The 56,415-nt window shown below is 70.0% G+C and carries 52 protein-coding genes and 1 pseudogene (2 of these 53 only partly in view); 32 read left to right on the top strand and 21 right to left on the bottom strand.

What is annotated here, in order from left to right:
- The 4 genes from G3I78_RS12040 to G3I78_RS12025 all read left to right on the top strand — a co-directional run.
- Positions 1 to 196, top strand: the 3' end of a protein-coding gene (locus G3I78_RS12040; protein WP_164423404.1) for a tautomerase family protein. The gene continues 209 nt to the left of window position 1, outside the view; only the last 196 of its 405 coding nucleotides appear in the window; its start codon lies off the left edge, out of view; its stop codon occupies positions 194 to 196.
- Positions 197 to 313: 117 nt separating this feature from the next.
- Positions 314 to 1,819: an ATP-binding protein gene (locus tag G3I78_RS12035; protein ID WP_164423402.1), complete on the top strand. Its 1,506-nt coding sequence runs from the start codon at positions 314 to 316 to the stop codon at positions 1,817 to 1,819.
- A gap of 752 nt (positions 1,820 to 2,571) precedes the next feature.
- Entirely contained in the window at positions 2,572 to 3,234 is a 663-nt protein-coding gene (locus G3I78_RS12030) for an RNA polymerase sigma factor (RefSeq protein ID WP_164423400.1), read from the top strand.
- Positions 3,234 to 4,373 carry a hypothetical protein gene (locus G3I78_RS12025; protein WP_164423398.1) on the top strand — a complete coding sequence of 380 codons (1,140 nt, stop codon included), beginning with the start codon at positions 3,234 to 3,236 and terminating at the stop codon, positions 4,371 to 4,373. Before G3I78_RS12030 ends, G3I78_RS12025 begins: the two co-directional genes overlap by 1 nt.
- A gap of 219 nt (positions 4,374 to 4,592) precedes the next feature.
- Here G3I78_RS12025 and G3I78_RS12020 read toward each other — a convergent pair whose 3' ends face one another.
- Positions 4,593 to 5,402, bottom strand: coding sequence for a L,D-transpeptidase family protein (locus G3I78_RS12020; protein WP_239157777.1), 810 nt, complete (start codon positions 5,400 to 5,402; stop codon positions 4,593 to 4,595).
- Positions 5,403 to 5,522: 120 nt separating this feature from the next.
- Between G3I78_RS12020 and G3I78_RS12015 the strand changes: the two genes are divergently transcribed.
- Both G3I78_RS12015 and leuE read left to right on the top strand, forming a co-directional pair.
- Positions 5,523 to 7,103, top strand: a complete 1,581-nt coding sequence (locus G3I78_RS12015; protein ID WP_164423394.1) for a methylmalonyl-CoA mutase family protein — start codon at positions 5,523 to 5,525, stop codon at positions 7,101 to 7,103.
- Between the two features lie 18 nt (positions 7,104 to 7,121).
- Complete coding sequence (gene leuE / locus G3I78_RS12010) at positions 7,122 to 7,769, top strand: leucine efflux protein LeuE (protein ID WP_164423392.1); 648 nt, start codon at positions 7,122 to 7,124, stop codon at positions 7,767 to 7,769.
- Here leuE and G3I78_RS12005 read toward each other — a convergent pair.
- Positions 7,752 to 9,176, bottom strand: a complete 1,425-nt coding sequence (locus G3I78_RS12005) for an FAD-dependent oxidoreductase (protein WP_164423390.1) — start codon at positions 9,174 to 9,176, stop codon at positions 7,752 to 7,754. The genes leuE and G3I78_RS12005 overlap by 18 nt on opposite strands.
- 70 nt (positions 9,177 to 9,246) lie before the next feature.
- On the opposite strand from G3I78_RS12005, the gene G3I78_RS12000 reads away from it, so the two are divergent.
- A complete protein-coding gene (locus tag G3I78_RS12000) occupies positions 9,247 to 9,906 on the top strand; it encodes a TetR/AcrR family transcriptional regulator (protein WP_164423388.1) in 660 nt (219 codons plus the stop codon).
- Here G3I78_RS12000 and G3I78_RS11995 read toward each other — a convergent pair.
- From G3I78_RS11995 to G3I78_RS11980, 4 genes are all read right to left on the bottom strand, one after another.
- On the bottom strand, positions 9,893 to 10,765 hold the full coding sequence (locus G3I78_RS11995) for a class I SAM-dependent methyltransferase (protein ID WP_164423387.1): 873 nt from the start codon (positions 10,763 to 10,765) through the stop codon (positions 9,893 to 9,895). The two genes, G3I78_RS12000 and G3I78_RS11995, sit on opposite strands and share 14 nt — an antisense overlap.
- A gap of 78 nt (positions 10,766 to 10,843) precedes the next feature.
- Positions 10,844 to 11,977 (bottom strand): acyltransferase, encoded by a 1,134-nt coding sequence (locus G3I78_RS11990; RefSeq protein ID WP_164423385.1) that lies wholly within the window; start codon positions 11,975 to 11,977, stop codon positions 10,844 to 10,846.
- A gap of 183 nt (positions 11,978 to 12,160) precedes the next feature.
- Positions 12,161 to 13,528 (bottom strand): alpha-2,8-polysialyltransferase family protein, encoded by a 1,368-nt coding sequence (locus G3I78_RS11985; protein WP_164423383.1) that lies wholly within the window; start codon positions 13,526 to 13,528, stop codon positions 12,161 to 12,163.
- Positions 13,528 to 14,514 (bottom strand): glycosyltransferase family 2 protein, encoded by a 987-nt coding sequence (locus tag G3I78_RS11980; RefSeq protein WP_164423381.1) that lies wholly within the window; start codon positions 14,512 to 14,514, stop codon positions 13,528 to 13,530. The genes G3I78_RS11985 and G3I78_RS11980 overlap by 1 nt, the downstream gene beginning before the upstream one ends.
- A 198-nt stretch (positions 14,515 to 14,712) precedes the next feature.
- Here G3I78_RS11980 and G3I78_RS11975 point away from each other — a divergent pair, with 198 nt between their 5' ends.
- The 8 genes from G3I78_RS11975 (at position 14,713) to G3I78_RS11940 (ending at position 25,760) form a co-directional block, all read left to right on the top strand.
- Positions 14,713 to 16,056 carry a DUF6716 putative glycosyltransferase gene (locus G3I78_RS11975; protein ID WP_164423378.1) on the top strand — a complete coding sequence of 448 codons (1,344 nt, stop codon included), beginning with the start codon at positions 14,713 to 14,715 and terminating at the stop codon, positions 16,054 to 16,056.
- A gap of 141 nt (positions 16,057 to 16,197) precedes the next feature.
- A complete protein-coding gene (locus G3I78_RS11970; RefSeq protein ID WP_164423376.1) occupies positions 16,198 to 17,463 on the top strand; it encodes an N-acylneuraminate cytidylyltransferase in 1,266 nt (421 codons plus the stop codon).
- 14 nt (positions 17,464 to 17,477) lie between these two features.
- On the top strand, positions 17,478 to 18,419 hold the full coding sequence (locus G3I78_RS11965) for an N-acetylneuraminate synthase family protein (protein WP_164423374.1): 942 nt from the start codon (positions 17,478 to 17,480) through the stop codon (positions 18,417 to 18,419).
- 112 nt (positions 18,420 to 18,531) lie between these two features.
- Positions 18,532 to 19,605: a hypothetical protein gene (locus G3I78_RS11960; RefSeq protein WP_164424157.1), complete on the top strand. Its 1,074-nt coding sequence runs from the start codon at positions 18,532 to 18,534 to the stop codon at positions 19,603 to 19,605.
- A gap of 95 nt (positions 19,606 to 19,700) precedes the next feature.
- Positions 19,701 to 20,057 carry an SseB family protein gene (locus G3I78_RS11955; protein ID WP_343243725.1) on the top strand — a complete coding sequence of 119 codons (357 nt, stop codon included), beginning with the start codon at positions 19,701 to 19,703 and terminating at the stop codon, positions 20,055 to 20,057.
- Positions 20,054 to 20,644, top strand: a complete 591-nt coding sequence (locus tag G3I78_RS11950) for a hypothetical protein (protein WP_164423370.1) — start codon at positions 20,054 to 20,056, stop codon at positions 20,642 to 20,644. Before G3I78_RS11955 ends, G3I78_RS11950 begins: the two co-directional genes overlap by 4 nt.
- Positions 20,644 to 25,311 (top strand): putative T7SS-secreted protein, encoded by a 4,668-nt coding sequence (locus G3I78_RS11945; RefSeq protein WP_164423368.1) that lies wholly within the window; start codon positions 20,644 to 20,646, stop codon positions 25,309 to 25,311. Before G3I78_RS11950 ends, G3I78_RS11945 begins: the two co-directional genes overlap by 1 nt.
- 116 nt (positions 25,312 to 25,427) lie before the next feature.
- Positions 25,428 to 25,760: a hypothetical protein gene (locus G3I78_RS11940; RefSeq protein WP_164423366.1), complete on the top strand. Its 333-nt coding sequence runs from the start codon at positions 25,428 to 25,430 to the stop codon at positions 25,758 to 25,760.
- 1,025 nt (positions 25,761 to 26,785) lie between these two features.
- Here the strand turns inward: G3I78_RS11940 and G3I78_RS53180 are convergent.
- Positions 26,786 to 27,109, bottom strand: a complete 324-nt coding sequence (locus G3I78_RS53180; protein ID WP_343243724.1) for a class I SAM-dependent methyltransferase — start codon at positions 27,107 to 27,109, stop codon at positions 26,786 to 26,788.
- Between G3I78_RS53180 and G3I78_RS11930 the strand changes: the two genes are divergently transcribed.
- The 3 genes and pseudogenes from G3I78_RS11930 (at position 27,030) to G3I78_RS11920 (ending at position 29,283) form a co-directional block, all read left to right on the top strand.
- Entirely contained in the window at positions 27,030 to 27,314 is a 285-nt protein-coding gene (locus G3I78_RS11930) for an RHS repeat domain-containing protein (RefSeq protein ID WP_239157775.1), read from the top strand. The two genes, G3I78_RS53180 and G3I78_RS11930, sit on opposite strands and share 80 nt — an antisense overlap.
- Positions 27,315 to 27,436: 122 nt before the next feature.
- Positions 27,437 to 28,812, top strand: a pseudogene (locus G3I78_RS11925) (IS1380 family transposase).
- Positions 28,813 to 28,986: 174 nt separating this feature from the next.
- Positions 28,987 to 29,283 carry a hypothetical protein gene (locus G3I78_RS11920; RefSeq protein WP_164423364.1) on the top strand — a complete coding sequence of 99 codons (297 nt, stop codon included), beginning with the start codon at positions 28,987 to 28,989 and terminating at the stop codon, positions 29,281 to 29,283.
- 30 nt (positions 29,284 to 29,313) lie between these two features.
- On the opposite strand, the gene G3I78_RS11915 is transcribed toward G3I78_RS11920, so the two are convergent.
- The 3 genes from G3I78_RS11915 to G3I78_RS11905 all read right to left on the bottom strand — a co-directional run bounded on the left by G3I78_RS11915 (position 29,314) and on the right by G3I78_RS11905 (position 31,109).
- Positions 29,314 to 29,973 carry a class I SAM-dependent methyltransferase gene (locus G3I78_RS11915; RefSeq protein ID WP_164423362.1) on the bottom strand — a complete coding sequence of 220 codons (660 nt, stop codon included), beginning with the start codon at positions 29,971 to 29,973 and terminating at the stop codon, positions 29,314 to 29,316.
- Between the two features lie 75 nt (positions 29,974 to 30,048).
- The gene (locus tag G3I78_RS11910) at positions 30,049 to 30,249 is read right to left on the bottom strand and encodes a DUF397 domain-containing protein (RefSeq protein ID WP_164423360.1); all 201 of its coding nucleotides are present in this window, start codon (positions 30,247 to 30,249) and stop codon (positions 30,049 to 30,051) included.
- An 8-nt stretch (positions 30,250 to 30,257) separates the two neighbouring features.
- A complete protein-coding gene (locus G3I78_RS11905) occupies positions 30,258 to 31,109 on the bottom strand; it encodes a helix-turn-helix transcriptional regulator (protein WP_164423357.1) in 852 nt (283 codons plus the stop codon).
- A gap of 196 nt (positions 31,110 to 31,305) precedes the next feature.
- On the opposite strand from G3I78_RS11905, the gene G3I78_RS11900 reads away from it, so the two are divergent.
- The 9 genes from G3I78_RS11900 to G3I78_RS11860 all read left to right on the top strand — a co-directional run bounded on the left by G3I78_RS11900 (position 31,306) and on the right by G3I78_RS11860 (position 42,295).
- Positions 31,306 to 31,722 (top strand): ATP-binding protein, encoded by a 417-nt coding sequence (locus tag G3I78_RS11900; protein ID WP_164423354.1) that lies wholly within the window; start codon positions 31,306 to 31,308, stop codon positions 31,720 to 31,722.
- A 318-nt stretch (positions 31,723 to 32,040) separates the two neighbouring features.
- Complete coding sequence (locus G3I78_RS11895; protein WP_164424155.1) at positions 32,041 to 33,258, top strand: M20 family metallopeptidase; 1,218 nt, start codon at positions 32,041 to 32,043, stop codon at positions 33,256 to 33,258.
- A 313-nt stretch (positions 33,259 to 33,571) separates the two neighbouring features.
- A complete protein-coding gene (locus G3I78_RS11890) occupies positions 33,572 to 34,612 on the top strand; it encodes a BMP family ABC transporter substrate-binding protein (RefSeq protein ID WP_343243744.1) in 1,041 nt (346 codons plus the stop codon).
- A 231-nt stretch (positions 34,613 to 34,843) separates the two neighbouring features.
- Positions 34,844 to 35,893 carry a BMP family ABC transporter substrate-binding protein gene (locus tag G3I78_RS11885; protein ID WP_164423351.1) on the top strand — a complete coding sequence of 350 codons (1,050 nt, stop codon included), beginning with the start codon at positions 34,844 to 34,846 and terminating at the stop codon, positions 35,891 to 35,893.
- 708 nt (positions 35,894 to 36,601) lie between these two features.
- Positions 36,602 to 38,212 carry an ABC transporter ATP-binding protein gene (locus G3I78_RS11880; RefSeq protein ID WP_343243743.1) on the top strand — a complete coding sequence of 537 codons (1,611 nt, stop codon included), beginning with the start codon at positions 36,602 to 36,604 and terminating at the stop codon, positions 38,210 to 38,212.
- Positions 38,209 to 39,330, top strand: a complete 1,122-nt coding sequence (locus tag G3I78_RS11875) for an ABC transporter permease (protein WP_164423349.1) — start codon at positions 38,209 to 38,211, stop codon at positions 39,328 to 39,330. Before G3I78_RS11880 ends, G3I78_RS11875 begins: the two co-directional genes overlap by 4 nt.
- Positions 39,330 to 40,592: an ABC transporter permease gene (locus G3I78_RS51910; RefSeq protein WP_164423345.1), complete on the top strand. Its 1,263-nt coding sequence runs from the start codon at positions 39,330 to 39,332 to the stop codon at positions 40,590 to 40,592. The genes G3I78_RS11875 and G3I78_RS51910 overlap by 1 nt, the downstream gene beginning before the upstream one ends.
- Positions 40,589 to 40,990 (top strand): cytidine deaminase, encoded by a 402-nt coding sequence (locus G3I78_RS51905; protein ID WP_164423342.1) that lies wholly within the window; start codon positions 40,589 to 40,591, stop codon positions 40,988 to 40,990. The genes G3I78_RS51910 and G3I78_RS51905 overlap by 4 nt, the downstream gene beginning before the upstream one ends.
- Positions 40,991 to 41,017: 27 nt before the next feature.
- A complete protein-coding gene (locus G3I78_RS11860) occupies positions 41,018 to 42,295 on the top strand; it encodes a thymidine phosphorylase (protein WP_203614904.1) in 1,278 nt (425 codons plus the stop codon).
- Between the two features lie 86 nt (positions 42,296 to 42,381).
- On the opposite strand, the gene G3I78_RS11855 is transcribed toward G3I78_RS11860, so the two are convergent.
- Positions 42,382 to 43,305 carry an AEC family transporter gene (locus G3I78_RS11855; RefSeq protein ID WP_164423337.1) on the bottom strand — a complete coding sequence of 308 codons (924 nt, stop codon included), beginning with the start codon at positions 43,303 to 43,305 and terminating at the stop codon, positions 42,382 to 42,384.
- A gap of 117 nt (positions 43,306 to 43,422) precedes the next feature.
- Between G3I78_RS11855 and G3I78_RS11850 the strand changes: the two genes are divergently transcribed.
- Positions 43,423 to 43,809, top strand: a complete 387-nt coding sequence (locus G3I78_RS11850) for an STAS domain-containing protein (RefSeq protein WP_164423335.1) — start codon at positions 43,423 to 43,425, stop codon at positions 43,807 to 43,809.
- Here G3I78_RS11850 and G3I78_RS11845 read toward each other — a convergent pair.
- Positions 43,693 to 44,709 (bottom strand): sigma-70 family RNA polymerase sigma factor, encoded by a 1,017-nt coding sequence (locus tag G3I78_RS11845; protein WP_164423333.1) that lies wholly within the window; start codon positions 44,707 to 44,709, stop codon positions 43,693 to 43,695. The two genes, G3I78_RS11850 and G3I78_RS11845, sit on opposite strands and share 117 nt — an antisense overlap.
- Positions 44,710 to 45,441: 732 nt before the next feature.
- On the bottom strand, positions 45,442 to 46,707 hold the full coding sequence (locus G3I78_RS11840; protein WP_164423329.1) for an MFS transporter: 1,266 nt from the start codon (positions 46,705 to 46,707) through the stop codon (positions 45,442 to 45,444).
- Between the two features lie 62 nt (positions 46,708 to 46,769).
- Here G3I78_RS11840 and G3I78_RS11835 point away from each other — a divergent pair, with 62 nt between their 5' ends.
- A complete protein-coding gene (locus G3I78_RS11835; RefSeq protein WP_164423326.1) occupies positions 46,770 to 47,720 on the top strand; it encodes a LysR family transcriptional regulator in 951 nt (316 codons plus the stop codon).
- Between the two features lie 40 nt (positions 47,721 to 47,760).
- On the opposite strand, the gene G3I78_RS11830 is transcribed toward G3I78_RS11835, so the two are convergent.
- Both G3I78_RS11830 and G3I78_RS11825 read right to left on the bottom strand, forming a co-directional pair.
- Entirely contained in the window at positions 47,761 to 48,156 is a 396-nt protein-coding gene (locus tag G3I78_RS11830; protein ID WP_164423324.1) for a DUF3592 domain-containing protein, read from the bottom strand.
- 20 nt (positions 48,157 to 48,176) lie between these two features.
- Entirely contained in the window at positions 48,177 to 48,932 is a 756-nt protein-coding gene (locus G3I78_RS11825) for an alpha/beta hydrolase (RefSeq protein ID WP_164423322.1), read from the bottom strand.
- Positions 48,933 to 49,045: 113 nt separating this feature from the next.
- On the opposite strand from G3I78_RS11825, the gene G3I78_RS11820 reads away from it, so the two are divergent.
- Together G3I78_RS11820 and G3I78_RS11815 are read left to right on the top strand one after the other, a co-directional pair.
- Entirely contained in the window at positions 49,046 to 50,209 is a 1,164-nt protein-coding gene (locus G3I78_RS11820; protein ID WP_164423320.1) for an adenosine deaminase, read from the top strand.
- Positions 50,210 to 50,347: 138 nt separating this feature from the next.
- Positions 50,348 to 50,713: an ATP-binding protein gene (locus G3I78_RS11815; RefSeq protein WP_164423317.1), complete on the top strand. Its 366-nt coding sequence runs from the start codon at positions 50,348 to 50,350 to the stop codon at positions 50,711 to 50,713.
- Positions 50,714 to 50,795: 82 nt separating this feature from the next.
- Here the strand turns inward: G3I78_RS11815 and G3I78_RS11810 are convergent, their stop codons facing one another.
- The 5 genes from G3I78_RS11810 to afsQ1 all read right to left on the bottom strand — a co-directional run bounded on the left by G3I78_RS11810 (position 50,796) and on the right by afsQ1 (position 54,656).
- On the bottom strand, positions 50,796 to 50,996 hold the full coding sequence (locus tag G3I78_RS11810) for a PspC domain-containing protein (protein WP_037718826.1): 201 nt from the start codon (positions 50,994 to 50,996) through the stop codon (positions 50,796 to 50,798).
- A gap of 116 nt (positions 50,997 to 51,112) precedes the next feature.
- Positions 51,113 to 51,664 (bottom strand): VanZ family protein, encoded by a 552-nt coding sequence (locus G3I78_RS11805; protein WP_164423314.1) that lies wholly within the window; start codon positions 51,662 to 51,664, stop codon positions 51,113 to 51,115.
- 93 nt (positions 51,665 to 51,757) lie between these two features.
- Positions 51,758 to 52,411, bottom strand: a complete 654-nt coding sequence (locus G3I78_RS11800; protein WP_164423311.1) for a hypothetical protein — start codon at positions 52,409 to 52,411, stop codon at positions 51,758 to 51,760.
- Positions 52,411 to 53,982 carry a HAMP domain-containing sensor histidine kinase gene (locus tag G3I78_RS11795; RefSeq protein WP_164423308.1) on the bottom strand — a complete coding sequence of 524 codons (1,572 nt, stop codon included), beginning with the start codon at positions 53,980 to 53,982 and terminating at the stop codon, positions 52,411 to 52,413. Before G3I78_RS11795 ends, G3I78_RS11800 begins: the two co-directional genes overlap by 1 nt.
- Positions 53,979 to 54,656, bottom strand: coding sequence for a two-component system response regulator AfsQ1 (gene afsQ1 / locus G3I78_RS11790; protein ID WP_020118753.1), 678 nt, complete (start codon positions 54,654 to 54,656; stop codon positions 53,979 to 53,981). Before afsQ1 ends, G3I78_RS11795 begins: the two co-directional genes overlap by 4 nt.
- 230 nt (positions 54,657 to 54,886) lie before the next feature.
- Between afsQ1 and G3I78_RS11785 the strand changes: the two genes are divergently transcribed.
- The gene (locus G3I78_RS11785) at positions 54,887 to 55,630 is read left to right on the top strand and encodes a SigE family RNA polymerase sigma factor (RefSeq protein ID WP_164423305.1); all 744 of its coding nucleotides are present in this window, start codon (positions 54,887 to 54,889) and stop codon (positions 55,628 to 55,630) included.
- A 207-nt stretch (positions 55,631 to 55,837) separates the two neighbouring features.
- Here the strand turns inward: G3I78_RS11785 and G3I78_RS11780 are convergent, their stop codons facing one another.
- Positions 55,838 to 56,415: the 3' portion of a uridine kinase gene (locus G3I78_RS11780; protein ID WP_164423302.1), read on the bottom strand. It continues 79 nt past the right edge of the window; only the last 578 of its 657 coding nucleotides appear in the window; its start codon lies beyond the right edge, outside the window; the stop codon is at positions 55,838 to 55,840.

Below are 56,415 nucleotides of genomic sequence, written 5' to 3'. Positions count from 1 at the left end.
GATCTTCACCCAGTCCGGCCGCACCACCGAGGTCAAGCAACGGCTCTTCCGCACCATCGCCGGACACCTCGAAGCCCTCGGTATCCGCGGCGAGGACGTCTTCCTCAGCATCATCGAGAACGGCCCGCAGGACTGGTCGTTCGGCTTCGGACGCGCCCAGTACATCGAGGGCGACCTGGCGGTTCCCGGCAGCTGACCACTCCGGTGTGACGGCTTCCTTGACCGTTCGGCCCACCTGATCAATCTCACTACGACGGTATTTGTCGAAGTACACTTAGACGCATTCCGTCGTAGTTCAGATGAGGAGGGGCTGGTGAAGGAGAGCTTGCCGGTCAAACCGAGCGACGTGATCGACCGGGACCGGGAGTGGGATCTGCTCGCCCAGTTCCTCACCGATCCGGACCCGGCGATGCGGCTCGGCATCGTGTCCGGACGACGGCGGTACGGAAAGTCGTACCTTCTGCAAGCACTGTCCGAGCAGGTCGGCGGCTTGTATGTCACGGCGGTCCGGGAGGAGGGGCGGCTGCCCGCGCTCCAGCGGTTCAGTGACGCGGTCGCCACGCATGCCGGTCTGAGGCCGGGGAGTCTGCGCCTGAACGACTGGCGTGACGTCCTGTCCAACGCTCTTGACGTGACGGCTCGTTCCTCGCAACCACTCCTGGTGATCGACGAATTGCCGTACTTGCTCCAGCACTCACCCGAGATCCCGGGTCTGCTTCAGCAGCTCTACGACGAGCGCCAACGCGGCGCCCGGGCCGGCGCTGGGCCGGGTCCGCGGCTGGTCCTGTGCGGCTCCGCGATGAGCGTCATGCACGAACTGCTCTCGGGGACCAAGCCGCTGCGGGGGCGTGCCGTGGTCGATCTGCGACTGGGCCCCTTCGACTACCGCGACAGCCGGGCCTTCTGGCAGATCGCCGACCCGCTGACCGCTCTGAAGGTGCACGCGGTACTGGGCGGGGCCCCAGGCTACCGGTCGGTAGCCGCCCGTCCGTATCCGGACGACGGCTTCGACACCTGGCTCGCCCGGACGCTGCTGGACCCGGGGCGGGCGGTGTACTCACGGACCGAGACGGAGTACCTGCTGCGCGAGGATCCGAGGATCACCCAACACACGCTGTACTACGACATCCTCACCGCGATCGCGAACGGCGCCACCACGCCCAGCAAGATCGGCGCCGCTCTGGAACGCCCGCGCAACGCCGTCGCTCACCCCCTCGGGGTCCTGGAATCCACCGGCTACATCCGGCGGGAACAGGACATCCTCCGCTCCAGGCACCCCGTCATCACCCTCGCCGACCCCGTCATCCGCTTCAACCAGCTCATCACCCTCCCGCAGGCCGCCGCCGTGGAGCAGGGCTTCGCCGAGCAGGTGTGGCAGCAGGCCGCCCCGACCTTCAACTCCAAGATCCTCGGCCCCCACTTCGAGGACCTGGCCCGCGACTTCACCCGTCGTTACGCCCACAGCCTGCTGCCCGACGGTCTGCCCGGACCGGTCGGAACCACCGAGGTCGCCGACCAGGCTGCCCGAACCAAGCACGAGGTGGATGTCATTGCCCTGGCTGCCGGTGAGCGCCCGCAGGCTCCCCGCGCGCGGATCGCGCTGCTGGGCGAGGCCAAGGCGACGGCCGCACGGCGTGGGACCGGTGACTTGGAGCGCCTGGAATGCATCCGTGCCCTGCTCGAAGACCAGGGCCATGACACCGGTGCCGCCACTCTGGCCCTGTACTCCCTGCACGGCTTCTCCCCGGACCTGGTCGACCTGGCAGACCGTCGCGACGACCTTCTCCTCGTCGACCTGCCTACCCTTTACGGCAGTTGACACCGAGAGGACAAGGGACTCGGGCGAGGGCACGGCGCAGCTGCTCTCCGATGTCGGGCACCGGGATACCCAACTCGGTCAGCCATTGGACGACTTGTTCGAGATGCGCGTGCAACTCCACTGCGCGACGTAGCAGGTCCTGCCACGTCAGCTCATCACTTGCGCACACATAGGTCTCGTCGTATCTCGAGTCCAGGAGAAGCTCGTGCGCGGTGGCTGCCGACAGCCCGGCCGGCAGGTCCGAACAGGAGACCGTGAGCCCGTACGTCGCCATCCGCTCGGCCAGCTCGGCTGGAGGCCGTAGTACGGACCGCGCAGCCACGAACAGATACGCGAACGGCATCGTGTCACCGACGGAGCCGGTCCGGCCCGACGTTGGCGACAGCCCGCAGCCTCCACGTTCGAAAGTCACGCATCGTCGCCGGTCAGAGAAACGGACCGCGGAGACGGCCGGAGCCGCCACCCCCCACAGGAGAGGCCCCGGCCGTCGCGCGGCACGGGCCGCGCGGCGGCCCGTACTTTCTTCAGCGCCATGAGTGCGGTTTCTGTCACACCCCACCGGGGCCCACCCCGGATCACGGGGTAGTTGCATTTTGTACGGACATGGACGAGCAACGGTTTCAGGTCGTAACGTGCCTTTCGCGCCGGGCGCGGATGTTGAATGATCACCGCACTTCTCGAACGATCAACACAACCCCTCGACGGCTCGAAGCGGCGACCATCGATCGCGACCACGTATTGAGGATTCACGGGTGCTGGGGGACGACGCGGAGTTGACGGCCGCGGTGCTTGCGGCACAGGACGGGGACGAGACCGCGTTCCGGACTGTGTACCGCGCGGTGCACCCGCGGCTGCTCGGATACGTCCGGACGCTGGTCGGCGATCCGGACGCCGAGGACGTGGCCTCCGAGGCCTGGCTCCAGATAGCCCGTGACCTGGACCGTTTCGACGGGGACGCGGACCGGTTCCGCGGCTGGGCGGCCCGCATAGCCCGCAACCGCGCCCTCGACCACATCAGGATGCGCGGCCGCCGCCCGGCCATCGGCGGCGACGAGACCGAGCTGACCGGAAAGGCCGCCGAGTCGGACACCGCGGGCGAGGCCATCGAGGCCCTGGCCACCGACACCACCCTCTCGCTCATCGCCCGGCTGCCCCAGGACCAGGCCGAGGCCGTGGTGCTGCGCGTGGTCGTCGGACTCGACGCCAAGACCGCCGCCGAGACCCTCGGCAAGCGTCCCGGCGCGGTACGGACCGCCGCGCACCGGGGCCTGAAGCGGCTCGCCGAACTCCTCGGCGAGGATCCGGAATCGGCCGGCGCCCTCGACGCGCTGCCGCCCCAGAGAGAACCGCAGGACAGTGCGGTGACGTCCGCGAGTGTGACGCATCTGCGTCCGCGGACGCAGAAGGACATGTGATGGCCGACGAGCGCTGTGTCTATCCGGGGGACGACCCCCGGACCCCCGACCGGTGGCTGGACCTCGAGACGGCGGAGCGTCTGCTGCGCGGGGAGTCACTGGAAGCCGTCGACGCGACCGCCCGTGACCAGGCCGAACGCCTCGCGAAGACCCTGGAGGCCCTGACCTCGGAACCCGTGCGGGGCAGCGCCGCCCTGCCCGGCGAGGGGGCCGCGCTGGCCGCCTTCCGCAAGGTGCGCGCCGAGCGCGCGGACGACCGGGTCGGCCCGCCCGTCAAGGGCAGGCACCGCGCCGGGGCGGACTCCGACGACGCCTGTCTCGTCCGTATCGGCGCCCCCGATCCGGAGGCCGTACGCCCGCGCCGGCGCCGTCCCGCGCACTTCGCCCTGGCCGCCGTACTGGCCGCGGGCGTGGTGGGCGGAGCCGCGGTCGTGGCCGGTACCGGGGTGCTCCAGCCGTCCGGGCAGGGCCGTCCCGACCCCGGCGCCACGGTCTCGCCCGCCGTCACCCCGGACCGCCCGCTCATCTCCCCCTCGCCCTCCGTCTCGCCGACCGTGCCCTCGCCCGGCCCCTCCGCCGGCGCCGGCGGCTCCCGCGACTCGGCGGGCGACGACACCGGCAAGGCCTCCGGCACCGGCTCCGACGGGCGCGGGGCCCGGCCGGGCGGCGGCTGGGGCGGAGCCGCCTCGGCCTGCCGTGACATACGGGACGGCAAGAACCTCGACCCCGGCCGCAAGCGCTCCCTGGAGGGCGTGGCGGGCGGCTCGCCGCGGGTCTGGAAGTACTGCAAGGGCGTGCTGTCCGAGGGCGGCACCAAGACCGGCGCCGACGACCGCAGGGGCGGTGGCAAGGGCGGCGAGGACGACGGCGGCAACGAGGACAACGACAAGAGCGGCCGAGGCGACCGCGACGGCTGGGGCGGCGGCGGAAACAGCGGCGGCGGGAACAGCGGCAGGGGACACGGCAACGGCGGACACGGCGGCTGGTTCAAGGGCTCCGGCGGGAACCACCACGGCACGGACGGCGGCGCCACCGACGTCGTGGCCACCGACACGCCCGCTCCGCCCGCCCCGCCCGTCCCGCACCGGGCAACGATGTCACCGGACCCGGCGCCCGCCCCCACCTACAGCGCGCTCTGACCTTTGCGCACCGCGCTGACCTGCACTGATCACACCCGTCACGGATTCCGCCGCGGCGGGTGTGACGTTTTCGGAGGCCGTGGCGCAGTACTGAGTGAGCCGACTGGTCATCGGCCGTCGCACAGAGCCGGGGTTCCCCCCGTACCTACGGCTCGTGCACCTCGGCGCGGGCGGGACACGTTCCCCCGGTCCCGCCCGCGCCCCTGAACTTCCCCGCTCTCACCAGTGGACGACGACCTTGTCGCCGCTCCGCACCTGGGCGAAGAGATCCGCGATCGCCGCCTCGTCCCGGACGTTCACACAGCCGTGCGAGCCGCCCGAGTAGCCGTGGGCCGCGAAGTCCGCCGAGTAGTGCACCGCCTGGCCGCCGCTGAAGAACATCGCGTACGGCATCGGGGAGTCGTAGAGCGTCGACACATGGTGCCGTGACTTCCAGTAGACGCTGAACACACCCTCCCGGGTCGGGGTGCCCACCGAGCCGAAGCGCACCGGCACGGTCATGACCGTCCGCCCGTCGATCATCCAGCGCAGGGTGCGGCTGTTCTTGCTGATGCACAGCACCCGCCCGGTCAGACAGCGCGGGTCCGGCGCGTCGGCCGGCTGCCCGCCCATCAGGTACAGCTCCCACTTCCCCGGCTCGTGCGTCATGTTCAGCAGCCGCTTCCAGGTGACCGTGTCGGTCTTCCCCGTCCTCGGCAGCCCGCGCTTGCCCTGGAACCCCTTGACCGCCCGCTCGGTGAGATCGTCGTACGACCCCGTCGGACCGTCGAAGAGCCACGCGACCTGGCGCAGCCGGGCCTGCAACTCCCGTACGTCCCGCCCGGAGTCGCCGCGCGCCCACAGCACGGCGGGCGCGGCCGAGGTACGCGGTGGCGTCGGGCTCGGCTTCGGATCGTCGTCCGCCGCCGGTGGCGTACTGCGCTTCGGCACCTCGATCCGCACCGGCAGATGCCGCTTCCCGTCGTCGGTCCGCACCGTGCAGCCGCAGGCCACCGCCAGGACCAGCAGCGCGGCGAACGCTCTCCCCATGCCCCTACTACGCATCAGGTCCCCTGTCGTCTCACCGGCGTCCCCAGATGTCTCCCCGCACCCGACCGCCCGCGAACGACCCGGCGGCGGTCCGCCCCCGTCCGCCCTACGGTGGTGAGTATGACGCGCGATTCGGAGTCCGGACGGCCCATCGAGCCCGTCTACGGTCCCGAGGCCCTGGCGGGCTGGAACGCCGAGGAGAGGCTCGGCGAACCGGGCGGCTACCCCTTCACACGGGGCGTGTACCCGTCGATGTACACCGGCCGCCCCTGGACCATGCGCCAGTACGCCGGTTTCGGCACGGCGGCGGAGTCCAACGCCCGCTACCGCCGGCTGATCGCCCACGGCACGACCGGCCTGTCGGTCGCCTTCGACCTGCCCACCCAGATGGGCCACGACTCGGACGCCCCGCTCGCCCACGGCGAGGTCGGCAAGGTCGGCGTGGCGATCGACTCGGTCGACGACATGCGGGTGCTGTTCGACGGCATCCCGCTGGACCAGGTGTCGACGTCGATGACGATCAACGCACCGGCCGCACTGCTGCTCCTCCTCTACCAACTGGTCGCGGAGGAACAGGGAGTCGCCGCCGACCGGCTCACGGGCACGATCCAGAACGACGTCCTCAAGGAGTACATCGCGCGGGGCACCTACTGCTTCCCGCCCAAGCCCTCCCTCCGGCTGACCGCGGACGTCTTCCAGTACTGCCGGACCGCGATCCCGAGGTGGAACACCATCTCGATCTCCGGCTACCACATGGCGGAGGCGGGCGCCTCGCCCGCGCAGGAGATCGCGTTCACACTGGCCGACGGGATCGAGTACGTCCGTACGGCGGTCGCGGCCGGCATGGACGTCGACGACTTCGCCCCACGCCTGTCGTTCTTCTTCGTCGCCCGTACGACGATCCTCGAAGAGGTCGCCAAGTTCCGTGCGGCGCGCAGGATCTGGGCCCGGGTGATGCGCGGGGAGTTCGGCGCGCGGAACCCCAGGTCCCTGATGCTGCGCTTCCACACCCAGACCGCCGGGGTCCAACTCACCGCCCAGCAGCCGGAGGTGAACCTGGTCCGGGTCGCCGTACAGGGCCTGGCCGCGGTGTTGGGCGGCACGCAGTCCCTGCACACCAACTCCTTCGACGAGGCCATCGCGCTCCCGACGGACAAGTCGGCGCGGCTGGCCCTGCGGACCCAGCAGGTGCTGGCGTACGAGACCGACGTGACGGCGACGGTCGACCCGTTCGCGGGGTCGTACGCGATCGAGGCGATGACCGACGACGTCGAGACGGCCGCCCTTGACCTGATGGGCAAGGTCGAGGACCTCGGCGGCGCGGTCGCCGCCATCGAACACGGCTTCCAGAAGAACGAGATCGAGCGCAACGCCTACCGGATCGCCCAGGAGACCGACTCCGGTGACCGGGTCGTGGTCGGCGTCAACCGTTTCCGGCTGGACGAGGAGGAGCCGTACGAACCCCTGCGCGTCGACCCCGCCATCGAGACCCGGCAGGCCGAACGCCTCACGAGCCTGCGCGCGCACCGGGACCGGGCCGCGGTCGAATCGGCCCTCTCCGCCCTGAAGAAGGCGGCCGAGGGCGAGGACAACGTCCTCCACCCCATGAAATCCGCGCTCAGGGCCCGGGCGACGGTCGGCGAGGTGTGCGATGCGCTGCGCTCGGTGTGGGGGACCTATGCCCCGTCGGACACGTTCTAGCGTGCGACACTCCTTTTCATGTTCGGTGTCATAGATCTCCCCACCTATCTGGCCGGCCTCGTCCTGATCGTCCTGCTGCCGGGCCCCAACTCGCTGTACGTCGTCTCCGTCGCCGCCCGGCGCGGAGTGCGGGCCGGTTACACCGCCGCGGCGGGCGTCTGGTGCGGGGACACCGTGCTGATGACCCTGTCCGCGGCCGGGGTCGCCTCGCTGCTCCAGGCCAACGCCGTGCTGTTCGGGATCGTGAAGTACGTGGGGGCCGGATATCTGACCTGGCTCGCGGTGGGCATGCTGCGGGCGGCGTGGGGGATGTGGCGCAGCCGGCGGTCGCCGGTGGCGGAGGTCTCCGACGGCGAGACGGCGGGGGAGCGGCCGTACCGCAAGGCCCTGGTGATCAGCCTGTTCAACCCGAAGGCGATTCTGTTCTTCGTGGCGTTCTTCGTGCAGTTCGTGGACTCGGCGTACGCGTATCCGGCGGTGTCGTTCGTCGTGCTGGGGGCCTTCGCGCAGGTGGCCAGCTTCCTGTATCTCACCGTGCTGATCTTCGGCGGGACCAGGCTGGCCGAGGTGTTCCGGCGGCGGCGGATGCTGTCGGCGGGGGCCACTTCGGCGGCGGGGGCGCTGTTCCTCGGGTTCGCGGTGAAGCTGTCACTCGCCAGCGCGTGACCTGAGGCCCAGGCCCCCGAGGTACGTCCCGAGTCCTTCAGCGGTCTCTCCCGCCCAGCCCACGTACCCGTCCGGGCGCACCAGGAACAGGCCCTTGCCGTACGACTCCTGCGTCTCGCCCTCGACCACCCGTACCGATGCCGGCTGTTCCGGTGCCTCCAGCCCCACCGCCACCAGCGTCCAGTGCGGGCCCCTGAACGCGTCGAAGAGCCGTACCGCGCCCAGCTTGCCGTCGGGGGCCCGGTCGCCCGCCCGGAGGCCGGTGACCTGCGGGCGGGTCTCCTCCGTCAGGGATGAGTCCCGGTAGTTCAGGGAGAGTTGGCGGGTCGCCTCGCCTCGGCGGATCTCGCCTCGGTGGACCCCCGTGGAGATGCCGAGCATGTCCGCCGCGATGGGCCGGCGTTCCTCCTCGTAGGTGTCGAGCAGGGCGGCCGGGGCGCCGGAGCGCAGGACCGCGGCCAGTTTCCAGCCCAGGTTGTACGCGTCCTGGACGCTGGTGTTCAGGCCCTGGCCGCCCGCCGGGGAGTGGACGTGGGCCGCGTCCCCGGCCAGGAAGACATGGCCGGCGCGGAAGCTGTCCGCCAGGGCCGCGCGGGGCCGGAAGTCGGAGGCCCAGCGGAGTTCGGTCACCGACTCGGGGGCGAGGTGGGAGCGGGCCGCGACGACCTCGCGGACGGCGTCCAGGGAGAGCTCCGGCCGGGTGCCCTCCGGGAACTGGGCCACGACCTGGAAGTCCTCGGTGCCGGCCAGCGGGCAGATCGAGAGGAAGCCGTCGGCCTCGGTGCGGGGCGGGAAGATGTGCCAGTTGTCCCGGTCGAGGCCGGTGATGCGGACGTCGGCGACGAGGAGGGGGTTCGGGTCGACGGTCTCCCCGGTCATCCCGATGCCGAGGGTCCTGCGGACGACCGAGCGGCCGCCGTCGGCGGCGACCAGGTGGCGGGTGCGGACGTCGGGGCCGGTCGCGAAGCGCACGGTGACGCCGTCCGCGTCCTGCTCGAACCCCACGACCTCCCGGCCGAAGGACACCCGCCCGCCCAGCTCCTCCAGGCGGGCGTGGAGCACCTCCTGGGTGCGCCACTGCGGGACCATCCAGGGCGTGGAGTACGGCGAGTCGTCCGTCACCTCGGCCGCGTCGAACATCCGGTGCTCGCCGACCCGCCTTCCGTCCTGCCAGACCATCCCGACCGGGTACTCGCCGCCGACCGCGAGGATCGCGTCGAGGACGCCCAAGTCGTCGAAGACCTCCATGGTGCGCGGCTGGATGCCCTTGCCGCGCGAGCCAGGGAACAGCCGGTCCGCCTTCTCCACGACCAGTGCCCGCACGCCTCGCCGGGCGAGGTCGACGCCGAGGGCGAGTCCGGTGGGGCCGGCGCCGACGACCAGTACGTCCGTGGTCTCCGTGTCCATGACCTTCTCCTTAACGCTGTTAAGTGCCGTTGGCTACGAGCGTGCCCTTAACGCTGTTAAGCTGTCAAGTGTGAGTACGGAGAAACGCCCGCCCCTCGACCGGGCCCGGGTCGCGGACACCGCGCTGAAGCTGCTGAACGAGGTCGGTCTCGACGGCCTCACCCTGCGGGCCATCGCGCGAGAGCTCGACGTCAAGGCCCCGGCCCTGTACTGGCACTTCAAGGACAAGCAGGCGCTGCTCGACGAGATGGCCACGGAGATGTACCGGCGGATGGTCGCCGGCACCGCGCTCGACCCGGCCGACACCTGGCGGGAGCGGCTGCTCAAGTCCAACCGCGGACTGCGCACCGCGCTGCTCGGCTACCGCGACGGCGCCAAGGTCTACAGCGGCTCACGCTTCACGGGACTCGTGCACGTCGAGCAGATGGAGGAGACCCTGCGCCTGTTCACGGCGGCCGGGTTCACCCTCGCCCAGTCGGTCCGGGCGACCTCGACGTCGTACCTCTACACCCTCGGGTTCGTCACCGAGGAACAGGGCGTGGAGCCCCTCCCGGGCGAGCGCCGCGAGGGCTACGACGTGGCCGAACGCGCCCGCCTGATGGCCGACTTCCCCCTGTCGGCCGCGGCGGGCGCGGAGATCTTCCAGGATTACGACCGCCATTACGAGGAGGGGCTGGCGGTGGTGCTCGCGGGTATCGAGCAGCGGTACCGGCCCACTACCGAGACCTGACCTTGCGCACCGCGCGGGTGACGACCGGGGGTAGCAGGTCTACGGCGATCCGGCGGGCCGGGGAGCGGCGGGGCTTCGGTGCCGGAGCCGGCGTGGCCACCGGGGCGACATAGTGCCGGGAGCGCGGGAACGACGGCGCCTGCATCTTCTGCCCCCGGGCCCGCACCAGCCGGTGCCCCGCCGCCTCCTGCACGCTCAGCCCGACGTCCGTGCGCTCCTGGAGCATCGCCAGCAGCTCCTCCTGCACCGACTCCGGGTCGCCCCAGGTGCCGTACAGCTTCTGGGTGCTGAGACAGATCGGGCGCAGCCCGCGGTTCAGCACGGCCTCCCACACGGCGACCGAGACGCCCGGGGTGTGTTCGGAGCGGAAGTCGTCCAGGACGACCACGCCCTCGGGTCGCAGGATCTCCTTGGTCGCGCCGATGTCGTCGCGCACATGCTCGTACAGGTGCGAGGCGTCGATGTGCACGAACCGACAGGTACCCGGTGCCACCTCGCCGGAGATCACCGAGCTGGGGCCTTCGATCACCCGGGGCAGGGTGTCGTGGAAGGAGAGGTAGTTGCGCTCGAAGGCTTGGCGGGTGAGGGAGGCGTACGACTTCGAGGTCTCCGCGCGGTTCGCGCCGTCCGGTGCCTCGCCCCCGAACAGGTCGCAGACCGTGAAGTTCTCGCCGTCCCGCAGATGGCGCGCGGTCAGGATCGCGCTCTTGCCCATATAGGTACCGAGTTCCAGCAGGTCACCGGGTTTCTCCTGGCGTTCCAGGAACCAGGAGAACAGGACCTGGTCGAGCGGCGGAAACCACCCGGGCACATCGCGGAGTTCCCCGGGATACGTGTACGTCTGCTGTGCGTCACCCATGAAGCCAGTCTGCTCAATCCCCGGCGGCCGAGCGGGCGGAGAGGCAAACGTCAGGTGAACAGCTCCGCACGCCTTGTTTCAGCGCGCCTGGCTCAGAGCCCGGCGCAGCCTCGGTGTCAGTCGGTCCTCCACGAAGCGGTTCAGGAGCCACGCCAGTGTCAGCATCGAGGCGATCGTGAGGCCGAAGGTCACGCCCGACGGGATGTCCAGCTTCTGGTGGAAGAGGTGGATGGCGACCCAGCCCAGGTGTTCGTGCACCAGGTAGAAGGGGTACGTCAGCGCCCCGGCCACCGTCAGCCAGCGCCAGTTCGCCCAGTCCAGCCAGCCCAGCGCGATCGCGGCGACGGCGAGGTACCCGAAGGCGACGACCAGGACGATGCCGAAGGTCGTGCGGTGCGCGAAGGCGTTCGGGTCCGTGGCGTTCCACAGGTCCCGCACCGCGTAGTGCTGGCCGATCAGGAAGCTGACGGCGACGATGCCCCAGGCGTAGACGTCCTTGCGGTCCCGGTACACCAGGTAGAGGCCCATGCCGCCGATGAAGAACGGCGCGTACTCCGGCATCAGCACGATGTCCAGCAGCGGCATCTTCGCGCCCTGCGCGATCGCGGCGGCCAGCGTCCAGCACGCGCAGAACATGATCACCCGGCGCCGGCTCGCCCCCGGCAGGACCACCACCAGGGCGAACAGCGCGTAGAAGCGGATCTCCGCCCACAGCGTCCAGTCGACGCCGAGCACCCGGTCGACACCCAGCGGCTGCTGGAGCAGGGTCAGGTTCACCAGGGCGTCGCTCGGCGAGACCGTCTTGTAGACGACCCAGGGCAGCGCGAAGACCGCGGTGATCAGGATGACGGCCGCCCAGTAGGCGGGCATCAGCCGGGACACCCGGGAGGCGAAGAAGGAACGCAGCGAGCGGCCCCAGCCGCTCATGCAGATCACGAACCCGCTGATCACGAAGAAGATCTGGACGCCGAGACAGCCGTAGGCGAACGGCGTGTGCAGGGTGGGGAACTGCTCCGCGGCCGAGCTGCCCCAGGCCTTGGTGACCTCGCCGCCACGGCCGCCGTAGTGGTAGAGCGCCACCATCAGCGCGGCGATCAGCCGCAGCCCGTCCAGGGCACGCAGGCGGCCGCCGGAGCGCTTCGTGGGGGCGGCCTGGACGGGTGCAGCCGTGACGGACTGCGGCTTGGTGGTGCTCAGGACCGTCTCGGTCACGGTGGTACCCCTAGCAGGCAGAAGTGGCGTCCACCAGCAGATTAGGCATCACCCTGAGCACCTTTGTTCGATCAGGTGGCCCTTTGCTCAGTCCTCTCCAAGCGTTCACCTGGCTGTCGTACAGGATTCCCTCAGTCTTCCCAGGGGTTCCGCGCAACCGCGGCCGACGGAACCCCGCACCGCCTACTTCCGTACGGCCTTCTTCAACGCCCGTGCCCTGCGCACCATCCGGCGCGCGGTCGCGTTGTGCGGCAGGAACGCCAGCCGCTCCGGGATGCCGCCGGGCAGGCCCAGCGAGGTCAGACGCCGCTTGCGGAAGTAACGCCGGGTGCGCGGGCCGAGATGCCGGGAGAGATAGCGCTCGGCGGCCGGGCGCAGCGGCGGGTAGATCTGCGCCTGCATCGTGAAACTCAGCGCGGTCACCAGGGCGTTGAGCGTGTCCGCCGGCAGGACCTCCTCGCCCTTGCGCCCCTCCAGATCCGGCAGCACCGCGTCGGCCAGCACGACCGGCACCCGGTTGCTGTTCTGGTACGGCGTCAGCCGCTCCAGGAGCAGCTCGGTGCCGATGCGGGCGACCGGCAGGTCGTAGAGGGCGGACGCCGTGAACAGCGCGGTGGAGAAGCAGCCGACGACCAGCGCGGGCCGGGCCTTCTCGAACAGCACCTCGGCGAGCACCGGCGAGTCCAGGACGGTGAGGTCCACCCCGAGCTTCTCGGCCTCGGCCTCCAGGGCGCGGCTGAAGCGGCCCGGGGCGCTGGGGTGCGGCTTGAAGACGACCGTACGGTGGCCCTTGGCGACCGCGCCCTTCAGCATCCGTACGTGCAGCTCCTCCTCCTCTTCCGGGGTGAGGATGCCCAGCGCCGACAGGTACTGGCCGAGCAGCAGCGCCGAGTCGTCCGGCAGCCGCGGCAACTCCTCGACGGACGCGGTCAGTTCACCCATCGCCTTCAGGAAGGCGGAGGTCGGCACCACGACCGGCGGCACGTCGAACTCGGTGAGCAATGTCGGTGTGAGGCCCGGGATGAGGTCCAGGTGCAGCAGTCTGCGTACCCGGGTGCCGACCAGCGGGTCGAGCTTGTTGCGGGTGGGGCCGTAGCTCATCAGGCCGTCGGCGTACACGTCGACGGGGGCGCCGGTGAACAGCTGGGCCACGGTGAGCGCGGGGGCGACCTGGATGGACTCCAGGACCAGCTCGACCCGGTCGTCGCCGAGGCCCCACAGCAGCCGCAGATAGCGCTCGAAGAGGGGGACGTCGTCCGGGCGGGGGGTCCAGGAGCCCGGGTGGAAGGGGCGGATCGCCTCGTTCCACGACAGCACCTCGTCGAAGTGGTCGCGCAGCGGGCCGAAGCCCGGCATCTCGTCCAGCGGCGTCGAGGTCTCCGGTGTCGCGGTGTTGTTGAACACCAGCAGCACCCTGCGCTCGGCCTCCTCGAAGAGGTCCGAGTCGATCGCGGCGGCCAGCGTGACCGCGCCGTACAGCGTGGAGGCGCAGAAGATCTGGGTCGTACGAGGGGTGGTGCGCGGGGTCGTACGGGAGCTGGTCCGGGACATCACGCGGCCGCCTTTGCAGAGGTGACCCGCCGCCGCAGCCGCCGCAGCTTGGCCGAGCGGTCCAGGTCCATCGTGTCGAGTACGTCACCGAGCGCGCTCTGCGGCATCCGCTTTATGGCCGCCGCGCTCATGGTCCGCAGCTGCTTGGCCACGGCGGGTTCCCACTTGGACTCGTCGGAGAGGTGGTGGGCGATGATCGCGCAGTAGGTGCGCACCGCCTTGGGCAGCAGCTGGTCCGCGTCCCGGTCCGCCGCCGTCTCCTCGATGACCTGGTCGAAGGCGCGGATGAAGTCGAGCTGGCGGGCGTCGCCGATCTGGGTCAGGGAGGAGGCCACCCCGCGCCGGTAGAACACGCCGAGCAGGCTCACCACGGCGAACGACTCGGCCTCGCGGTGCAGTTTCCAGATCCACGGCCGGTCCTCGGCCGTGCGCAGCCCGTGCGTGAAGTGCAGCAGGCCCTTGTCGAGCAGCCGGCGGTGGTAGGCACCGGCCCACGCGTACGCGTAGTCGACGGAGGTGGAGCGGTCGGCGGGCAGGATCGCGTCCCGGGGGTTCATCACCTCGTTCCGCCGCCCGATCGGGACCCGGTGCACGGTACGGGCGCGCGCGACGGTCTGCACATGGTCGGTGCGGACGAAGTCGCAGCCCAACTCCTCGATGGCGGTGACCAGTTCCGTGAGGTATCCCGGCGCGAGCCAGTCGTCGCCGTCAAGGAACGTCAGGTACTCGCCGCGCGCCGCGTCCAGGCCGGTGTTGCGCGCGGTGGCGAGCCCTCCGTTCGTCTCGTGGTGGATGACCTGCACCTGGGCGACGTCCGAGAGTTCCTCGGCCGCACGGTCGAGAATCGCCGGAGTTTCGTCCTTGGACTTGTCGTTCACCAGCACGAACTCGAAGTCCCGTCGGGCATTCATGCGAAGACTTCGGAGGGTGTCCGGGGCGTATTGCTGCACGTTGTAGAACGGCACGATGACGGAGAGCTTAGGCACCCGCGAAACGCTAGAAGGCGGTCCGGCTGGGTAACTTTCCGGCAAGGGGATTCTGGGTGAACTCGATGTGTCGGAACGGTGCATCCCGTGTACTTCCCGGTCTTCAGCGGGCCAGTTCGGCTCTCGGTGGTGTGTTGTTAACTTTTCGTTGATTCGCGGTTGGGCCGCACCTAGAAATTGCTTCCTAGCGTCTTCGTCGTGCCGCCAAGTACAACGAAGTCCCTCCGAATCGCCGTCCTCGCGGACTCCGACACCCGCTGGAAATGGGGTGCGCTGACCGCCGACCGCATCGCCCCGGGCCCGTCCATGGAAGCCGGACCCCGAGCCGGGGCGCAAGTCGGTCTCGCGCTGGACGGATACCTGCTGCGCGGCCGGGCCACGCCCACCGCGCGCCAGCTCGAGGAAGTGGGCGTCCGCGCGAACTCGCTGCGCGAGGTCACGGCCGTCGAGTTCCTGCACGCCATGGCCGAGAAGTCGTACGACATCGTCGTGCTGGCCCTCGTCGGCGGCGGTGTCCAGGCCATGCTGCACGGCCTGGCGCGGGTCTGGAAGGGCGTCGAGAAGCGTCCCGTCGTCGTCACCGGCTATGTCGGCGTCGTCTACGAGAAGCTCGCCGACGGTCTGCTCCTGCGGCACGGCGCCGACCTGGTCCTCGCCAACTCCCGCCAGGACGCGGAGCGGTTCACCGCGGTCTACGAGGGTGTGGGCGCCGACGCCTCCTCGGTCACCGAGGTCGCGCTGCCGTTCCTCGGCGGTGCGGGCTACGAAGGTGAACACAACCCGTACACCGTGGTGTTCGCGGTCCAGCCCTCGGTGCCGGACAACCGCAGGGACCGGACGTACCTGCTGGAGCGCCTGGTGAAGCACGCCCGGCTGCACCCCGAGCGCGAGGTCCTCCTCAAGCTCCGCTCCAAGCCCGGCGAACACACCACCCACATCGAGGAGTTGCCGTACCAGAAGCTGATCCAGCGGCTCGATCCGCCGGCCAACTTCCGTCTGGTGTACGGCAACATGGGCGAGGTCCTCGACCGCACCGACCTGCTGGTCACCATCAGCTCCACGGCCGCGCTGGAGTCGCTGCACCGCCGGATCCCGACGGTGATCCTCAGCGACCTGGGCGTACGCGAGGTGCTCGGCAACCACCACTTCGTGGGCTCCGGCTGCCTCGCCTCCTGGGACCAACTGGACGCGGGACACCGGCCGGTGCCGGACGAGGAGTGGGTGGCCCGGCAGGGCGTGGCCGCGGACGGCACGTACGAGCACGCCTTCGACGCGGCGCGGGAGCGGATCGCGAAGCTGCTGGCCGCTTCCGAGCGGCCCCCGCTGACCCCGTACTACACACCGGTCACCGCCCCCGGCTACCTCCCCGGCATCCTCGCGGGCCACCACCTCGGCCCGGACGGCACCCCGCTCCCGGGCGCCCCGGCCCACGACAAGGAGCCGGGCCCGGTCCGCCAGATCGTCCGCAGGGCGGCGAGGGGCGCATACCGGCACGGCGTCCAGCGGGTGGCCCCGGTGATCAGACGGATGGGCGAGCTGTGAACACCGCTGAAGGCCAACCCACTTAGGGGCGCGGGGCTGTATCGATCAGCGGCTCCGCCGCGGACCGCGACCAGCCCCCGCAGACCCGCACCCGACGAACGACCCCCGAACTCTCCGCCCGCAGCCCAAGGAGCCCACCCCATGTCCCACCCGCAAACCGGCCAACACGCCTCCGTGCGCCGGGTACTCGCGGTCATCCCCGCGCGCGGCGGCTCCAAGGGCGTGCCCGCGAAGAACCTCGCCCCGGTCGGTGGCGTCCCGCTGGTCGCCCGGGCCGTACGCGAGTGCCGCGCCTCCCGTCTGGTGACCGACGTGGTCGTCTCCACCGACGACCAGGCCATCGCCGCGGCCGCCCGCTCGGCCGGCGCCGAGGTCGTGCTGCGCCCCGCCGCCATCGCCGGGGACACCGCGACCTCCGAGGCCGCCGTCCTGCACGCCATGGACGCCCACGAGGCTCTGCACGGAGCGCCGGTCGACATCGTGCTCCTCGTGCAGTGCACCAGCCCGTTCATCATCCGCGAGGACGTGGACGGAGTCGTCGGCGCCATCGTCGACAACAGCGCGGACTCCGCGATGACCGTCGCCCCCTTCCACGGCTTCGTGTGGCGCGACGCCGACGACGAGGCCCGCGCGGGCACCGTCGAGGAGGCCGACGCGGCCGTCGGCGGCGGCTACGGCGTCAACCACGACAAGTCGTTCCGCCCGCGCCGCCAGGACCGCCCCCAGGACTTCCTGGAGACCGGCGCCGTCTACGGCATGGACGCGACCGGCTTCCGCAAGCACCAGCACCGCTTCTTCGGCCGCACCGAACTCGTGCGCACCGACCCCGCGCGCGTGCTGGAGATCGACGACCACCACGAGTTGTCGCGGGCGCGGGCACTCGCGCCCCTCTTCGACGCGGACCGCCCCGGTTCGCTGCCGACCGCCGACGACATCGACGCGGTCGTCCTGGACTTCGACGGCACCCAGACCGACGACCGGGTGCTGATCGACGCCGATGGAAAGGAGTTCGTCTCCGTGCACCGCGGAGACGGGCTCGGCATCGCCGCCCTGCGCAAGAGCGGCCTGAAGATGCTGATCCTCTCCACGGAGCAGAACCCGGTCGTCGCCGCCCGGGCCCGGAAGCTACAGATTCCGGTCCTGCACGGCATCGACCGGAAGGACCTCGCACTGAAGCAGTGGTGCGAGGAGCAGGGCATCGCGCCCGAGCGCGTGCTCTACGTCGGCAACGACGTCAACGACCTCCCGTGCTTCGCCCTCGTGGGCTGGCCCGTGGCGGTCGCGAGCGCCCACGACGTGGTACGCGGCGCCGCCCGTGCGGTCACCACCCTCCCCGGTGGCGACGGCGCGATCCGAGAGATCGCCAGCTGGATCCTCGGCCCCTCTCTCGACTCCCTCGACAAGTAAGGACAGTTCCTGCCATGAGCACCAACTCCCGCCTGCGCGCGTTCGGTTCCTCGCGGATCGCCGGCCCCGGCCAGCCCGTCTACATCTGCGGCGAGATCGGCATCAACCACAACGGCGAGCTGGAGAACGCCTTCAAGCTCATCGACGTGGCCGCCGAGGCCGGCTGTGACGCCGTGAAGTTCCAGAAGCGCACCCCCGAGATCTGCACCCCGCGCGACCAGTGGGACATCGAGCGCGACACCCCCTGGGGCCGCATGACCTACATCGACTACCGCCACCGCGTGGAGTTCGGTGAGGACGAGTACCGCCAGATCGACGAGTACTGCAAGAGCAAGGACATCGCCTGGTTCGCCTCCCCGTGGGACACCGAGGCCGTCGCCTTCCTGGAGAAGTTCGACGTCCCCGCCCACAAGGTGGCCTCCGCCTCCCTGACCGACGACGAGCTGCTGCGCTCCCTGCGCGCCACCGGCCGTACGGTCATCCTGTCCTCCGGCATGTCGACCCCGAAGCAGATCCGCCACGCGGTCGAGGTCCTTGGCTCGGACAACATCCTTCTCTGCCACGCCACTTCGACCTACCCGGCCAAGGCCGAGGAGCTCAACCTGCGCGTGATCAACACGCTCCAGGACGAGTACCCGAACGTCCCGATCGGCTACTCCGGCCACGAGACGGGCCTGCAGACCACCCTCGCGGCGGTCGCCCTCGGCGCCACCTTCGTCGAGCGCCACATCACCCTCGACCGCGCCATGTGGGGCTCCGACCAGGCCGCCTCCGTCGAGCCGCAGGGCCTGGTCCGCCTGGTCCGCGACATCCGCACCATCGAGGCCTCCCTCGGTGACGGCGTCAAGAAGGTCTACGACTCGGAGCTCGGCCCGATGAAGAAGCTGCGCCGTGTCTCGGGTGTCGTCGCGGAGGCGGAGATCGCCGCCGCGGCCGGCGAGCCCGTCTCGGTCTGATCCCTCTTCGGCGAGCGAGGGGCCCGGAGACCTTCCGGGCCCCGACCTCCTTCGAGCGCCCACTGCATACGCGCGCCTGATGAGCGCCTTACGACGGGACGGTCGTACGTCGATGAGCCCCCGTGCCGGGAACACCGGCCCCCACACTCTCGCGTTCGTCGAGAGTCCGGTACAGCTCCTCAATGTGCTGGAGTGGGCCCACGCCCGCGCGTCCGGCGCGGAGCTCACCCTCGTCGTGCTGTCCCCGACCGACCCCATGACCCGCGGCCAGCTGCGCCGGATGGCCGAACTCGCCCGCGACGAGGGCCATGAGGTCCGCTGGGAGGAGGCGAGGGGCGGCCCCGCGGCCCCCTTCCAGACCATCGGCGGCCTCGCGGGCATGCTCCGCAGGGCCGACCGTGTCGTGCTCGGCGACCCCTTCTCCCGCTATGTGCAGCTCCTGCTGACCATCACGCGCGCCACCGACCTGGTCGTGGTCGACGACGGCACGGCGACGATGGAGTTCGTCGCCCAACTGGCCCGCGGTGAACGCCTGGTCCGCTGGCACCGCAAGGGCGGCCGGCCCAGCCCCCGCGACCTGGCCTTCGCCCCCATCTCCACGGCGGCCCGCAAACGCCTGACGCCCGGAGAGGGACGCGGAGTCGAGATCTTCACCTCCATGCCGATGGAGGAGACCCCGCCCGGCGTGACCACCTCGGTCAACTCCTTCGCCTGGACCCGCGCCCGCTTCGGACCGCCGCGCATCACCAAGGGCGCGGACATGGTGGGCACTTCGCTCGTCGAGACGGGCGTGGTGGACGCCGACCGCTATCTGGAGGCGGTGACCGGCCTGGCCAAGACCCATGGCGCCACCCGCTACTTCGCCCACCGCCGCGAGTCCACGGAGAAGCTCCACCGTCTCGCCGTGGAGACGGGCTTGGAGATCGTCCGCCCCGACCTCCCCCTCGAACTCATCGCCCGCCGCGGCCCCATCGGCCGTACGATCCTCAGCTTCCCCTCGACGGTCGTCCACACCCTGCCGCTGGCGCTGGCCGGCACGGAGGTCCGCGTGGCGGTCTGCGACATCGACCCGGACTGGCTGACGGAGACGGCTTCGCCGCGGGCCCAGGGCTTCCTGTCGGGGGTCACGGGGACGGCACGTGATGTGCACCGGCTGTCGGCGGTGGCGGCGGCCCCGGTTGTCTGAAACACCGAGGCCGGCGCACAGCTGAATCGTCTAGCATCGTCGTTCACTTGTGCGACGTTCGATGTTCGATGAGGGCTACGACGGGGGCGGCTGGCGTGCGTGCCGAGGCGTTGCGGGAACGACGGGCGGAGATCGGGGAGTTCCGGCGCAGGGAGGTCCTGGTGCCGGTGGCCGACGGCTCGCTGCTGTCGGCGGAGGCGGGCGGCATTCGCTGGCTGTTTGCGTTCACGGAACGCGCGGCGCTGGAACGCTTCGCCGAGGCGCGCGGTGAGGCCGTGCCCGACTGGGTGCCGGTGCACGGGGCGCGGCTGCTGGACCAGGTGATCCCTTCCGTGGACGGCCCGACCGGCATCGCGGTGGACGCGGGCAGCCCGGCCGGCCTCGTCCTGCCGCCGGTGACGGGGATCGTGCCGGACGCGGTGGCGCTGGACTCCGAGGTGGCCGGGGCGTGAGCGACGGCTACCAGGCCGATCCGGAGGCGATGGCACGGATCACCCGAGGCATCAACCAGGCGATGGCCGAACTGAAGGACTTCGGCTTCGACATCGAGGCGAACCTGGGCCGCGGCTTCGACGACCTGTCGATGACGGGCCTTGAGGTGGGCGACGACGGCCTGCAAGGCGTGTTCTCGGACTTCTGCGACCGCTGGGGCTGGGGCGTGCGCTCGCTGATGCAGGACGCCAACGAGTTCGCGGGCCGCCTGGGCCTGTCGGCGGGCCTGTACCACGAGCAGGAACAGTACGTGTCGGACACACTGAAGTCGGTGTGGACGGCCGGCACGGGCAACCCGTACCTGTCGCCGGACGAGGTGAAGGAACGTTCCTGGTCTCAGACGCTGAAGGACAACCCCGTCTCCCAGGCGGCGCACGCCGACTACAGCGCGGAGTCGTTCACGTCCGGTCAGGACGAGGTGAAGGCGGCCTGGTCGCAGGCGGCGGAGGACGTCTCGACCTCGACGGTGACACCGGACGCGTTCCTCGACCCCCGAACGGACTGGCAGTGGAGCGGACCGGCCAACTCCGCTGAGGGCGAGGGCTGATGGGCTTCGGGGATCTGGTCGACGACCTCGGCGACGGTCTGGAGAGCGCGGCGGCGGGGGTCGGCAAGGGGGTTGGCGAGGCCGTCAACTGGACTGCGGACGGCGTGGCGGACGGCCTGTCGGCGGCCGGCGCGGACGGTATGGCCGAAGGCGTACGGGACTTCGGCGAGGGCGTGAACAACCGCCTCGGCGGCACGGTTTCCGAACGCGCGCTGGGCGAGACCGAGGATCCGAAGGAACTGCTGCACGGCAGCGTGCCGGCCCTGGAGGAACGGGCCGCCCACTTGCGGAAGTTCGCGGGGGCGTTCGAGAACGTCGGCCAGGGCATGCGCTCACTGGACGCCGGGAGCTGGCAGGGCCAGGCGGCCGACGCCTTCCGGGCGAAGTTCGAGGTCCAGCCCAAGCAGTGGCTGACCGCGGCGGACGCGTGCACGGCGGCGGCCTCCGCGCTGGACGCGTACGCGGACATGGTCCGCTGGGCGCAGCAGCAGGCGCAGCTGGCGATCGACACGTATCGCGAGGCGAGGGACGCCTCGCGACGGGCGGCGGACGCGTACGAAACGAGCGTGGCTGACTACAACCAGGCGGCCGACCGCTACAACGCGACGGCGGAGGCGGGCGGCGACCCGGGCACGAAGCCGACGAAGCCCGGTGCCTTCGTGGACCCGGGCACGGCGGGCCGGAACGAGGCCGAGGACATCCTCAAGGAGGCCCGCCGCCAGCGCACCGACGCGGCGGGGGAGACCCGCCACCGGATCGCCGCCGCCCTCGAATCGGCCCCTCCCGAACCGGAGTTCACCGACCGCGTCGGGGCGGGCGCGGCGGACTTGTTGGTCGGCACCCAGCTCAACTCGGTCCACGTGCTTGGCGGTTTGCTGCGCGGCGGCACGGACGCCCTGAAGCTGGCCCGCACGCTGAACCCCCTCGACCCCTACAACCTCACCCACCCCGGCGAGTGGTCGAAGAACTCGCAGCTCCTGCTGGCGGGCCTGGTGGGCACGGTGGCCCACCCCGAGCGGCTGCCGATGTCGTTGCTGGGGACGGGATGGTCGAGCGACCCGGGGGACTCGGCGGGGTACCTGCTCTCCAACCTGATCGGCGGGAAGGGCGCGGGGGGCGCGGGCCGGGCCGCGCTGAAGGACGCGCTGCGGGGGGCGGCCAAGGACGCGGCGACGGGAGCGGCGCGCGACGGCACGCGCCGCGGGCCCCTGGACGTCGCCCGAGAGCTGAAGTGCAAGCTGTTCGGCAGCGACCCGATCGACATGGCCACCGGCCGCATGTCGCTGCCGCAGACGGACGTGTCGCTCCCCGCCCGTCTCCCGCTGGTCTTCTCCCGCCAGTTCGAGTCCTCGTACCGGGCGGGCCGCTGGTTCGGCCCGTGCTGGACGTCGACGGCCGACCAGCGTCTGGAGATCGACGCGGAGGGAGTCGTCCTCGTCCGCGAGGACGGTTCGTTGCTGGCGTACCCGCACCCGGCCCCAGGCGTCCCGACCCTGCCCGTGGCGGGCGAAGGGCACCCTCTGACGGTCGACGAGTACGGCGACTACACGGTCACCGACCCGGCGGCCGGCCGCGTCTGGGACTTCGCGGGTCCGGGCGGAGACGGCGACGGCATCGCCCTGCTCTCCCAGATCATCGACCGCTCCGGCCAGTGGCTGACCTTCGAGTACGACGACGAGGGCGCCCCGACCGGGATCGTGCACTCGGCGGGCTACGACCTGCGCATCGAGCGGTCCGGCGATCGCATCACGGCCCTCCACCTGGCCGCCGCCGAGGACATCGAGCTGGTCCGCTTCGGCTACGACACCGAAGGCCACCTCTCGACGGTCACGAAGTCCTCGGGCCTGCCGACGAGTTTCACCAACGACACGCTCGGCCGCATCACCGCCTGGACCGACACCAACAACTCCTCGTACCACTACGCCTACGACGACGAGGACCGCTGTGTCTCCCAGGGCGGCGAGGCGGGCCACCTGAGCTACACGTACACCTACGGCGACCGAACCGTCACCGCGGTCAACTCCCTCGGCCACAGCACCGTTTACGAGATCAACGCCGACCTCCAGGTGGCGGCGGTGATCACCCCCGACGGCGCCACGACCCGCACCACCCACGACCGCGCCCACCGCCCCCTCACGGTCACTGACCCCTTGGGCCGCACGATGAGCTACGCCTACGACGAGGCGGGCCGCACGGTGTTGGCGGTACGCCCGGACGGCCGCTACACGAGCATCGCGTACGACGACCAGGGCATGCCGATCACGGTGGTGGCCCCGGACGGCACCCAAGTCACGCAGAGATTCGACGAGTTCGGCAACCGAACGGCGGTGACCGACGCCTCCGGCACGAGGACCCGCTTCACGTACGACGACCGGGGCCACCTGTCCTCCGTCACCAACGCCCTCGGGGACACCACAAGGGTCCACTGCGACCCGGCGGGCCTCCCCTTGGAGATCACCGGCCCCCTGGGCGCGGTGACCCGCTACGCACGCGACGCCTTCGGCCGCCCGGTACGGATCACGGACCCCACGGGCGCGGTGACGGCCCTGGAGTGGACGGTGGAGGGCCGCATGTCCCGCCGCACGGCGGCGGACGGCACGACGGAATCCTGGACGTACGACGGCGAGGGCAACTGCACCACCCACACGGACGCGTCGGGCGCGGTCTCCCGCTTCGAGTACACCCACTTCGACCTGCTGTCCGCCCGCACCGGTCCGGACGGAGTCCGCTACGAGTTCGCCCACGACACGGAACTCCGCTTGACGCAGGTCACCAACCCGCAGGGTTTGACGTGGAGTTACGCCTACGATCCGGCGGGCCGCCTGATCGCGGAGACGGACTTCGATGACCGCACGGTGTCCTACGCGCACGACGCGGCGGGCCAACTGACCTCGAAGACCACCGCCTTGGGACAGGACATCCGCTTCGAGCGGGACGTGCTGGGCCGCGTGGTGCACAAGGAGGCGGCGGGCCAGGTGACGGGATATGTGTACGACGAGAGGGGCGGCCTGGTCGAGGCGGCCGGCTCGGACGCGGTCCTGGCCCTGCGGCGGGACGAGGCGGGCCGGGTGCTGTCCGAGACGGTCGACGGCCGCACCCTCACATACGCCTACGACGTGCGGGGCCGCCGCATCGGCCGCACCACCCCGACCGGCGCGACCAGCACGTGGACGTACGACGCGGCGGGCCGCCGTACCGGCATGGTGGCCTCGGGCCGCACCCTCGACTTCACGTACGACGATGCGGGCCGCGAACTGACGCGCCGCATAGGCGAGTCGGTGACCCTCACCAACGCCTTCGACGCTCTGGGCCGCCTGACCAAACAGGAACTCACCGGCCCGGCCGGCCGACGTCTCCAGCAGCGCGCCTACACCTACCGTGCCGACGGCAACCTGACCGCCGTGGACGACGACCTCAACGGCCCTCGCCGCTTCGACCTCGACACAGTGGGCCGGGTGACCGCCGTCCACGCCGCGAACTGGACGGAGACGTACGCCTACGACGAGGCGGGAAACCAGACCCAGGCGGCCTGGCCGACCGGCCACCCGGGCGAGGAGGCGACCGGTGACCGCTCCTACACCGGCACCCGCATCACTCGCGCGGGCAGCGTCCGCTACGAACACGACGAAGCCGGCCGCATCACCCTGCGTCAGAAGACCCGTCTGTCCCGCAAGCCGGACACCTGGCGGTACGCCTGGGACGCCGAGGACCGGCTGACGTCGGTCACCACCCCGGACGGCACCACCTGGCGCTACCGCTACGACCCTCTGGGGCGCCGCACGGCCAAACTCCGCCTGGCCGAGGACGGCGAGACCGTCGTCGAACGGATCGATTTCACCTGGGACGGCACCACCCTCTGCGAACAGACCACGACATCAGCGGATCTGCCGAATCCGGTCACCCTGACCTGGGACCACCAGGGCCTGCACCCGATCGCCCAGACGGAACGCATCACGGCGTCAGACGTTCCCCGGAACGAGATCGACTCCCGCTTCTTCGCCATAGTCACAGACCTGGTCGGCACCCCGACGGAACTCATCGACGAGGCCGGCGACATAGCCTGGCGTACCCGAAGCACCCTATGGGGCACAACGGCATGGGCCGCAGACAGCACGGCGTACACCCCACTGCGCTTCCCGGGGCAGTACTTCGACCCTGAGACGGGGTTGCATTACAACTTCTTTCGGCACTACGACCCCGAGACTGCCCGATACACAACGCCTGACCCTCTGGGACTTGGCCCTGCCCCTAACCCCGGCACCTACGTCCATAATCCCCACACCTGGACCGACCCTCTCGGTTTGGCACCGTGCAACCTGGACTTTGCCAACCGAAAAGAGGCATTCAATGCAGCGAAGGACAGAGCAGGAGTCCCACGCAGTCAGCAGCCTTCTCGGCAGTGGACGGTCGGTGATGATCCCGCCCAGCGCCACCGGGTCAGCAACTACGTGTACGATCCAAATCCTGGCTCCCATGGCCGTTACTACCAGTATGAAACACCCAGTGGTTCACGGGTTGTCGTGGAACATACAAGAGACCCGAACGCTCCGAATCCGCACTTTCATGCGGGGCAGCCGAAATCGGGGGAGTTTAAAGTGAATATGATGGGTCAACGCTATCAGCAGGTCGGGGATAAGCATCACTTCTACTACCCTGGGGGCAGTTAGTGGCGAGCAGTGAGTTGCGGTTGAGGTTGCAGCGACGAAGGGAAGAAGGACAGGCTTCTGAAATTTCGGAATTGCTCACGGGTGTACGCAGCTTTGGGTACGTGCAAGATGATGAGATGCCTGACTGGGTGCGTCTGAGGGTTTCGGAATGGATGCGTTCCGATTCTTTGCCGGACTCGAGAATTAATGATGAAATCGAAGAGCAGATAAATCTTTGGATTGAAAATTTCGCCAATGACGCGGGAATGGGGAACAGGTTTTATTGTAGGACTGGTCTGCTCTTTTTCCCTTGGCTCGACTGTGAAGTAGGCGAAGATGGGTGGGCGCAGGAGCTTCGTGCAGCCATAGGGAACGACCTAGTTATCATCTCCCATGACAAGACGGCGGCGGTTGCTTTCTTTGAGGAAGAGTACGAGTACCTCGCATTCTCTGGAGTGCCCTTCAGGTAGGGCTATCCGGGCTGCCGCGTCCGTGCGGGGTTCTCCCGGGAATCTAAATAGGTCCGTTCTTGCGTAGATCGGTTCTTACTTGGATTACCGTCTTACTTCACCGCTTACTGCCTTCCGGACCGCGCGAAGCGGGGGTCGCCGTCAGTCTCCCCGCCGGAGAACTGGCGCAGAAAGCCATTGTTCGACGCTCCGAAAATGTCGCTCGAACAAGTGCGGAAATTCGTCGCGGAAGCTTACAAGTATGGATGATCAAAATCTGGGAAAGCTTCAAATCTACTCGGTGGAAGCGGTGCGTTTCGGGTCGGCTACGTGCATCGTTCGATGTGTTGGCGGAATCGTGAGAGCGGGACAGCGATTCAGCGTGGATCCTGCGGGCGATGATTCGGCAGTGGGCTCCCGGGTTCTGCTGGATTGGATCAATCGGTACGGCTCTCTGGTTCATTTTGTCGAACCGCCCCACAATGCGAAGGTGCATTTCATCGGCGAGGGAGCGTCTCTGCTCCGGGATGGATTGACGATTACGTTCGCGGAGTGAACGGGTTCGAACTGCAGATGGGGTGGACAAGACTCTCGCTTGCAGAACCGGCAACTCCGCAGCGTGAGACCGCGACACATGGAGTGTCGGGAGCGGCGGGCATGTCTCGGGCGAGGGCGTTGTCCTCGTGGTAGCTGAAGGGCTGGTTTTCGCGCCACTCGAACGACCCGCCGAAATGCACCTGTCGAGCCACCGGTTCGCGGTCCGCCTCGATGAGTTCGATCTCGGGGGTTGTTCTGCCTGTCGGAGAAGTCGCCCTACGCCGGTTTCCTCGCCATCAGATAGGCGCGGGACGGCTTCTCCTCGCCCAGAGGTTCCCTGAGTACGCGGACGATCACCTGGAAGCTCGCCTTGGACAGGGGCTCCGCCACTGCCTCCGGGGTGCGGAGGTAGTAGTCGAGGGAGATCTTGTGGCCGAAGCGTTCGTCGAGGTGTATGTGGGTGCCGCCGGGCTCGTACTGGAAGCCGATCAGGGCGTGGGCGCCGGGGGTCAGGACGCGGTGGAACTCTGAGAACGCCGTATCGAGCCGACGTGGAAGCGGAGGTCCGGGTGGGCTCTGCGGGCCAGTTCCACCATCCTCGGTGAGACGTCCACGCCGAACACCGGGATGCCGAGGGCGTGGAGCGCGGCGGTCACATGACCGGGTCCGCTGCCTACGTCCGCCACCGGGCCCGCGTCCTGCTCCTTCACCAACTCCGCGAAGCCGTTGATCTGGGCTCTGTCCAGCAGCGGGATGCCCGCCCAGTCGGAGAACCGCTCGGTGCGTCTCGGGGCGGCGGGCGCGGAGTTTCCCCAGCGGTCACCGGGCGGCACCACCTGGCGCTACCGCTACGACCCTCTGGGGCGCCGCACGGGCCAAACTCCGCCTGGCCGAGGACGGCGAGACCGTCGTCGAACGGATCGACTTCACCTGGGACGGCACCACCCTCTGCGAACAGACCACGACATCAAGATCTTGCGTACTGCCCCATCGAGGTGTGGGTCACGGAGCGCAGCCCAATCGGAGATGATGGCCTAGCCTCGCGCTTTCACCAGGCGGGCTGTCCGGCAGGCGGTCAGGAAAGCAGAAAGTGCCTCTGACCAGCAAGAATGAGGATTGTCTAGGTCCTTGTTCCTGCCACCGCCGGAGGCACTTCCCAGGTGAAGCACCCTATCGGGTCCTACCCCCGTGTCCGCGTCCAGGACGACGGCCGCCAGGTCGTCACCCAGGCCGGGTCGGTCCTGCTCGTCGAGACGGTCCGCAAGACGGGCCTTGGCCAGGCCGTATCCCAGGCTCTGGCTCCGTGGCGCAAACCGCGGGCCGTCCACGATCCCGGCAAGGCCCTCCTGGACGTTGCTCTGGCGGTCGCACTGGGCGGTGACTGCCTCGCGGACGTCGCGATGCTGCGGTGTGAGCCAGCCGTCTTCGGCCCGGTCGCCTCCGACCCGACGGTCTCCCGTCTGATCGACACCCTCGCCGCCTCCGGCGAGAAAGCCCTGCAGGCCATCCGGTCCGCACGGGCCGAAGTCCGGGGCCGTGTCTGGTTGTTGGCAGGCAAGAACGCCCCGGACACCGATGGACAGGTCACGGTCGACCTCGACGGCGTCCTCGTGATCGCGCACTCCGACAAGGAGGACGCGGCCGCGACCTGGAAGAAGACCTACGGCCATCACCCCTGACGGCCTTCGTCGACCACGGCCCGGGTGGAACCGGAGAGCCCGTCGCTGCCCTTCTGCGACCGGGGAACGCCGGCTCCAACACCGCTGCCGACCACATCACCACCGCCCAACTGGCCCTCGCCCAGCTGCCGAAGCACTACCGGCGAGGGCGGCAGACCCTGATCCGCACGGACTCCGCCGGCGGCACCCACGACTTCGTGTCCTGGCTCGCCAGGCGAGGCCGATGGCTGTCCTACTCCGTCGGCATGGTGATCACCGAAGCGATCCACGAACACGTGCTGAAGGTCCCTGCCTCAGCCTGGACCCCGGCCGTCGAGACCAACGGTGAGGCCCGTGACGGAGCCTGGATCGCCGAGCTCACCGGCAGGCTGCTGGACGGCTGGCCGAAGGGCATGCGGCTGATCGTCCGAAAGGAACGGCCCCACCCTGGGGCCCAGTTGAGGATCACGGACGCGGACGGCATGCGGATCACGTGCTTCGCGACCAACACCCCTGACCGGCCGATCGCCGCTCTCGAACTCCGTCACCGGCTGCGGGCCCGGGCCGAGGACCGGATCCGGGCCGCCCGGTCCACCGGGCTGCGCAACCTGCCCCTCCACCGGGCAGCTCAGAACAAGGTCTGGTTGGAGATCGTCCAGATCGCCCTTGACCTGCTCGCCTGGATGCCCATGCTCGCCCTCACCGGTACAGCCCGGCTCTGGGAACCTCGCCGACTGCGATTCCGCCTGTTCTCCGCGGCCGCCCAGTTGGCCACCACTGGCCGACGCAGGATCCTCCGCCTCACCCGGCACTGGCCCTGGACCGGCGAGATCACTACCGCCCTCGAACGACTCGCGCTCCTGCCCAACCCCGGCTGACCGGCAACCTTCCACCGTCCCAACAACATCACCCGCCCCGGGAAGTGGAACCCGGCGCCCACCCGACGCGACAACCGGGCCGCCGACCTGCCCATCGTCAACTCCAGGAAGCGCGAGGGTCCACCGACTCCGTCGGTGGACCCTCGCGAAAGATCGAGGCTAGTGACGTACTTCATGAACAACATCATGGGCGAGTCCGTCGATGAACCTGGCGCGGCGGTAATTCGCAAAATTCTGGCAGAACTGCAGAATGCGGATGGTGAGCATCTTGATGTGTCGCTGGTCCATGAGTCTGGCTGGTCTTTGAGTGTTTACCCGGACAAGAATCTGGTGTGGGAGAACGTCGATGATGGCCAGGCTCGGCAACGAGAAATCACTGCTGATACCTGGGAGGGTGTGGTCGTGGTTCTCTGGCAGTTGTCGCGCGGCGAAATCTGGAAACTCAATTCGATCGACTGGCGCGAGAGCTGAGAAATCTACAGATTCTGGACGGTGATTTTCTTAAGCCGGCTTCCTCGCCACCAGGTACGCCCGGGACAGTTTCTCCTCGCCGAGGGGCTCCCTGAGTATCTGGAGGATGACCTGGAAGCTCGCCTTGGACAGGGGCTCCGCCACTGCCTCCGGGGTGCGGAGGTAGTAGTCGAGGGAGATCTTGTGGCCGAAGCGTTCGTCGAGGTGCAGCTGGGCGCCGCCCGGCTCGTACTGGAAGCCGATCAGGGCGTGGGCGCCGGGGGCCAGGACGCGGTGGAACTCTGAGAAGGCCGTGGCGAGGTGGTCGTCGGGGACGTGGATGATCGAGTAGAGGGCCGTGATGCCGCCCAGCGTTTCCGACGGCAGGTCCAGCGATGTCATCGAGCCGACGTGGAAGCGGAGGTCCGGGTGGGCTCTGCGGGCCAGTTCCACCATCCTCGGGGAGACGTCCACGCCGAACACCGGGATGCCGAGGGCGTGGAGCGCGGCGGTCACGTGGCCCGGGCCGCTGCCGATGTCGGCCACCGGGCCCTTCGCCTGCTCCTTCACCAACTCCGCGAAACCCTTGATCTGCGCTCTGTCCAGCGTGGGGATGCCGGCCCAGTCCGAGAACTGCTCCGTGTAGGGCTCGGCGATCGTGTCGTACGCGGTTCGGGTGGCCCGTATGAAGTCGGGGGTCTCGGCGTTCACGGGCTGCACCCTAGCGGGGGGCTTCGGGTCGGCGGGGGTGAAGTCGGGGAGCACCGTGTGGAGTTTGCCTGGTGGTCATCGGGTGGGGGAGTGGGGGGACTTTAGGGCTTCGAGGAAGGTGGTGAAGGGGGTGGGGGGGAAGGTGAGGGTGGCCCTGGTGGGGACTTTCGAGTCGCGGATCGCTATGTGGGTGCGCAGGTTCGCTATCTCCACGCAGTCGTTGCCCTCGCCTCCACCGGAGAAGGACGACTTCTTCCACTGGGCGGGGGCGGTCATGGCGGTCCTCACAGTTCCTTGGCCAGCTGGTGGATGAGGTCGCGCGACTGTTCCGGAGGGAGCGACCCCTCCTTCACCCTACGGAAGAGCTTGCGGAAGTGCTCCAGTTGAGCCTCGGAGTCGAGGAAGGCCGTACCGTGCGGGGCGTCGCGAACCACGGTCTCCAGCCGGGGGACTTCCGCACCCAGGTGCACCAGAGCGCTTCCGGCTCCAGCGAAGTCGTCGACGGCGAAAGGGATGACCCGAACGGTGACGTGATCAGCCTCGGACATCTCCAGGATGCGGGCCAACTGGGTTCGCATCGCGGCACGTCCGGTCACCTTGATGCGCAGGGCCGCTTCGTGGATCACCGTCTCGTACGGCATGGGCTCGGGACCTTCGATGACGACCTTCCGCCTCATCCGGTGATCCACCCGCAGTCCCACCTCGCTGTCGGGGAACTCCGGGTTCATGTAGGCGAAGAGGGCCCGGGCGTAATCCTCCGTCTGGAAGAGCCCCGGCACGTGGATCACGGCTACGTCGTGGCGGAAAGCGGCGTGGTGATCCAGCTCTGCGAGGTCCAGGTAGGCGGCGGGGAGAGTCCCCCGGTACTCCTCCCACCAGCCCTGGGTTCGGTCGGTCGCCATCGCCACCAGGGCTTCGATCAACTCGCCTTCGGCGCAGGTGTAATTGGCCGCGATCCGGCGTAGGCGCTTTTCGCTCACGCCGGCCAGCCCGTACTCGATCTGGCTGATCTGTGCGGTGCTCACCCCGAGCAGGTCGGCGGCCTGGCGGTTCGTCAAGCCTGCTGCTTCGCGGAGCCTGCGCAGTTCGACCGCCAAGCGCAGCTGACGTGCAGTGGGCTCGCGCCTCAGCGCCATCGCGTACTCCTCCCAACGCGCCTGGCGGCGCGGCTCGTTCGGAGTCAGATTACGGGATCGGCTTGCGAAACCTAAACGCTAATCCCTACCGTCGGTGATGCAACGCACACTCTGCGGAAGTGCACCGCTTCGCCCTGCCGTGACGATTGCGGCGATGCCACCGCGTCCATCCCGTACGCCGAAACGGAGTTGCCGCATGCCCGAAAACGAACCCTGGGAGTACACGCTGTACATCCCCGACGACGTCCGCGCCGTGATCGTCGCCCGCCGGACCCTCCGGCTCATCCTGACGATGCACGGCCTGATCCGCCTCGTCGACACCGCGGAGCTCCTCGCGGCGGAGCTCGTCTCCAATGCCGTACGGCATACGAAGGGGTCGGCGGCGTTGCGGGTGCGGTGGGCGGTGGGGGTGTTGCGGATCGGGGCGTGGGACGCCGACCCCGAACCTCCCGAGCCTCCGGGGGAGTTGGGTCTTCTTGCGGACGTGGGAGCGGAGGAAGGGCGCGGGCTCGCGTTGGTCGAGGCCTGTGCCGATGTGTGGGGGTGGCAGCCGTCGGCCAGGGGTGGGAATCGGGGGAAGTTCGTGTGGTGCGAGCTGGGATCGGCCGGGTAGGTGAATCGTTCGTCGGGGGCTCTGAGCCCCTCGGGGGGTGGCGCCACCCCTTCGAGCACCCTGCGTCATGCCCCCGCATCCGGCCGTGACCGTTCCGGGACTCCGCCTCAACCCCGTCCCCGCACCGTTTCGACAGACGAACAGAAGCGCCTGCGGGGTGCGCGGCATGGTATGTGTGAGAAAAGAGGTTCCTACCCATCTCACATCACATCCATGCGTCGAGCGGCCAAATTTTCTTCCCCCGGCGGGTTGAAGTTTTGTTGATCGCGGGTCGGTTGGTCGCCCCGGCGTCCTACCCTTTAGAGGGTGAAGCAACTGATGTCACTGGAGTCCGAGGTCGATCTGCCCGGGGAAGCCGTGCTTCCCGGTGTGCTGAGCGACGCGCTGCACGCCGAACTCGTCCACTTCCGGCGTGACTTGCACATGCATCCGGAGCTGGGCAACCAGGAGTTCCGTACCACCGCGGCGATCAAGGAACGGCTTGAGAAGGCCGGGCTGAAGCCGCGTGTGCTCGCCGTCGGGACCGGGCTCGTGTGTGACATCGGGGAGTGGGACGGCGAGCGGCCCATGCTCGCCCTGCGTGCCGACATCGACGGGTTGCCCATCCCGGACACGAAGAGTGAGTGCTCGTATCGGTCGACCGTGCCCGACCGGGCGCATGCCTGCGGGCACGACGTCCACACGACCGTGGTGCTCGGTGCCGGGCTCGTGCTCGCCGAGCTCGACAGGAAGGGGCTGCTGCCCCGGCCCGTACGGCTGCTCTTCCAGCCCGCCGAGGAGGTGCTGCCCGGCGGTGCCGCCGACGCCATCGAGTGCGGGGTGCTGGAAGGGGTCGGGAAGATCCTCGCCGTGCACTGCGACCCCCGTGTCGACGCCGGCAGGATCGGGCTGCGGACCGGTGCCATCACCTCCGCCTGCGACCGGCTGGAGATCTCCCTGGACGGGCCCGGCGGGCACACCGCCCGGCCGCATCTCACCACCGACCTTGTCACCGCCGCCGCCCGCGTCGTCACCGACGTGCCCGCCATCGTCGGCCGGCGCGTCGACACCCGGGCCGGGCTCGCCGTGACCTGGGGGCGGATCGAGTCCGGGCACGCGCCCAACGTCATCCCGCAGCACGCCGAGCTCTCCGGCACCGTGCGCTGCCTCGACCTCGACACCTGGCGACAGGCCCCCGACATCGTCGTCGCCGCCATTGACGAGGTGGCGAATCTGCACCGGGCCAAGTCCGAGATCAACTACGTCCGCGGCGTCCCGCCCGTCGTCAACGACCCGGACATCACCGAGCTGATCCGCACCGCCATGACCGCCCGGCGCGGCGCCGACTCCGTCGAGGGCACCGAGCAGAGCCTCGGCGGCGAGGACTTCTCCTGGTACCTGGAGCACGTCCCCGGGGCCATGGCCCGCCTCGGGGTCCGCACCCCGGGCGAGCGGACCGTGCGCGACCTCCACCAGGGCGACTTCGACGCCGACGAGTCCGCCATCACCGTCGGGGTCGAGCTGTTCACCGCCGCCGCGCTTATCGACGGCGCCTGACACCCTCGTAGAAAAAGGAAAGGGGCATCCCCCGGGGTGCCCCTTTTCGCATGCCTTCGTCCGCTTGTGTCACCCGGGCGTAACGGTCGGCGCACGGTCGTAACCCGGTGTCGGCACGAATCGATAACGTCCACGAACAACCCCGTTCCCCTACCCTTCTACGCGCGTTACTGTGCGCCGAAATCACCGCCACGGGCGGCGACTTGGGGACGCGGGCCGGTGACGGTTGCCGTGGTGCGAAGGGGTGCGTGCTGTGCGTCAGACAACTCGGAAGACTCGAATATCCCGGAGGACCAGGTTCTCCCAAGTGGCAGTGGCCGTCTCGGTCATCGCGCTGGCGGCCGTGGGGTGCGGTGAGTCCAGCAAGGATGCCGGGACCAGCGACGCCTCGTCGTCGTCCGCGTCCGGCAAGTACTCCGGCAAGGGCATCGGCCTCGCGTACGACATCGGCGGCAAGGGCGACCAGTCCTTCAACGACGCCGCCTACGCCGGCTACGAGCAGGCGAACAAGGAATTCAAGATGGGCGGCACGGACATCGAGCCGCAGGACGGCGAGTCCGACGCCGACAAGACGCAGCGTCTGGAGCAGCTCGCCAAGGCCGGCTACAACCCGGTGATCGGCGTCGGCTACATCTACGCCGGGCCGATCAAGGAAGTCGCGGCCAAGTACCCGAACATCACCTTCGGCATCATCGACGACGAGACCGTCAAGGCCGCCAACGTCGCCGACATGGTCTTCTCCGAGGAGCAGGCCTCCTACCTCGCGGGCGTCGCCGCCGCCAAGGCCTCCAAGGCCAAGCACGTCGGCTTCATCGGCGGTGTGGACATCCCGCTCATCCACAAGTTCGGCGCGGGCTTCGAGCAGGGCGTCAAGTCCGTCGACCCGGCCATCAAGATCGAGTCGCAGTACCTGACCGAGACGCCCCAGGAGGGCGGCTTCTCCAGCCCCGACAAGGGCAAGGAGGCGGCCAGCGGCCAGATCGAGAAGGGCGCCGACGTCATCTACCACGCGGCCGGCCTGTCCGGTCAGGGCGTGATCTCCGAGGCCGCCAGCAAGAAGGTGTGGGCCATCGGCGTCGACTCCGACCAGTACAACCAGAGCGCGCTCGCCAAGTACAAGGACTACATCCTCGGCTCGGCCCTGAAGAACGTCGGCGGCGCCGTCTACGAGCTCGCCAAGTCCGTCCACGAGGGCAAGCCGCTCAACGGCACCGTGCGCGGCACGCTGAAGACCGGCGGGGTCGGATTCGCCGACTCCAACCCGAAGTACAAGGCGATGACGGACGTCGTCGCGGCCGTCGACAAGGCCAAGCAGGACATCGTCGACGGCAAGGTCACGGTCAAGACCTCGTAACAACCGGAGGGCCCCGGACGGCGGTCTCCATACGCCCTACCGGGCATCGTTACAGCTCGTGCGCCCCTTGCCTCCCGCAAGGGGCGCACCACTGTCCTTACTCTGTTCTACAACTGTGGCCACAGCTCGATAACGGACCGGACAGATGGGGTTTTCCGTCTGGTCTACGCGCGTTACGCTGCGGCGGAACCAGCGCCTGGTTTGGGCGCTTGCACAAAGGAGTCTCGTTCCATGCGCCGGGTGTCCCGTATCGCGGTTGCAGGCGTTGCAACCGCAGCTCTTGCCGTGACTGTTTCCGCATGCGGAAGCTCGTCCTCCTCCTCTTCGTCCTCCTCCAGCAACAAGGACCTGGGCCTCGCCCTGGCCTACGACGTCGGCGGCAAGGGCGACCAGTCCTTCAACGACGCCGCCACCGCCGGCCTGGACAAGGCCGACAAGGAGTTCGGCTACAAGTCCACCGCGGTCGAGCCGCAGGACGGCGAGTCCGACGCGGACAAGACGCAGCGCCTGGAGACCCTGGCCAAGCAGGGTTACAACCCGGTGATCGGCGTCGGCTTCGCCTACGCGCCGGCCGTCAAGGAGGTCGCGGCCAAGTACCCGAAGACCACCTTCGGCATCGTCGACGACAACTCCTTCACCGCGAAGAACGTCGCCAACCTCGTCTTCCACGAGGAGCAGGCCTCCTACCTCGCCGGTGTCGCGGCCGCCAAGGCCACCAAGTCCAACACCGTCGGCTTCATCGGCGGCGTGGACGTCCCGCTGATCCACAAGTTCGAGGCGGGCTTCAAGCAGGGCGTCCAGGACACCAAGAAGGGCGTCTCGGTCAAGTCGCAGTACCTGACCGAGACCGCCGCCGAGGGTGGCTTCTCCAGCCCCGACAAGGGTGAGAGTGCCGCCGAGGGTCAGATCGACGCCGGTGCGGACGTCGTCTACGCCGCCGCCGGCCTCTCCGGCCAGGGCGTCATCAAGGCCGCCTCGGCACACAAGATCTGGGCGATCGGCGTCGACTCCGACCAGTACAAGCAGGACGCGCTGGCCAAGTACAAGGACTCGATCCTCACCTCGGCCATGAAGAACGTCGAGGGCGCGGTCTACACGCTCGCCAAGTCGGTCCACGACGGCAAGCCGGAGACCGGCGAGATCCGCGGCAGCCTCGCCAACGGCGGCGTGAGCCTCTCCGACTCCAACCCGAAGTTCGCCGCCGACACCGCCATCCAGGACGCGGTGAAGAAGGCCGAAGAGGGCATCAAGGCCGGCACCATCACGGTGAAGACCTCCTGACCCTTCGGGGAGACCTCCCAGTCCTCCGGTGAGACCTTCCGGCCTCCCGGTCGGGGAAACCTGACCGGGGGCCGGGGGACCGGGAGTAACGGGAACAGCAGGAACAGCGGGAGCAACGGGAACAGCAGGAACTGTGGAAGCGGTGGGGACGGCGGGAACGCCGGGCAGCTGAGCACACCGGCCCGCCGGGAAGCCCGGAGCACCGGAACCCCCACTGCCGCAACACGGCACGGCCCACCCACGCCGAGCAGCCCCCGACCCACGGCGCGACGCACCGGCACCACCCACCGGCACGACGCACCGCACACAGCCCTAGAGGCCGTGGCCAAAAAGACGCTGTAATGGCAGCGTCACGGCCACGGAACGGGGTGCGGACAGGATCGGCCCCGGTACCGGTCCCGCCCGCCGGGGCAGCGGCCGGTGCGCCAAGCTCGTGGACCGCGAGTGGACTGTGAGCGGACTGTGAACAGGGACGTGCCGGGCCCCGCCCGGACCGTCCGCCGGGTGGACGGAGCGAGTGCGGTGCCTGCTGCCGCCCGCACCCCGTCCGCGCGGCAGAATGCTCGGAACGGATCGGCTCTCTGAAAAGAACCGGTCAGATCCGGGCACTATTTAAAGCAGGGGCGCTACGCGCGTAGATGGCCCCTTTCCCAAGGAGAGTGCGCCATCGACGCGACCAGCAGCCCTCCGCTCACCGATCGGTCGACGATCGCGGTCGAGTTGGCGGGGATCACCAAGCGGTTCCCGGGTGTCGTCGCCAACCACGACATCCATCTGACGGTCAAGAAGGGCACCGTGCACGCCCTCGTCGGCGAGAACGGCGCCGGCAAGTCGACCCTGATGAAGATCCTCTACGGCATGCAGAAGCCGGACGAGGGCACCATCGCGGTCGCCGGTGAGCAGGTCACCTTCTCCAGCCCCGCCGACGCCATCGCCCGCGGCATCGGCATGGTCCACCAGCACTTCATGCTGGCCGACAACCTCACCGTGCTGGAGAACGTCGTCCTGGGCAGCGAGAAGCTGCACGGCATCGGCGGCGGCGCCCGCAAGAAGATCAAGGAGATCTCCGAGCGCTACGGCCTCGGCGTCCGCCCCGACGCCCTGGTCGAGGACCTCGGGGTCGCCGAGCGCCAGCGCGTGGAGATCCTCAAGGTCCTCTACCGCGGCGCCGACACCCTGATCCTCGACGAGCCCACCGCGGTCCTCGTGCCCCAGGAGGTCGACGCGCTCTTCGACAACCTGCGCGAGCTCAAGTCCCAGGGCCTCGCCGTCATCTTCATCTCGCACAAACTCGGCGAGGTCCTCTCCGTCGCCGACGAGATCACCGTCATCCGCCGCGGCACGACGGTCGGCACCGCCGTACCCGCCGAGACGACCCCGCGCCAGCTCGCCGAGATGATGGTCGGCAGCGAACTGCCCACCCCGGAGACCGCCGAGTCCACGGTCACCGACCAGCCCGTCATCACGGTCGAGAACCTCACCGTGTACGCGTCCGGCGGCGCCTCCCTGGGCGTGGAGGCCGAGCCCGCGGGCGGTATCGGCCTCGCCACCGAGGGCGGCCAGGTCAAGAAGGCCCTCGACGACGTCACCTTCACCATCCACGCCGGTGAGGTCATGGGTATCGCCGGAGTCGAGGGCAACGGCCAGACCGAGCTCATCGACGCCCTGATCGGCACGAAGAACGCCGACTCGGGCACGATCACCTTCCTCGGCGAGGACATCACCCCCTGGGCCACCCGCAAGCGCCGTGAGCAGGGCGTCGGCTACATCCCCGAGGACCGCCACCGCCAGGGCCTGCTCCTGGAGGCCCCCCTCTGGGAGAACCGCATCCTCGGCCATGTCACCGAGGCGCCCAACGCCAAGGGCTTCTGGCTGAACCCCAAGGGCGCCCAGGACGACACGCGCAGGATCGTCCAGGAGTACGACGTCCGCACCCCCGGCATCGACGTCACGGCCGCCTCCCTCTCCGGCGGCAACCAGCAGAAGCTGATCGTCGGCCGCGAGATGAGCCACAACCCGAAGTTCCTGATCGCCGCCCATCCCACCCGCGGTGTGGACGTCGGCGCGCAGGCCCAGATCTGGGACCGGATCAGGGAGGCCCGCCGCGAGGGTCTCGCCGTACTCCTGATCTCCGCGGACCTGGACGAGCTGATCGGTCTGTCGGACACCCTGCGGGTGATCTTCGACGGCAGGCTGGTCGCCGACGCCGACCCCGCCACCATCACACCGGAGGAGCTGGGCTCGGCCATGACGGGTGCCGCCACCGGACACCTTGAGCACACCGAGGAAGCAAGCGCCCCGGAGGACGAGGCCCGATGAAGAAGTTCGACAAGGAGCGTGCGCTCCTCGCGGTGGCCGGCCCGGCCATCGCGCTCGTCGCGGCGATCCTGCTGACCTCGGTCGTGCTGATCGCCTCCGGCAAGAACCCGATCGAGCCGTACCGGCTGATGATCGAGCAGGCCGGGTTCTCCGACGTCCAGGTGCTGATCGTCAACCAGGCGTCGATGTACTACATCGCCGCCCTCGCGGTCGCCCTCGGCTTCCGGATGAACCTCTTCAACATCGGCGTCGACGGCCAGTACCGCCTCGGCGCGTTCATGACCGCCGTGGTCGGCGCCCATGTCGCCCTGCCGTCCTTCCTCCAGATCCCGATGCTGCTCCTCGTCGGCGCCCTCACCGGCGCGATGTGGGCCGGTGTCGCGGGCGTCCTGAAGGTCACCCGGGGCGTCAGCGAGGTCGTCGCGACGATCATGCTGAACGCGATCGCCACCAGCGTCATCGGCTACCTCAGCCTCCGCGACAACTTCGGCGTCCTGGTCGGCGACAACGTCACCACCGGCGTGATGAAGGACTCCGGCTGGGTCCCCGGCATCAACCTCGGCGCGGACGTCGGCGAGATCTACGGCCTGGTCTTCCTCGCCGTCGCCGTCGGCATCGCCTACTGGGTCGTCCTCAACCGCACCCGCTTCGGCTTCGACCTGCGCGCCACCGGCGAGTCCGAGACCGCCGCCGCGGCCTCCGGTGTCAACGCCAAGCGCATGGTCCTCACCGCGATGCTGATCTCCGGCGCGGTCGCCGGCATCTCCGGCCTGCCGCTGCTCCTCGGCGACGCCCACACCTACAGCCTGAGCTTCCCGGCCGGCCTCGGCTTCACCGCCATCGGCATCGCCCTGCTCGGCCGCAACAACCCCGGCGGCATCGCGCTCGCCGCCCTGCTCTGGGCCTTCCTCGACAAGGCCTCGCCCGCTCTCGACTACGCGATCCCGACGCCGTACGAGAAGGAGATCGCGACGATCATGCAGGGCCTGATCGTCTTCGCGGTCGTCATCTCCTACGAGGCCGTACGCCAGTGGGGTCTGCGCCGCCAGCAGAAGCGTGTCGGCGAGGAGCTCGCCGCCGCTGCCGCCCAGAACGTCAAGAAGGAGGTGGCTGCCTGATGTCCACCGCGACCACTGCCAAGCCGCAGGCGAAGCAGCCCGCCAAGGGCGGCCGCCGCCTCTCCCTGCCGGTGCTCCTGCTGATCATCGCGGGCGTGCTGGTCCTCACCTCGGTCGTCCGTCTCATCTCCGGCGCCGACGGCATCACCTCCACCGGCCAGATGTCCACCGCGCTGCGCCTCGCCGTGCCGATCGGCCTCGCCGGCCTCGGCGGTCTGTGGGCCGAGCGCGCGGGCGTCGTCAACATCGGCCTCGAAGGCATGATGATCCTCGGCACCTGGTTCGGCGCCTGGGCCGGCTACCAGTGGGGCCCCTGGACCGGTGTCGTCTTCGGCATCATCGGCGGCGCGCTGGGCGCCGTACTGCACGCGATCGCCACGGTGACCTTCAACGTCAACCACATCGTCTCCGGTGTGGCGCTGAACATCCTCGCCCTCGGCACCACCCGCTACCTGTCGAAGTTCACCTTCGAGGACGCCCCGCAGGGCTCCTCCAAGCAGTCCCCGCCGATCGACTCGCTGGGCACCTTCGACGTCCCGGGCCTGTCCGGCTGGCTGGAGACCCTCAACGACAAGCACTGGTTCCTGGTCTCCGACCTCGCCGGGCTCGTCGGCGGTCTGATCACCGACCTGTCGCCGCTGACCGTCGTCGCCGTGGCCCTCGTACCCGCCACCTGGTACGTCCTGTGGCGCACGTCCTTCGGCCTGCGGCTGCGCTCCTGCGGCGAGAACCCGGTCGCGGCCGAGTCGCTCGGCGTCAACGTCTACAAGTACAAGTACATCGCCGTGATCATCAGCGGTGGCTTCGCGGGCCTCGGCGGCGCGTTCCTGTCGATCGTCGCCTCGAACGTCTACCTCGACGGCCAGACCGCCGGCCGCGGTTACATCGGTCTCGCCGCGATGATCTTCGGCAACTGGATGCCGGGCGGACTCGCCCTCGGCGCGGGCCTGTTCGGCTACACCGACAGCCTCAACCTGCGCGGCGGCACCACCAACGTGCACGCGCTGATCCTGCTGCTCGCGATCCTGCTCGTGGCGGGCGCGGCCTACCTGGCCTGGCAGAAGAAGTACGTCCCGACGGCCATCACGCTCGTCATCTCGGCCGTGATGTTCTTCTGGTACACCAGCACCGACGAGGTCCCGCGCCAGGTCGTCTCCGCCGCCCCCTACATCGTCACCCTGCTGGTGCTGTCGTTCTCCGCGCAGCGCCTGCGGATGCCGAAGGCGGACGGCATGCCGTACCGGAAGGGACAGGGCAAGTGACCTCCCCGGCCACCGTCGACTGGGAGGCGCTGCGGGCCGCGGCACGGGACGCGATGTCCCGGGCCTACGCCCCGTACTCCGGCTACCCGGTCGGCGTGGCCGCCCTGGTCGACGACGGCCGTACGATCACCGGCTGCAACGTCGAGAACGCCTCCTACGGCCTCGGCCTGTGCGCCGAGTGCGGTCTGGTCTCGGAGCTGCGGAACACGGGCGGCGGCCGCCTCACGCACTTCACCTGCGTGGACGGCCGGGGCGAGGTGCTCGTCCCGTGCGGCCGCTGCCGGCAGCTGCTGTACGAGTTCGGCGGCGCCGATCTCCTCCTGGAGACCCCGGCGGGTGTGCTGCCGCTCTCGGAGATGCTCCCGCAGGCCTTCGGGCCGGAGCACCTCACCAAGTAATTCTCGGAAGGAAAGCCCTGCATGGCCATGGACGTCATCTCCGTCATCCGCACCAAGCGGGACCGCGGCGAACTCAGCGACGAGCAGATCGACTGGGTCATCGACGCGTACACCCGCGGGGAGGTCGCCGACGAGCAGATGTCCGCGCTCGCGATGGCGATCCTGCTCAACGGCATGAACCGCGGCGAGATCGCCCGCTGGACCGCCGCGATGATCGCCTCGGGCGAGCGCATGGACTTCTCGTCCCTGTCCCGCCCCACCGCCGACAAGCACTCCACGGGCGGTGTCGGCGACAAGATCACGCTGCCGCTGGCGCCCCTGGTGGCGGCGTGCGGCGCGGCGGTCCCGCAGCTGTCGGGCCGGGGCCTCGGCCACACCGGCGGCACCCTGGACAAGCTGGAGTCGATCCCGGGCTGGCGCGCACTGCTCTCGAACGAGGAGATGCTGAACGTCCTCGACACGACCGGCGCGGTGATCTGCGCGGCGGGCGACGGCCTGGCTCCGGCCGACAAGAAGCTCTACGCCCTGCGGGACGTCACCGGCACGGTCGAGGCGATCCCGCTGATCGCCTCCTCGATCATGTCGAAGAAGATCGCGGAGGGGACGGGCTCGCTGGTCCTGGACGTGAAGGTGGGCACGGGTGCCTTCATGAAGACCATCGAGGACGCGCGCGAGCTGGCGTCCACGATGGTGGGCCTGGGCACCGACCACGGGGTGCGGACGGTCGCGCTCCTGACCGACATGTCGACCCCGCTCGGCCTCACGGCCGGCAACGCGCTCGAAGTCCGCGAGTCGGTGGAGGTCCTCGCGGGCGGCGGCCCGTCGGACGTCGTGGAGCTCACCGTCGCGCTGGCCCACGAGATGCTGGCGGCGGCGGGCATCCGCGACGCCGACCCGGCGAAGGCCCTGGCTGACGGCTCGGCGATGGACGTCTGGCGCCGGATGATCGCGGCCCAGGGCGGCGACCCGGACGCGGCACTGCCGGTCGCCCGCGAGCAGCACGTCATCAAGGCCCCGGCCTCGGGCGTCCTGACCCGCCTCGACGCCTACGGCATCGGCGTCGCCGCCTGGCGCCTCGGCGCGGGCCGGGCCCGCAAGGAGGACCCGGTGCAGGCGGGCGCGGGCGTGGAACTCCACGCCAAGCCCGGCGACACGGTGGCGGAGGGCCAGCCGCTGCTGACCCTGCACACGGACACGCCGGAACGCTTCGCGTACGCCCTCCAGTCGATCGAGGGTTCCTACGACATCGGGGCGGCGGGGACGGACTTCACGGCTTCGCCGGTGGTGCTGGAGCGCATTTCCTGAAGCAGGTGAACGAAGGGGGCCGGGCCTGGGAGAGGTTCCGGCCCCCTCCGCATGCCTGGCCTCTTTCGCGTGCCCGGGGCCGGGACTCAGCCGAGGACCGTCGCCACGACGACCAGCACCGGTACCGACAGCACCGTCGAGACCAGGATCGAGTCGCGGGCCAGGCGTTCGCCGACGTGGTAGGTCGAGGCGTAGGTGTAGAGGTTCTGGGCGGCCGGGAGGGCCGAGGTGACCACCACGTCCAGGAGCTGAGGCCCGTGGAGGCCGAAGACTCCGGTGGCGAGGGCCCAGGCGGCTGCGGGCTGGCCCACCGACTTCAGGGCGACCGAGAGGAGGACGAGCTGTCGGTCGGGTCCGCGGCCGGGCATCGTGCTGCCGCACAGAGAGATGCCGAAGGCGAGGAGGACCGCCGGGACCGACATGCCGCCGATGAGGGAGATCGGGTCCATCACCGCGGCCGGGACGTGGATGTGCGCCGCCGAGACCGCCACCCCGGCCAGGGAACCGAGGGCGATCGGGTTGCGCAGGGGAGTGAGCAGCCGTAGCCACAGCGGGCTCTTGCCGCCTGTGCCCGAGGCCAGGTCCAGGACCGTGAGCGCGACCGGGGTCACCCCGACCAGCTGGAAGAGCAGGACCGGCGCCACCAGGGACGCGTCGCCCAGGACGTACACCGCGATGGGGATGCCGAGGTTGCCGGAGTTGACGTACGACGAGCACAGCGCGCCGATCGTCGTACGGCCCAGGCCCCAGCCGCGTACGACACCCACCGCGACGAAGACGCCCGCCGCCGCTGTCGTGCTCAGTGCCGTGACGAGCAGGCGGCTGGAGAAGATCACCGACAGGTCGGCCTTCGCCAGCGTGGTGAACAGCAGGGCCGGGGACGCCACATGGAAGGCCAGCTTGGTCAGGACCTCGCGGCCCTGGTCGCCGAGGTAGCCGCGCAGGCCGATGACGTAGCCGACGCCGATGACGACCGCGATCACCGCGAAGCCAGTCAGCACTCCCTGCACGGAGGCTCCTCAAGGGTGAGGAGAGCGTGCGGTATCCAGGGAGGTGATGATCGGTGGCGCATACAGGCAACCCTCGGGGGAAGGCGGCGCCCAGGTCAATGTGATTCTGCGTGGCCGATGAGTTACGCCCGCCCGCCCGGTCTACCGCTCGTGGACGCCATGACACCCGCCGTACTCGTGCTTGCCGGCCCCGTCACCCGGGACGAGGTGACGGGGCTGAGCGACGAGGTCCGCAAGCTGTTGCGGGCGACCGGTGCCGGGGTCGTGGTGTGTGATGTCGCCGGGCTCGGGCCGCCGGGGCTCGGTGCCGTCGACCTGCTCGCGCGGCTCCAGCTCGCGGCCCGGCGCGGCGGGGGCCGGATCCGGCTGCGCGACCCCGATCCCGGGCTACACGCCCTCCTCGATCTCGTCGGCCTCCGCTTCGAGGTGGAGGGGCACGCCGAAGAGCGGGAACCAGCGCTGGGTGTCGAGGAAGAAGTGGAACCCGGTGAGCCGGCCGTCTGAGATCTCCAGCACCTGGATCGACCAGGGGCTGTAGCCGCCCTTCTCCGGGTCCGGCTTGTACTGGGCGAATCCCGGCAGGCCGTTGACCTGTACCGGCAGCAGGCGGGAGCCCTCGCAGGCGGAGCCCAGGGTGGTCATGAAGCCCGCGATGTCGGCGTGGCCCGTCAGCCACAGGTCGAACGGCGGCATCGTCATGATGGCGTCCTCGTGGAGCAACGCCGTCAGGGCTGTCATGTCGTACCCCTCGAACGCCTTCACATAGCGGTCCAGGAGCTTCTGCTGCTCCTCGTCCAGGGGGTCGGAGACGGCCGCGTCGGCGCCGTGCTCCTCCCGCTCGGCGAGGGTGGCGCGGGCGCGCTGGAGGGCGCTGTTGACCGAGGCGACGGAGGTGTCGAGGAGTTCGGCGACCTCGCTCGCCTTCCAGGCCAGCACCTCGCGCAGGATGAGCACCGCGCGCTGCTTGGGCGGCAGTTGCTGGAGGGCGGCCATGAAGGCGAGCCGCACGGTCTCCTTGGCGACGGCCGCCTCCGCCGGGTCCTCGACGGTGGGCAGGACGCGGTTGTCCGGCATCGGCTCCAGCCAGGTGTGGTCAGGGCGGGGGGAGAGGGCGGCCTGGGCGAGGGGGGTGGACTCGGAGAGGTCCATGGGGCGGGCGCGCTTGTTGCCCGCGGTGAGCATGTCCAGGCAGACGTTGGTCGCGATCCGGTACAGCCAGGAGCGGAGGCTGGAGCGGCCCTCGAACTTGTCGTAGCTCCGCCAGGCCCGTACGAGGGTGTCCTGCACCGCGTCCTCGGCCTCGAAGGAGGAGCCGAGCATGCGGTAGCAGTACCCGGTCAGCTCCGTGCGGTGCTTCTCGAGCCTGAGGTCGAGGTCTGTCGTAGTAGCCGTGCCGTCCGTCATCGTCCACCCACCCCTGTGGCCGTGCTGTGTCGCGCCTTTGCGCCCAGTACTCGGAAACTACCGCAGGGGTCTGACAATGGCGTGCCGAGTGGGGGAACGTGCAGGTCGGACGGTTTTCGCCCCCGCCGCCCCTACCCGTCCCATCCTCCAGGGGCCGCCGCCCCCTCGCCCCCGCTCCCAGGGGGCACCGCCCCCTGGACCCCCGCTCCTCAAACGCCGGAGGGGCTGAATGGGGCGGTTGCGCCTCAGGGGAGGGAGGGGGTGGGTGGGGCGGTTGCGCTGCCGGTGTGGGAGGGGATGCAGTGGGGCGGTTGCGTCTTCTGCGTGGGAGGGGCTGAGTGGGGCGGTCGTGCCGTGAGCGTGGGATGGGCTGAGTAGGGCGGTTGTGCCTCCGACGCCGGATGGGCTGAGTGGGGCGGCCGCGCTGTCAGCATGGGAGGGGCTGTGTAGGGCGGTCGTGCCGCCGACGCCGGAGGGGTTGAGCGAGTCGGCCGCGCCGCCAGCCCGGGAGGAGCCGAATGGGACGGCCGTACCTCAAACACTGGAAGGGCCGAATGGGACCGCCCCGCCTCCGACACCGGCGAAGCCGCTGCCCCGACCGTGCCTCCGACACCGGCGAAGCCGCTGCTCCAACCGCCCCCCCCCGACACCGGCGAAGCCCCCCGCGTCGAGGCCGGACAAACCGATCCCCCGGTCGACCGACCTCGACCGGGGGAAACGGGGACGTGCGGCTCAGGCCGTTGCGAGCCGCTGCTGGGCCCGGGCCGCACGTGATCCGAGGACGGTGATCGACACGACGCCGAGTACCGCGAGGAGGCCGACTCCGACCGTTCCGGTCCAGCCGTTCGCGTGGAAGGCGAGGGCGCCCACCGTGCTGCCCGCGCTGGAGCCGATGTAGTACGCCGACTGGTACAGCGCGGAGGCCTGGGCGCGGCCGTGGGTGGCCGTCTTGCTGACCGCCGAGGACGCCACCGCGTGGCCCGCGAAGAAGCCGCCGGTGATCAGGACCAGGCCGAGCAGGACGAGCCACAGGGAGCTGGAGAGGGACAGCAGCAGACCGCTCGCCGTCGTGCCGCCCGCCGCGTACAGGGCGCCCCTGCGGCCCAGCCGGCCGACCAGGCGGCCCGCCGTCGACGCGGACACCGTGCCCACCAGGTAGACCAGGAAGATCGAGCCGATGACGCCCTGGGGGAGCGAGAAGGGCGCCTCGGTCAGGCGGTAGCCGATCACCGTGTACACGCCGCCGAACACCGTCATGAACAGCGCGCCGATCGCGTACAGGCGCCGCAGGAGAGGGTTCGAGAGGTGGGCGCGGACCGTGCCCAGCAGGACGGCCGGCTTCAGGGAGCCCGCCTTGAAGTGCTGCGGCGCCGGGAGCAGCAGGCGGAACGCCACCGCGCACGCCACCGCGATCGCGCCGATGACCCCGACGGCCACCCGCCAGCCCCACTCCTGCGCGACCCAGCCGGTGATGACCCGGCCGCTCATCCCGCCGACGCTGTTGCCCGCCACGAACAGGCCGATCGCCGTGACCAGCGCCTTCGGCCGGACCTCCTCGGCGAGATACGCCGTCGCGGAGGCGGGCAGTCCCGCCAGGGCCGCGCCCTGCACCGCGCGCAGCACGACCAGCGCGGGCAGCGAGGGCGCGAAGGGGACCAGGAGTCCGACCGTCACCGCGACCGCGAGCGAGCCCGTCATGACCGTACGGCGTCCGTAGCGCTCGGAGAGGGCGCTCATCGGCAGCACGAACAGCGCCAGTCCGCCGGTCGCCGCCGCCACCGTCCAGCTCGCCTCGCTCGCCGCCACCCCGAACTCGCCCGAGATCAGCGGGAGCAGGGCCTGGGTGGAGTACAGCAGCGCGAAGGTCGCGACACCGGCGAGGAAGAGGGCGAAGCTCATCCGGCGGTAGCCGGGTCCGCCCGGGGTCAGTCGGGAGTCGGTGGCGGGGACGGGGGATGCGGCGCCCACGCGGGTGGACGCCTCGGTACTGGCAGGCATGCTTCGAACCTAAGGACCCGCCGCTCATCCGTCCAATGCATGGATTCGCCATAATCGTTCCCATGGTGCATCAGCAGAGGTCACAGGCTCATCTGTCACCGTCCAGTGACACAGAAGACATCGTCGCGCTGCTCGCGCCCCGGCTCGCGTACTTCGCCGGGGTCGCCCGCACCGAACACGTCACGAGGGCCGCGCAGGAGATGGACGTACCACAGTCGACGCTCTCCCGGGCGATGGTCCGCCTCGAACAGGACCTGGGCGTCGACCTGTTCGCCCGCATCGGCCGCACGGTCTCCCTCACCCCCGCCGGGCGCACGTTCCTCGGCTCCGTCGAACGCGCCCTCGCCGAGATCGAGCGGGCCGCCGACGAGGTCCGCGCGGACGCCGACCCGGCCACCGGCAAGGTCGCCTTCGGCTTCCTCCATACGATGGGTTCGGAGACGGTACCTGGGCTGATCCGGGCCTTCCGCGCCGATCACCCGCGCGTCCGCTTCAGCCTCGTCCAGAACTACGGCGAGGCGATGATCGAGCGGCTGCGGGCCGGAGAGCTGGACCTGTGCCTGACCTCCCCGGTCCCGGACGCCCCCGACCTCGTGGCCCGCCGCCTCGACGAGCAGAAGCTGCGGCTCGTGGTACCCGCCGACCACCGCCTCGCGGCGCGCAAGCGGGTACGCCTCGCCGAGGCCGCCGACGAGTCCTTCGTCACCCTGGAACCCGGCTACGGGCTGCGCCGCATCACCGACGACCTCTGCCAGGAGGCCGGCTTCAAGCCGCGCATCGCCTTCGAGGGGGAGGAGGCGGAGACGCTGAGGGGGCTGGTGGCGGCGGGGCTGGGGGTGGCGCTGCTGCCGCCCCCGGCCTTCCCCCGCCCGGGAGTCGTGGAGCTGACGGTCACCGCCCCGAAGGCCGCCCGGGAGATCGGCGTGGCCTGGCTGGACGGCCACCCGGACACCCCACCGGTGACCGCCTTCAAGAAGTTCCTGCTGTCGAGAAGGGGCAACCTGCTCCCCTGAACCCGGAGCCCTCCCGGCTGAACCCGGCGGCCCTCCCGGCTCAGAGCTCCGCGATCACGAGCCCCGCCGCGACGACCAGGAACAGCACACCGAGCACCAGCAGCGCGTTGGGGCGCGGACGTCGCTCCGGGTCATGGGACTCGGCTCTCCGTACGTCCCTGAGGTCGGCCGGGTTGTAGACGAGCTCGACCGGATCCCCCAGGTCGACCGTTTCGGGTCCTTGCGGGGCGCCCACCGAGCCCTGCCGGGTCACACCGTCCGGAGTCGTGAACCTGACGATCACACTCGTGGGCCGCGACTGCCCCGGCCTGAAGACCCTGTCCTCCACGATCCCCGTGACGGAAGCCGCGTCGCGCCACAGGCGCAGATCCTTGCGGTGGATCACTGTTCCGCCCACCGCGAGGAGCAGGCCGAAGAACACCAGTCCGAGCGCCAACTCCTCCTCTCCTCCCCGCCCTACCGTCTGCGCCCGAACCCGGAAGCGAGCGGCATCCGCAGCCCCAGTGGCGGAGGTGCCGCCAGCGCGTCCTGCACCGGTCGGGACAGTGCCCGCCCGAACAGCGCGCCCAGTACGAAGTCCTCGGTGAGCGCCTGGACTTCCGCCCGGTACTGATGCAGTCCGTGTCCGTCGGAGTGCACCTCGAAGCGGCACACCTCCCGGTTCGCCTTCTTCGCGCGGGAGGCGAGGCGGAAGGACAACTCAGGGTCGGTGCGCTCGTCGTTGGTGCCGTGGACGATCAACACCCGGCGCCCCACGAGCTGTTTCACCGGTTCGGGCGTCGCCGCCACGTCCTCCTCGGGCAGCCAAGGGGCGATCGCCACCACGGAGTTGACGGCCTCGTGGCCGCCCGCGTGCAGCGCGGCCCGGCCGCCCATGTCGACGCCGACCAGGGCCACGGGGACGTCGCCGTAGCGCCGTACGACCTCGTCCGCCGCCCAGGCCGCGTCGTGCGCGAGATGCGCCTCGCTGCCGTTCCATCCGCGATAGCGGTAGTGCACGAGGTGCGCCGCGAGCCCGTCCGGCTGTCCGGCGCGGGCCAGCCGGCGGCCGAGCGCGCGTACGCCGGAGGTCTGAAGGACCGTGGAGGGTCTGCGAGTTGAGGTTTCGTCGCCGCCCGGGAGGAGCAGCACCACCCCGCTCACCGCCACCGGCTCCGGGCCGAGTGTCCTGCCCAGTCGGGCGCTGCGAACCGGCGTCGCTTGCTGTGCCATGACAGAACAGTGTCAGAAGCCCGGGTGTACGACACGGGGCGGGGCGGTCACCGTTACGTATCGGCGGATTCGTACAGCGGGCGATCTACGCGCGTAGGAGTTAGAGTGCGGAAATGACGAGCCAGACTGACCGGATGGGGACCTCCCCGAGCTCGGACCAGATCCGCCGGGCACCCAAGGTCCTGCTGCACGATCACCTCGACGGCGGGCTGCGTCCCGGCACGATCGTCGACCTCGCCCGGGAGACCGGGTACACCGCGCTTCCCGAGAGCGACGCCGACCGGCTGGGCGTCTGGTTCCGCGAGGCCGCCGACTCCGGTTCGCTGGAGCGGTACTTGGAGACCTTCTCGCACACCGTCGGCGTCATGCAGACCCGTGACGCGCTGGTGCGGGTCGCCGCCGAGTGCGCCGAGGACCTCGCCGAGGACGGGGTCGTCTACGCCGAGGTGCGGTACGCCCCCGAACAGCACCTGGAGCGGGGCCTGACCCTCGAAGAGGTCGTCGAGGCCGTCAATGAGGGCTTCCGGGAAGGGGAGCGGCGGGCGCGGGCCAACGGCCACCGCATCCGCGTCGGCGCCCTGCTCACCGCCATGCGGCACGCGGCCCGGGCCCTGGAGATCGCCGAACTCGCCAACCGCTACCGGGACCTGGGGGTCGTGGGCTTCGACATCGCCGGGGCCGAGGCCGGTTACCCGCCCACCCGGCACCTCGACGCCTTCGAGTACCTCAAGCGCGAGAACAACCACTTCACCATCCATGCCGGTGAGGCCTTCGGGCTGCCGTCCATCTGGCAGGCGCTCCAGTGGTGCGGCGCCGACCGGCTCGGGCACGGGGTGCGGATCATCGACGACATCCAGGTCCACGAGGACGGCACGGTCAAGCTCGGCCGGCTCGCCTCGTACGTCCGGGACAAGCGGATCCCGCTGGAGCTGTGCCCCAGCTCCAACCTCCAGACCGGCGCCGCCTCCTCATACGCCGAGCACCCGATCGGGCTGCTGCGGCGGCTGCACTTCCGGGCCACCGTGAACACCGACAACCGGCTGATGTCCGGGACCAGCATGAGCCGGGAATTCGAGCATCTTGTCGACGCGTTCGGTTACACGCTCGACGACATGCAGTGGTTCTCCGTCAATGCGATGAAATCAGCGTTCATTCCTTTCGATGAACGACTGGCCATGATCAATGACGTCGTCAAGCCCGGATATGCGGAGCTGAAGTCCGAATGGCTGTTCCAGCAGACCGCCTCCACCAGCGGTTCTGTGGCCGACGAAGGCTGACCGAGTAAATTCTCAGGCAAGGAATGCGGGCGGGTGTTCACAATCCGTCCGCATTTCGATGTTTGCGGTGGGTGCCCTCGCGTGTTTACGGTCTTGGACCGCTCACTTCCCCGTAAACCCATTTCGAGGACGCATTTCATGAAGCAGTCTGCTGCCAAGACCCTCGGTGTCGCCGCCCTCGGTGCCGCCTTCGCCGCCGCGGGCGCGGGTGCCGCGACCGCCGCCCCGGCGCTGCCGGACGCCACCCAGGCGCTGGGCACCCTCTCCCAGGTCCAGGGGCTCCCGACGGAGAACGTCACCAAGGCGCTGCCGGGTGCCGGTGAGGCGCTGGCGCAGGCCCAGCCGGCTCTCGGTGCGGGCCTCGCGGCCGCCCAGCCCGCCGCCCAGAAGGTGCTCGCCGACGGCCCGACCGCGCCCGTCGCCGGTCTCCTCGGCGGCCTGCCGGTCGGCAAGGTCCTGCCCGGCGGCGCCGGCACCGGTGTGAACGGCCTGCCCCTCGGCTGAGCCCCGCACCCCTGGCACACGCCGGTGGGGCGCACCCCTCGAACTCGGGGTGCGCCCCACCGGCGTACGTGTGCGAGGGCGGTTACCAGGCGGCCTGCGCCTTCTCCTCGGACGGGAACAGGATCCACAGCGCGATGTAGAGCAGGAACTGCGGGCCCGGCAGCAGGCAGGACACCAGGAAGATGACCCGCATGGTGGTCGCGGAGGTGCCGAAGCGCCGTGCCAGCGCGGCACACACTCCGCCGATCATGCGGCCGTTGGTGGGGCGGGCGAGGCGGGACATTGCGGCTCCTTCGCGAGCGTCGGTGATGCGGGTCCGGACGGACCCCTTCGGCTGGTCCGGGTGACCCGTTCCAGCTGTCTTCAACGCTACGGAGACGAACAACGCGAAGCGTCGCTCTACGGTGCGATGCCGACCCTGGGAATCGTCGGGGTCCTACCCTGAGCCGGCTCCTCCTGGCGGACGGCGGTGCGCCCGCCCCGGTCGGACCTGCGGCGGAGCCAGTGGCGGGCCGCCGGCACGACCGCGAGGTGCGCGAGGGCCACGCCGACGGTGTTCAGCAGCAGCGAGTCGATGTCGACGACCTGGCCGGGGACACCGGTCTGCAGGAGTTCGATGCCGAGGGAGATCAGGGCGCCCGCGGCGGAGGTGCGGATCAGGGAGCCGAGCGGGGAGGCCGCGAGCCTTCCGTGCACCATCGGCAGCAGGAAGCCCAGCGGAGCCAGCAGGGCCAGCCCCTCGCCGATCCGGCGGGCCGCCTCCGGCCAGCCGAGCGCGAGGTCGGCCCGGATCGTCGCCAGCGGGTGCAGGTTGGCCGGGACGACCCAGGGCACGTCCAGGGGCCGTAGCGCGAACCAGGCGACGAACGCGAGGTGTGCGACGAGGAGGACACCTCCTGCCACACGGACGCGAAAGGCGGCACTGCCGCCGATGAGGCCTTGACGCTGCACGATCCACAAGACGCCGCCCTCGGCACGATCGGTTCCGGAACACCCCCAGGTACCTGCGTGAGGTGTGCGCCACACGTGGTGGCCGGGCGTACGTCAGCCGCCCGTCACCTCGCTCGACGGGGGCTGTTCGCTGCCCGGCCGGGAGCGGACCTCGTCGGTGCACTCGTAGCGGCGCAGCGGGGCGGTGGCCGGGCCGCCGAGGATCACGGAGCCGTCGCCCTCGGCCGCGGCCGAGTCGGAGAAGGTGCACACGAGCTGCGCGAGGGAGTAGGCCGACAGCTCGGCGGGCGGGGTGCTCAGCCGCAGGGTGTCCTCGGGGTCACCTTGCCGGGGCCCGCCCACGGTGGTGCCGCCGCGCACGTACGTCGCGTAGCCGGCCTCGCGCTCGGCCGTCGACGGGGCCTCCGCGAGCTGGTCCAGGAGCCCCTGCGCGACCAGTACCCGGCGCTCGGAGTCCGCCGTGCCGTCCGGCACCCGCAGGGTCCGGTCCACGGCCACCAGCGACGACCCGCACAGCAGGAACACCTGCACGGCCAGCCCCCGTGACGCCTGCGACGCCGCACCCGGCTCCGACAGCGAACACCGCACCCGGGAGGGCGCGGGCCCGAAGTCGGTGGGCACCTCGGTGGAGCGGATGCCGCAGCCGGCGAGCAGGAGGCCGAGCAGGGGGAGCGCCAGCAGCCGGCGCCCGCCCCGCGCGGCACGCGCTGTCTCCGCCCGCCCCGGGTGTCGTCCCTCCGTGCGCATCACGCGTCCCCCTTCTTCGCCCCGTCGTCCTTCTTGCCCTCGAGCTCCGCGGCCAGGTCCGAGGCGTCCCGGGGCAGGCGGAGTGTGAACACCGCACCGCCGTCGGGGGAGTTGGCCGCGGTGATCTCGCCGCCGTGGATGTGGGCGTTCTCCAGGGCGATGGAGAGGCCGAGGCCGCTGCCCTCGGAACGGGGGCGGGAGGCGCTGGCCTTGTAGAACCGGTCGAAGACATGCGGCAGGACGTCCTCGGGGATGCCCGGGCCGCCGTCCCGAACGGCGATCACGACCTCGTCCGCCGCCGCCCGCACCGACACCTTCACCGGCGATCCGCCGTGCTTGAGCGCGTTGCCGATCAGGTTGGCCAGGATGACGTCCAGGCGCCGCGGGTCGAGGCGGGCGTGGATACCGCGCTCGGCGTCCAGCTCCACCGCGTCCAGCCACGCGCGCGCGTCGATGCACGCGGTGATCTGGTCGGCCACGTCCACGTCGTCCAGGACAAGACGGGCCGTGCCCGCGTCGAAGCGGGTGACCTCCATGAGGTTCTCGACCAGGGAGTTCAGTCGCCGCGTCTCGCTGACCACCAGCCGCACGGCGGGCTCGATCATCGGGTCCATCGAGCCGGACTCCGCCTCCAGCTCCTCCTCCAGGATCTCCGTCACGGCGGTGATCGCGGTGAGCGGCGTCCGCAGCTCATGGCTCATGTCCGCCACGAAGCGCCGCGAGGCGTCGTCGCGGGCGGCCATGTCGTCGACCCGTTTCTCCAGCGCCTCGGCCGCGTAGTTGAACGTCCGTGACAGATCCGCGAGTTCGTCGGTGCCGGAGACCCTGAGCCGGGTGTCCAGCCGGCCCTCGCCCAGCCTGCGGGCGGCGACCCCGAGCCGGTGCACCGGCTTCAGCACGGTCGTCGCGGCGGCCTGGGCGAGCAGCGCGGAGCCGATCAGGGCGAGCCCGGTGGCGATACCGAGCGACCAGGCGAGGGAGTTGAGGTCCTTCGCCTCCGGCTCCAGGGACTTCAGGATGTAACCGGTCGGGCCGCCGCCGATCACCTTGGTGCCGGCGACCAGATACGGGGTGTCGTGCTCGACGATCCGCTGCCAGTACAGGTGGTACGCGTACTTGTTGGCGGAGCTGACGGCCTGCTTCTCGTTCACCGCCTCGCGCAGCGACACGGGCACGTCCTGGAGCGTGAAGCCGTCCAGGGCGCCCGAATTGCCGTACACGGTCCGGCCGTTGGCGTCGGTGGCGACGAGCAGCACGCTGAAGCGCTGGCCGCTGCCCGCCATCTGCCCGGCCGCCTGCTGGAGTTCGTCCTGGGTGGGGTTCTCGGGCAGGGCGCCCGCGCGGTTCTGCATCTCCTGCTGGAAGTCGCGCAGCACCGCGTCCTGGGCGCGGGTGAGGACCGCCTCGCGGTTGAGCCAGTACGCGATCCCGGACGCGGACACGGCGGCGGTCAGCGCCACCAGCCCGAAGACGACCACGAGACGCAGTCGCAGACTGGTGAAACGCAGCCGTGACCACACTCCCTTGCGAGCCGCGAACCAGCCGCGGAACCCCCCTTGCGCTTCGGTCACTGAGGCGTGTCCAGCCGGTAGCCCACGCCCCGCACGGTCCGGATCAGCGTCGGGGACGACGGCACGTCCTCGACCTTCGCGCGCAGCCGCTGCACACACGCGTCCACCAGGCGCGAGTCACCGAGGTAGTCGTGCTCCCACACGAGCCGCAGCAACTGCTGGCGGGACAGCGCCTGTCCGGGCCGCCGGCTCAGCTCCAGGAGCAGCCGCAGCTCGGTCGGGGTGAGCTGGAGATCCTCGCCGTTCTTCGTCACGGTCATGGCCGCGCGGTCGATGACCAGGCTGCCGAAGCTCGCCGCGTCGGTCGACTCGCGCTCCCCGCGCCGCAGCACGGCCCGGATCCGGGCGTCGAGCACCCGCCCCTGGATCGGTTTGACCACGTAGTCGTCGGCGCCGGACTCCAGGCCGACCACCACGTCGATGTCGTCGTTCCGGGCGGTCAGCAGGATGATCGGCAACTGGTCCGTGCGCCGGATGCGCCGGCACACCTCGAACCCGTCGATGCCGGGCAGCATCACGTCCAGCACGATCAGGTCCGGCCGCTGCTCACGCAGCAGTTTGAGGCCGTCCTCGCCGGTGGCAGCCGTGGCAACCCGGTGGCCCTGGCGCGTGAGACTCAGCTCCAGGGCGGTACGGATGGCGTCGTCGTCCTCGATCAGCAACAGGGAAGGCACGGGCTCATTCTGGCCCATGGAGGGGGTGCGGTTCGACCTGTGGGGACACGGCAGTCCGTACGACACCCACCCGTGGGTCCGCTGTGCAATTCCTGAGACCGACCCCTGTGACAGGTCTGTGACAGTCGGCGGACACGGTCATGAAGGTGCGAGGGCAAGCTTTTCGGCACGGGCAAGGCGGCACCGCCCGGGCAGACCGAACACCGGAAGTCCACGACGGGGGGCGCGAGATGAACACGCTGCACAGCACCAGCACTAGCGCAGTGATCACGCGTCTCCACGACGTGAACGGGGGCCGGGGTTCCGACAAGTCCGGTGCCGTGAGCGGGCGGGGGTGCGCTCGCGGCACCGGGCGTCAGCACACCGCGTACATGTCGGTGGTTGACACCTTCACGGGGGATGCGCACGGGGGAGCGTCGTACAGGGAGGACACGGGGGAGCGTCGTTCGCTGTCGGAGGCGGAGTTCACCGCCTACGTCCAGGAGCGCCGCGCCTCCCTGTACGCAACCGCCTACCACCTGACCGGCGACCGCTTCGAGGCCGAGGACCTGCTCCAGAGCGCGCTGTTCTCGACGTACAAGGCGTGGGACCGGATCAGCGACAAGGCCGCGGTCGGGGGCTACCTCCGCCGCACCATGACGAACCTGCACATCAGCGCGTGGCGCCGCCGCAAGCTGAACGAGTACCCGACCGAGGAACTGCCGGAGACGCCCGGCGACACGGACGCGATGCGCGGCACGGAACTGCGCGCGGTCCTGTGGCAGGCGCTCGCCCGGCTCCCCGAACTCCAGCGCACGATGCTGGTCCTCCGTTACTACGAGGGCCGCACCGACCCGGAGATCGCGGAGATCCTCGACATCAGTGTCGGCACGGTGAAGTCCAGCATCTGGCGCTCCCTGCGCCGGCTGCGCGAGGACGAGGTCCTCAGCTTCGGCCGTGACGAGGAGAACGCCTTCGGGGAGCTGGTGGCCTGAGGGTGGGGGGAAGCAAGTAACGGGGGACCGGGGACCGGCTGGGGGGCCGGTACCCGGGGGGGACCTACGGGGGTCACGGGGGGCCAACGGGGGAGCACCACCACGGGGAGCACCAAGAAGCGGGACTGGAGGGCCGGGGGGTCCGTCCAGTCCCGCTTTGCTGTGTCTACGGCCATGGCGGCGCCGAAGTCGCCCGGCGCGGTCGCCTCAGGCCGCCGGGGTCGCCGTCGGACGGTGGCTCGCCGCCGCGCCGAGGCGGGTGAGGGCCTCGTCCTTGTCGCAGGCGTGGGCGCCGAGGGCGGTCTGGCGGGCGACGATCGAGCGCTCCAGGCGCATCAGGCGCCAGCCGCGGCGGAGCAGGAACGGCACCGACTTGCGGCCCTCGCGCAGGTCCCGCAGGAACCGGCGGCGGAAGGTGCGCACCGGACCCCGGCTCAGGCACAGCGCGTCGGCCAGCACGCCGAGTTCCCGGCAGCGGGTGACGATCTCGGCGGCGAAGATGCCCTCCGCGATGAACAGCGGGGTCGGGCCCAGGTCGACCGCCTCCTCGCCGGTGCGGGCGCTCAGCGAGAGGTCGTAGACCGGGATCTTCGTACGGCCCGTGCGGCACAGTTCGACGATCGCCGCCACGGCGGTGTCCGCGTCCCAGGAGCCGGGGTGGTCCCAGTCGATGTCGGAGCTCCCCGCCACCAGCGGCAGTGTCGGGTCGTCGCCCTCCTTGTAGAAGTCGTCGAGCCGCAGGACCGGTAGGCCGGAACGGGCCGCGAGGAGGGACTTGCCGGAGC

The sequence above is a fragment of the Streptomyces sp. SID13726 genome (genome assembly GCF_010548375.1).
Lineage (GTDB): Bacteria > Actinomycetota > Actinomycetes > Streptomycetales > Streptomycetaceae > Streptomyces.
Note: the sequence above shows the minus strand (reverse complement) of the source record. Positions and strands in the feature narration are given on the sequence as shown.

What these genes read in the sequence shown, in the direction of transcription:
- G3I78_RS11885 (WP_164423351.1), top strand. Translation starts at nt 34,844, where the DNA reads ATGCGCCGGGTGTCCCGTATCGCGGTTGCAGGCGTTGCAACCGCAGCT.
- G3I78_RS11945 (WP_164423368.1), top strand. Translation starts at nt 20,644, where the DNA reads ATGGGCTTCGGGGATCTGGTCGACGACCTCGGCGACGGTCTGGAGAGC.
- G3I78_RS11940 (WP_164423366.1), top strand. Translation starts at nt 25,428, where the DNA reads ATGCCTGACTGGGTGCGTCTGAGGGTTTCGGAATGGATGCGTTCCGAT.
- G3I78_RS11995 (WP_164423387.1), bottom strand. Translation starts at nt 10,765, where the DNA reads ATGGGTGACGCACAGCAGACGTACACGTATCCCGGGGAACTCCGCGAT.
- G3I78_RS11930 (WP_239157775.1), top strand. Translation starts at nt 27,030, where the DNA reads ATGCCCGCCCAGTCGGAGAACCGCTCGGTGCGTCTCGGGGCGGCGGGC.
- G3I78_RS11840 (WP_164423329.1), bottom strand. Translation starts at nt 46,707, where the DNA reads ATGCCTGCCAGTACCGAGGCGTCCACCCGCGTGGGCGCCGCATCCCCC.
- G3I78_RS12020 (WP_239157777.1), bottom strand. Translation starts at nt 5,402, where the DNA reads ATGGGGAGAGCGTTCGCCGCGCTGCTGGTCCTGGCGGTGGCCTGCGGC.
- G3I78_RS11910 (WP_164423360.1), bottom strand. Translation starts at nt 30,249, where the DNA reads ATGACCGCCCCCGCCCAGTGGAAGAAGTCGTCCTTCTCCGGTGGAGGC.
- G3I78_RS11850 (WP_164423335.1), top strand. Translation starts at nt 43,423, where the DNA reads ATGAGTTACGCCCGCCCGCCCGGTCTACCGCTCGTGGACGCCATGACA.
- G3I78_RS12015 (WP_164423394.1), top strand. Translation starts at nt 5,523, where the DNA reads ATGACGCGCGATTCGGAGTCCGGACGGCCCATCGAGCCCGTCTACGGT.
- G3I78_RS11845 (WP_164423333.1), bottom strand. Translation starts at nt 44,709, where the DNA reads ATGACGGACGGCACGGCTACTACGACAGACCTCGACCTCAGGCTCGAG.
- G3I78_RS51910 (WP_164423345.1), top strand. Translation starts at nt 39,330, where the DNA reads ATGTCCACCGCGACCACTGCCAAGCCGCAGGCGAAGCAGCCCGCCAAG.
- G3I78_RS11875 (WP_164423349.1), top strand. Translation starts at nt 38,209, where the DNA reads ATGAAGAAGTTCGACAAGGAGCGTGCGCTCCTCGCGGTGGCCGGCCCG.
- G3I78_RS11960 (WP_164424157.1), top strand. Translation starts at nt 18,532, where the DNA reads ATGAGCCCCCGTGCCGGGAACACCGGCCCCCACACTCTCGCGTTCGTC.
- G3I78_RS11815 (WP_164423317.1), top strand. Translation starts at nt 50,348, where the DNA reads ATGAAGCAGTCTGCTGCCAAGACCCTCGGTGTCGCCGCCCTCGGTGCC.
- G3I78_RS12025 (WP_164423398.1), top strand. Translation starts at nt 3,234, where the DNA reads ATGGCCGACGAGCGCTGTGTCTATCCGGGGGACGACCCCCGGACCCCC.
- leuE (WP_164423392.1), top strand. Translation starts at nt 7,122, where the DNA reads ATGTTCGGTGTCATAGATCTCCCCACCTATCTGGCCGGCCTCGTCCTG.
- G3I78_RS11825 (WP_164423322.1), bottom strand. Translation starts at nt 48,932, where the DNA reads ATGGCACAGCAAGCGACGCCGGTTCGCAGCGCCCGACTGGGCAGGACA.
- G3I78_RS11985 (WP_164423383.1), bottom strand. Translation starts at nt 13,528, where the DNA reads ATGTCCCGGACCAGCTCCCGTACGACCCCGCGCACCACCCCTCGTACG.
- G3I78_RS11835 (WP_164423326.1), top strand. Translation starts at nt 46,770, where the DNA reads ATGGTGCATCAGCAGAGGTCACAGGCTCATCTGTCACCGTCCAGTGAC.
- G3I78_RS11965 (WP_164423374.1), top strand. Translation starts at nt 17,478, where the DNA reads ATGAGCACCAACTCCCGCCTGCGCGCGTTCGGTTCCTCGCGGATCGCC.
- G3I78_RS11860 (WP_203614904.1), top strand. Translation starts at nt 41,018, where the DNA reads ATGGACGTCATCTCCGTCATCCGCACCAAGCGGGACCGCGGCGAACTC.
- G3I78_RS12005 (WP_164423390.1), bottom strand. Translation starts at nt 9,176, where the DNA reads ATGGACACGGAGACCACGGACGTACTGGTCGTCGGCGCCGGCCCCACC.
- G3I78_RS11810 (WP_037718826.1), bottom strand. Translation starts at nt 50,996, where the DNA reads ATGTCCCGCCTCGCCCGCCCCACCAACGGCCGCATGATCGGCGGAGTG.
- G3I78_RS11785 (WP_164423305.1), top strand. Translation starts at nt 54,887, where the DNA reads ATGAACACGCTGCACAGCACCAGCACTAGCGCAGTGATCACGCGTCTC.
- G3I78_RS11895 (WP_164424155.1), top strand. Translation starts at nt 32,041, where the DNA reads ATGTCACTGGAGTCCGAGGTCGATCTGCCCGGGGAAGCCGTGCTTCCC.
- G3I78_RS11920 (WP_164423364.1), top strand. Translation starts at nt 28,987, where the DNA reads ATGAACAACATCATGGGCGAGTCCGTCGATGAACCTGGCGCGGCGGTA.
- G3I78_RS11900 (WP_164423354.1), top strand. Translation starts at nt 31,306, where the DNA reads ATGCCCGAAAACGAACCCTGGGAGTACACGCTGTACATCCCCGACGAC.
- G3I78_RS11970 (WP_164423376.1), top strand. Translation starts at nt 16,198, where the DNA reads ATGTCCCACCCGCAAACCGGCCAACACGCCTCCGTGCGCCGGGTACTC.
- G3I78_RS11905 (WP_164423357.1), bottom strand. Translation starts at nt 31,109, where the DNA reads ATGGCGCTGAGGCGCGAGCCCACTGCACGTCAGCTGCGCTTGGCGGTC.
- G3I78_RS11800 (WP_164423311.1), bottom strand. Translation starts at nt 52,411, where the DNA reads ATGCGCACGGAGGGACGACACCCGGGGCGGGCGGAGACAGCGCGTGCC.
- G3I78_RS11820 (WP_164423320.1), top strand. Translation starts at nt 49,046, where the DNA reads ATGACGAGCCAGACTGACCGGATGGGGACCTCCCCGAGCTCGGACCAG.